Source organism: Thermostichus sp. MS-CIW-30, from assembly GCF_054058015.1.
In genome coordinates, this window is the sequence record NZ_JBSRZW010000026.1 from 1 (window position 1) to 48,119 (window position 48,119).

A 48,119-nucleotide genomic window follows, 5' to 3' on the forward strand; every position below is an offset into this window, starting at 1 on the left:
TCGGGCCTGTTTTGTTCTCTGGTAGAGCAGAGCAGGCTCAGGGCTACTGAAAGCCCGCTCCGTACCGCTTTAGCGGTCGGAGTCGGGTAGTTTACTCGGAGATGCTGCTGTTGCCCTCCAATTCTGCTGATTTGTCCGACCGGCTCTCCAACCCCGTTCACGTAAGCGGGCCGGAGGCCCCAGGCTCTGCCGCCTAGTACCCTCAGCTTCGGTTGCTGCTTTTGCTGTTCAAATCCCTATGGCAGAACCCCAACGGCTACAGAAGCTCTTGGCTCAGCAGGGATTGGCCTCGCGTCGCCAGGTGGAAGCCTGGATCCTGGCCGGGCGCGTTCGGGTCAATGGGAAGGTGGTCACTGAGCTGGGCTCCAAAGCCGACCCAGAGCGGGATTGCATCGAGGTGAATGGGCAAGTGATCCCTTTGGCCAAGGATCCGGCGCGCTATGTTTTGCTCCTGCACAAGCCAGTGGGGGTTTTGTCAACCTGTGCAGATCCTTGGGGACGCAAGACGGTGCTGGATCTGCTCCCCCCATCTTGGAAACGGCAAACCCGCCTCTACCCGGTGGGCCGGCTGGATGCGGACAGCAGTGGCGCTTTGCTGCTCACCAATGATGGCGACTTGACCTTGAAGCTGACCCATCCGCGCTATCATCTGCCCAAAACCTACCGGGTACAGGTACAAGGGCATCCGAGTCAGGCCACTCTGCAACATTGGCGAGACGGAGTAGACTTAGAGGGGTACACCACTCTGCCGGCGGAGGTGGAGTTTTGTCCTGCCCCGGATTTCCGGCAAAGGGAGCATCCCAATTGCTCCTGGCTGAGGGTGGTGTTGTTTGAGGGACGCAACCGGCAAATTCGGCGGGTGGCGGAGCGTCTTGGGCATCCGGTGCTCAGCTTACATCGGGAAGCCATTGGCCCACTGGGCTTGGGCAACCTGAAAGCAGGCCAGTTCCGCCAGTTGGATCCCCATGAGCTCCAAGCTTTGCTGGCCCCTCTCACCGGGCACAGCAGCTCATCCTCGCAAGGACTCCGTCCCGCTTACGCGATCGGGAAGCGCCCTCTAAGGCCTCCGGCCCGCTCACGCGATTAGCTCGTCAGAGCCTCTAACTGAGTGCAAACTCTCACAGTAGCCTCCTTTCTTCCGCAGGTGGCCAAATGATGCAAGAGCCAGCACACTCTTTAGAAGCCCTGGGATCCCTGTTGCGGCAAACACGGGAGGCACGGGGACTGACGTTGACAGAAGTAGCTAACGATACCTTCATTCGCTGCCAATATCTGCAGGCGCTGGAGGAAGCTGACTTGAGCCGGTTACCGGAGCCGGTGTATGTGCAAGGGTTTCTCAAGCGCTATGCCGACTATTTGGGGTTGGATGGCGAAACCCTCTCCCGGCGTGCTTCTCCGCTTTTATCGGCCAAAACGCCCCACGCGCCAGCTCCTCTTGCCGTTGTCGGCCAGCAACCTACCTTTGCCCTGCGTCCTCTCCACCTTTGGGCTGCTTATGTGGTGCTGATTGTGCTGACGGTGGGGGGATTGTCGGCTCTTTTGGAAGGCACAGGCAATCCCTTTGGGCGTTGGCTGGTGAGCCTGTCAACGGTCAGTCGGGAGGGATCCGGCCAGCAACCGCCTGCTGCCAACTCCCCGGATCCCACTCTGTCGGCAGCTCAGCCCACGGCCCGCCAACTGTTTCCCACCCTCGACCAATGGACGCGCATTCAGGGCGTCTTCCCCGAGGTCTTGGAAGCTCACTCAGGGGGGGCGGGGCGCAAGCCGGTGCGTCTGGATATTCGCGTTGTGGAGCGCCCTTCCTGGTTGCGGGTCATCGCCGATGGGCAAACGGTTTTTGAGGCCACCTTACAGCCAGGGGCCGAGTTGAATTGGGAAGCGGAGCAGTCAATCGTGTTGCGTACCGGCAATGCGGGCGGTGTGTTGGTGACCTTTAACGACCGGGAGCTTGGAGTGATGGGCCGATTTGGGGAAGTGAAAGAGCTGATGTTCGAGCCGGGGTTGGATATTCAGTCGCTGCAGTAGGAACCCAGCCAAATGATCATCCCGTTGCGCTTGGCGTTATCGGCGGCAGAGTAGGAGCAATCTCCCACCCTTGGGAGCCAAGCTGCTGCAGCAGGTGCCGGACTTTGTCGATGTCTTTATCGCCTGGCCGACGTTCCACACCACTGGAGAGGTCGATGCCGCTTGGCTGAAGGTGGCTGAGTGCCTGCAGAACATTGTCCGGGTTCAGCCCACCAGCCAGTAGCCAAGGCAAGGGCAGGGAGCGGTGGGCAAGTTCTGACCAATTCAGAGTTCGCCCCGTTCCACCCGCCTGTTGGGGGTGATAAGCATCCAAAAGCAGCATCTCCACACAGTCTCGGTAGAGATGGGCTACTTCCAGATCCGCCGGCTGGCGAATGCGCAGGGCTTTGATGCGGCGGATCCCGGGAAGCCATTTCCCCAATTGCTGACAATCCTGCGGGGATTCTTGGCCATGCAACTGGACAGCCGTGAGGCCCACCGTTTCCACCCAGGCGGCGATGGCGCGGGGATCCTGATCCAGAAAGACCCCTACTTTTTCCACGTGGTCGGGCAGGGATCCCACCCAACGAGCCATTTCCGAGAGGGGCAAATAGCGGGGTGTATTGGGCACCGCGATGAACCCAAGGGCACTCACCCCCAGCGCGGCGATGGCCTCCGCCTGATCCTGACGGGTGATGCCGCAGATTTTGACAAACAACCGGCCCATTGGGAGCACCACCAAAACAATTGGCTGCTGGTTCTTGGATGGTTCTGAGAGCGCTGATACATCTACTTTTGTTCAGGGCGCATTTGCAGAGGATCCGGCTGTTCCGGGTGAAGCTTGTTGATCCGGCGCACCATTTGCCACAGCCGTCCGAAGTTGCGCTGGTTGAAGTGCATCACCAGCCGTGGCAGATGGGCAATATCTTCCTCGGCTTCCTCCGGCAAAGCCCCAGTTTGCTCGATCCGGCCCGAATCGAGAATGTCGGCAAACTCTTCGTTTAAAATCTCTAGGGCTTCCGGTGAAAGTTTGGTGTTCAAGCGCAAAACCAGGAGCTCTCGCACGTAGCGATTGCTGTGAAAGACGCGATAAAAATCGACAATCTGCTGACAGGCATCTTCCACGTCGTCGGTTAGGGTGTAGAGGAAGAGATCTTCTGGGCTGATCAAGCCGCGACCAAGCAGGTGCTCCCGCACGTATTCGTCCCATTCTTTCCAGTAGCAGCCACCTGTTCTGTCCACCAGCACCAAGGGCATGAGCTTGGTTTTGCCGGTTTGCATCAGGGTTAGGCATTCAAAGGCTTCATCCTGAGTGCCGAAACCGCCGGGAAAAAGCACCAGCGCGTCGGTTTCTTTAACAAAAAAGAGCTTGCGCGAAAAGAAATACTTGAAGTTGATGACCCGATCGCTGGCAGCAATAACGGGATTGGCCATTTGCTCAAAGGGAAGCTGGATATTGAGCCCAAAAGAGTTTTCCAGCCCTGCCCCTCGGTTGCCGGCTTCCATAATGCCGCCGCCGCCCCCCGTCATCACCATGAATCCCCGTTGACTGATGCAGTAGGCGAACAACTGGGCCTGGCGATATTCGGGACTTTCTGGCCCCAGTCGTGCCGACCCGAAAACGGTGATCTTGCGTTGGTGGGCATAGTTTTGGAAGGCGGCAAACCCCTGCTCCAGATCCTCAAGAGTAGCCGCCAAGATCTTGGCATCTAAACGGCTCAGCTCCAGGGATCCCATGCGCTGCAGCGACTGCAAAATACGCAGCCAGGCCGTCCGGTTGGGGTGATGCTCCAACTGCTTTAGGCGGGTCTCAGCGTTGGAAAAAACCTCTCGCAGAAGGGAAGAAACAGAATCGGTCAAGCTGGGATCCTAAAGTTCTCTGGAATTACTTTAATCAGTTCTCGGCACAAAATGGCAGCCGGGTTCTAATCCAGAACCCAAAAGTTACATTCTGAAACACCCAAGGCATAGCCCTCAGGCTTCGGCAGGTGTGTCGAAGTGCTTTTCCAAAATCGTGGTTAGAGTTGCCTTGGGTACGGCGCCGACCACCACATCCACTTTCTGGCCGCCCTTGAACAACATCAGGGTGGGAATGCTGCGAATACCGTACTGGCTGGCAGTTTGAGGGTTCTCGTCGGTGTTGATTTTTACAACCTTAACTTTGCCAACATACTGCTCAGCTATCTCCTGAACCACAGGAGCCACCATCCGACAGGGGCCACACCAAGGTGCCCAAAAATCAACCAGAACTGGAATATCGCTGCGCAGCACCTCTGCCTCAAAGGTGGCATCAGCGATATCTATTGCTGCAGACATGCCTGGATAACTCCTGAAACAACACCTGTCACGGTCTCTGATCTTAGCACAGCCCCCAGGCTGCTGGTGACCTCAGCCTGTTCCATTGCTACTACACGGAGCGTTCGCCAAAGGAACTGTCCCTTGGGATCCCGGCCTGAGACCTTCGCTCAGCCAACCGCAGCGCTAGGCAGTTTGGGGACGGCACCGAAAGCATCTGAGCCGTGCTGAAGCAGGCTTCTACGGCATCCATCAAAAGATTTGTCTTGGCAAGGTTCCCGGGATAGTTGAGTGCGTCATGACCAGGCTGCTCCTATCCTATATGGTCACTTTGATTCAAACTAGGACACTGCACCCACACCTAAAACCTTGGTCGCGTCTTCGCGTCAGCGTTGCGGAGCAATAGCGTTGCGGAGCAATAATGCAAAGGGCTAGAAAGCTTTTCTCAGTAGCCTAGGCGTCTCACCCTAACCTGAAACGACTGTAGTCATTTTAACGAGGAATGAAACTGTTCCATTGGAAGAGGGGTTGAGGATAGTTGTGGAAGCGACGCGGAGTAGTTGGGAAGTGTCTCAGCCTAACTTGAAATGACCATGATCAAGGCATAAACCTTTGTCTAGGTGGTCATGTATGGAACTCCCTTTGAATAAAAGCCAATCTATACCAACCGATCTGGCCAGCTTGGCCTTGGCGAGCCGGGATCCCTCAGACGGCCTTCAGACAAACACCATCGGCTTATGACGGATTTTCTCGAAAGCAGCCGCATCAAAACGGTAGAGGGTTGCCGGTCTGCCTGTTCCTTGGGAACTTTTCTGGCCGGTATCTTGCAAGATACCCAGTTTCAGTAGGCGGGCGCGAAAATTGGAGTAGTCGGAGAACCCCTCGCCCAAAACGGTGCCGTAGAGCTGATAGACCTCCCCTAGCGTGAAGGTGGCGGGCAAAATGTCAAAGGCAATCGGGCTGTACTCCAACTTGGCGCAGAGGCGACGGCGGGCATAGCGGCAAATCTCTTCGTGGTCAAAGGCCAAGGGGGGAATTTGGTCGGCGGGATACCAGGCAATGCCCTCCACTCCGTCTGCCAGCAATTCAGCATCCTGGAACCGCACCAGGGCAAAGTAGCTGACCGACAGGTAGCGCACTCCATAGCCATCCTCGGCCTCGCGGGGATCCCGCTCCGGCCCCCCGAAGGTGTAGAGCTGCTCCAGATAGAGGTTTTTAACACGAATTTTCTCCGCCAAGATGCGGTAGGCCGCTGCTTCTAGGGATTCTGAGCGCCGCACCAGTGTTCCTGGCAGGGCCCAGCAACCGCGGAAGGGATCCTCCCGCCGCCGCACCAGCAGCACCAGGAGGCGATTCTGCTCAGTGTCGATGGAGAAAATGACCGCATCCACGCCCACCCGGAACTCCGCCAAGGCGATCCGGTTCTCCGATGGGCCTGCCACGATGCGGGATCCCTGCATAGCTTGGCACTGAATCCTGATACATTCACGCTGAACTCTCCTGAACATGGTTCAGGAAAGAAGCGATCGCATCCTGCCTATCTCTGTTCGCGTCAGCGGGACGGAGTCCAAACAGGAAGGCGGTATCCCGCAAAGCCCTGAGGAATACCCCCCGAGCGCTTTCCCCCTTCACTTCCCGGCAACCGTTGCGGTGGACTCAAGGATCAGGGGGAAACTTGGTCTACTATATCCCTCTCAATGACTTTTGCCAAACCGCCTAAAGCTCAGTAAATTCAGCAAAGTTCAGGGTTTTGGGGGTTAGAGGCATGCTCCACCAACAGCCTACCCAGTTTGTCCCTCCAGAGGGAGCTACCAGCCTGGACCACCGTCTTGCCAGTCTAAGCCCTATCTGGGGCGAAGGCTTTCGTGTCGCGGGGAAGATGGGTTGCTAAAGGTGTGCAAAAGAACCCCGACTCAGGCAACACTTTTACTTTTTGCGCGATTTGGCTCTTTTTCAGCCACGGAGGACCCCTCAGCGAGGGGGAACAGCCGACCTTGCCCAACAGCAATGTGAACCCGCGCGCCCACAGGCAGGGCTTCCCGGGCTAGGGCGTGCAATTCTTTGCCGGCTGCTGTGATCAGGGAATAGCGGTACTCTCGCCCCAAAAACTGTCGATCCCGAATGACAATGCCGCCCTGAGGATCAGGATGCAAATGCAACTCCTCCTGTCGAACCATCAACTCTGCGCAGCGCAAGCTGGGGTCGGGCTGATCCCTCAAAGCCTGGAATGGGATGTGCAGCAGCTCTTCAGCCTGCCAACCAAACTCCCGCCGCTCACAGCGCAGAAAGTTGGCCTGGGTAATAAACTCTGCCACGAAGCGAGTAGCCGGCTCCCGGTAAACCTCCTCCGGGGATCCCCATTGCTCAATACGGCCTTCCCGCATCACCGCCACCCAGTCGGAGAGGCAGAGAGCCTCCTCTTGGTCGTGGGTGACAAAAATGGCCGAGGTCTGGGTTTGCTTGAGGATTTTGCGGATTTCTTCCCGCAGGTAGTAGCGCACCTGCACATCCAAATTGCTCAGCGGCTCATCCAACAGGATCAAGCTAGGCCTGGGGGCCAAAGCCCGCGCCAAAGCCACCCGCTGCTGCTGCCCGCCCGAAAGCTCGTGGGGATAACGATGGGTGTAGTCTTCCAGGCCCACCAACCGCAACACCTCGTAAGCGCGTTCCCGCGCCTGTTGGGCAGCGCCTCGCAACTCAGCTCGCAACTCAGTTGAGGGGGAGCGATTGCCACCCCCTGCCGCCGACGCAAACGGGGTAGTGGGTCGGAGGCCAAACATCACATTGGCCAACACGTTCAAGTGGGGAAACAGGGCAAAATCCTGAAACACCAGCCCCACTCCCCGTCGCTCCGGTGGGATCCACTGCCCCTCCCCAGCCACAACCTGCCCCCCCAGCAGGATCCGCCCGCTATCCGGCTGCTCAAATCCGGCAATGGTGCGCAATAAGGTGGTTTTCCCACAACCTGATGGGCCCACAATGCTGAGGATGTCTCCTTGGGGCAGGCGAAACTCGACTTCCCGCAAAACCAACTGCCGCTGGCCGGGAAACCCCTTGCTGATGCCCTCAAGCTGAAGGATGTAGGAGGGATCCTCCCGCGCGGCAGTGGGACTTGGAGAAAACAAGAACTCAGCCATGACGGTTTTTGTTGCAAAAGATTTTCACTATTTTTACCACACTACCATGTCCCCGGATCCCGTCCAACCGGATCGAGATCCAACAGCCAGCAGCCAGATCTTGAGCAGGACAGAATAAGGTTTCTACGCCTCGCCCTGATTCCAAGCGAAGCAGCGGAAAATCAGTGTTAAACTTAGTTAGCGAAGTTTCTCAGGCCTGGGCGGCGCTTGCTTGTGTGGCGCACGCCAGAGGCTTGTTGTAAATGAGTTTTGAGACAAAGTTTCCCGAACGTGCTCTGATTACAGGGGCCAGTCGAGGGATCGGCAGAGCTGTAGCCCTAGCCCTAGCCCGACAAGGGATAGCAGTAGCTCTGGTGGCCCGTTCCCAACCTGATCTGCTGGCGGTGCAAGCCCAAATCCAAGCCCAGGGCGGCAAGGCAGCGGTTTTTCCCATGGACTTGGCCGACTTAGCAGCTCTGCCCCAGCAGTTGCAGGCTCTCCTGGATCGATTTGGCGTCTGCGATGTCTTGGTCAATAATGCGGGCATGGCCCACGTTGGCCCTTTGGCCACCTTACCTTTGTCGGATTGGCAGCGAGTGATCGACTTGAACTTGACGGCAGCTTTTCTGTGCGCCCAAGCCGTACTTCCCGGAATGCGCCGGCAGCGCTTCGGCACGATTGTCAACGTCATCTCGATTGCGGGCAAGCGAGCTTTTCCCAACTGGGGAGCTTACTGTGCCAGCAAGTTCGGCCTAATGGGCTTTTCTCAAGCTTTGGCCGAAGAGGAGCGACAGCATGGCATTCGGGTCACCAGCCTGTGCCCTGGTGCCGTGGACACGTCCCTCTGGGATACGGGCACGGTAGGGGTCAACTTCGACCGTTCCAAAATGCTCTCGCCGGAATGGGTAGCCGATTTGATTACCTACATTGTTCGGTTGCCCACAGGTGCGGTGGTGGAAGATCTCACCTTCATGCCTGCGGTGGGAGCCTTTTAGACCTGGCTGGTTTGGGGTTGCCCGTGACTTGGGAGGGTTTTGGCTATCGCAGCCTTTGACTGGATGCCACCTGAGCTGAGTTGCATGCACCGAGTTCTCTTAGCCTTTCGTTAACCAAGGAATATCCTGCTATGACCCTTGCGAAACCCGGATCTGGCTCGCAATCTCGAATGGATGACAAAGCCCATTTCAAGTCTCGGGTGATTCGAGATCGAGCCACTTTTGCGGAAGAAGAATTGGGTAGCTCGGATGTCTCAGATCCGGCTATGGTGGCGGCGGTGGAGACGCTGCTGCGGGGGATCGGGGAGGATCCCCAACGGGAGGGGCTGCGAAAAACCCCGGAACGAGTGGTTGCGGCTTTGAAGTTTTTGACCAGTGGGTATCGGCAGTCTTTGGAGGAGCTACTGAACAGTGCCATCTTTGATGAGGGCCATGACGAGATGGTGCTGTTGCGGGATGTGTCTCTGTTTAGCCTGTGCGAGCACCATCTGCTGCCCTTTATCGGCAAAGCCCATGTGGCCTACATCCCCAGGCAAAAGGTGGTGGGCCTAAGCAAAATTGCCCGTATCGTCGAGATGTACTCCCGCCGCCTGCAGGTTCAGGAACGCCTGACACGGCAAATTGCTGAGGCCTTGATGGAGGTGCTGGATCCCTACGGGGTGGGGGTGGTTATCGAGGCTACCCACATGTGCATGGTGATGCGGGGGGTACAAAAGGCCGGCTCCTGGACGGTCACCAGCTCGATGGTGGGGGTGTTTCAGGAGGATCCCCGTACCCGTGAGGAGTTTTTGAGTCTCATTCGCCATCCGTCCAATTTTTAGGGAGCTTCCCGGAGCTTTGCCGGTGAGTGGGTTAAGCCTCTGCTCAGGCTGGGAATACTAGCCTAAGATTGACTCAAACCCTGCCAGAAGCGAGGCTTGTCATGAGCGAGGTCAGCCCCGAAAACCAGTTTCCCACCGATTTGGACTCCAATTGGCAGCCCCCGGCTCCGCCGGTCATGCAGCGTCCGCCTCGTCCGGCTGCTCAAACGCCCCCGGTGGAGCCCCCAACGCAACTGGATCCGGTGCTGGGTTCAGCTTCCCAAGGGATGGGATCCCGGCCTGTCAACGCCAAAAGCCCCCCCAACCCCATTCTGGGTCGGCCCCTTCCGCCTGGTGTGGCTGTCGCTCCCCCTCAGGTGCCTGTGCCTGTGCCCGATCCTGTCGCTCCCCCTCGAATGCCCCCGCCCACTCCGGCTCCGGCTGCTGCTGCTCGGCCTCCAGTGTCGCCGCCCAGCCCCAATCCTGCCGCTCCGCCTTTTGCGCCACCAGCTCGCCCAACGGCTGCCGGTCGGATCCCGGTGGCTCCAGCTACTCCTGCGGGCCTGACCCTGCGCCAACTGGTGCAGGAAGCCTATGACAAAGGCTACTCCGATATTCATTTGGGGGTGGGGGAAGTGCCTCGCTTTCGGGATCGGGGGCAAATGCTTTTGACCAACTACCCGGTCACCACCACCGAGATGTTCTATGGCTGGCTGCGGGAAAGCCTGCCGGAGAGCCAAATTCGCCAGTTTGAGGAATGTTTGGAACTGGATACTGCCATCCAGTACGAGGGTTTGGTGCGTTGTCGGGTCAACTGCTTTGTTTCCCTTCTTGGCCCGGCTATGGTGATGCGTCTGATCCCGTTGAAAATTTTGACGCTGGAGCAGTTGCGGGCGCCGGAAGTGCTAAAGCGCATTGCCGAAGAGCACAAAGGCTTGGTTTTGGTGACCGGCCCCACCGGATCCGGTAAGTCCACGACCTTGGCGGCGATGGTGGACTACATCAATTCCAACTTTCCCAAACACATCATTTCCATTGAGGATCCCATCGAGTTCGTCCACCAGAGCAAGAAATCGATGGTGCGGCAGCGGGAGGTCGGGATCCACACCCTGGAATTTGCCAATGCCCTGAAAGCCTCTCTGCGGGAAGATCCGGACATCATCCTGATTGGGGAGATGCGGGATCGAGAGACAGTGGATATTGCCCTGAAGGCCGGCCAGACGGGCCACTTGGTCTTTGGAACCCTGCACACCAACAGCGCCGTCCGCACCATCGAGCGTCTGCTGGGGATTTACAAGCCGGAGGAACAGGAGCCGATGCGCCTGCAACTGGCAGAAACCCTGGTGGCGATCATCGCTCAAACCTTAGTGCGCACCACCGATGGCAAGCGAGCTGCGGCCCACGAGATCATGCGCAACACCGATGCCATTCGGGACTACATCAAGCGGGGGGCGGTGGATGAAATTGAGGAGCTGATCGCCGATGGCTCCTATGAGGGCATGTGTACGATGAATCAATCCCTGTTTAGGCTTTACCAAGAGGGGCGGATTACCGAAGAGGTGTGTCTGGAGGCTGCCCCACGCCGCAATGAGATGGCCCAATGGCTGCGAGGCCGGATCTAGGGCCAGTCTCGAGATGGAGTCACGCCAAAGTGCTTGAGGGAAGGTTTGCCCTATCCTAAACTGGGAGCAGCCGGCGGCGCTGGCTTGCCGAGCTACCTGCTCATCTCTTGGGCCGACCTTGGGCTGGGGGGATGGGTTGCGAATTGATGAACCGAATTGAAAGCAAGTTAGAAAACAGGAGAATCCCTACCGTGAGCGTGATCAACCAGATCATCGAGACCGCGGATGACCAGCTGCGTTACCTCTCAGTTAGCGAACTGGAAGCCATCAGGAATTACATGACCACCGGCGAGAGGCGCTTGCAAATCGCTCAGGTGTTAGCAGAAAACAAAAAGCGCATCATTGACCAGGCCCAGAAGCAGCTATTCGCCAAGCGGCCCGAGTACGTGCAACCCGGTGGCAATGCCTACGGTGACAAGCGCTACAACCAATGTTTGCGAGATTACGACTGGTATCTGCGTCTGGTGACCTATGGCATTATTGCCGGCAGCAAAGAGCCGATTGAGTCCATCGGCCTGATAGGGGTGCGGGAAATGTACAATGCCCTCAACGTACCCATCGCCGGCATGATCGATGCGATTGTCTTTTTGAAGGAAGCTGCCCTCAGCTTGTTGGAGCCGGCAGCAGCCGCTGAAGCCGCCCCTTACTTTGACTACATCATCAATGCCATGAGCTAGGGCAGTTAGCCGGGGATCTCCAGGGATCCCAAGGCAGCCCGGGCATGTACGGCCACCTGTTCTTGGGAATCCTGGGCCAGCCGGGTCAGTCCGGCGCGAGCGGCTTCTGTTCCCAACTTGGCCAGGGCAATGCAGACGCGGTAGCGCAGTTGCCAGTCGTCAGAATCGATGAGGGGATCCAGGTAGGGGATGGCCCGCGGATCCCCCAGATCGCCCAAGGCAGCGGCAGCGGCTGTGGTGATCAGCTCGCTCTTGTCCTGCAAAGCTTCCACCAGAGTGTCGAAGGCGGCAGGGTTCCCCAGCTCTCCCAGGGCAGCGATGATGCTAAACCGTACCAGCCACTCCGTTTCTCGCCGATAAGCTTCCAGGAGATCGGCCAGGGCCTGTGGCTGCTTGAGATCCCCCAGGGCAGCGGCGGCAGCAGCCCGCACATCGAACTCCGGATCCTCTCGCAAAGAGCGCTGCAAAATAGGCAACAGTAGGTTCGGATCGACGCCAGACAGGGTGCCCATCTGGCTGATGGCAGCATAACGGACGCGGGCATTCTCGTCGTGAATCGCTCGCTGCAGCAATGTCAGGGCTTCTGGCCCAGGCAGTTCTCTGGCTTTGTTGACAGCGCGCAGCCGATTTCCCAAGTCTTGTGAGTTCAACAGCTCCAGCAAAGCGGGCAGTGCCGGAGGATCCCCAGAGGTTGTTGTCATATCCCATTCTCTCCATAACCCTCCTCGGCCATAGCGAGGGAGGAAAAGCCGATGTTATTATCTTGAAGCAGTGCATCCAGTCCCTTGATCTTATGGCCTTATTGCAACAAGAGAAGCAGCAGATCATTGAGAGCTATCGACTGCACGACACCGACACCGGTTCTGCCGAGGTTCAGGTGGCTCTGCTCACCAGTCGCATCAACCAGCTCTCTCAGCACCTTCAGAGAAACCCGAAGGATTTCAACTCCCGCCGCGGCCTGCTGATGATGATCGGTCGTCGCAAGCGTTTGCTCAACTACATCGCCAAGCATTCTCCTGACCGCTTCCGGGAGCTGGCCGAACGGCTGAACATCCGGGTGAAAAAGTAGGCAGCCCATCCAAAACGCTATCGGAGATCTGTCTTCGTGGGCAAATCCAGCCGCCAGTCCAAAACCTTTCGCCGTCGCTCCCCCTCCGCCTCTGTTGAGGTGGAGAAGAAGCCGGCCAAGAAGGAGCCTGTTGCCGTGATTCCCCCTGAGGTCAGCCGGCGGATGGTGCGGCGGATTCTGGTGTTTTCTGGGATCCCTTCGGGGCTAGGTCTGAGCAGCTTTTTTGTGAATTACTATCTCTTGACCAACCACGTGGTTCCTCTGCCCCCTTACTTCACCTTGGCGGAGTCGCTGACCTTGTTTGGCCTTGGTTTTTTGGGCATTAGCTACGGTGTGTTCTCAGCTTCCTGGGATCCCGAGCCGGGATCCCTGCTGGGAATTGGAGAATTCCGGCGCAATTTGGGCAACATCATCCAACAGTGGCGGGAATCTGCTGCTCGATCTTCTGAATCTTCTGACTCTAGGGAAGCCTAACTGCTCTCCCGTCGCCTTTTCCAGGCCGGTTGCTGCCTACAATCAAGAGGGATCCAAGTCCATTCTGGCGGCAGCGGCTACCCCCAGTTCTCCAGCATGAAAATAGCCTACTTCGACTGTGCGGCGGGCATTGCCGGCGATATGTGTCTAGGAGCCCTGCTGGATTGCGGGGTGCCTTTGGAGTACCTCAACCGTCAGCTCCAGGCGTTGGGCATCGAGGGGGAATATGGCTTGCAGGTGAGCCGGGTGCAGCGGTGTGGGCAGCCTGCTCTGCAAGCTGTGGTAGAGGTACTAGGATCCCAGAGTGGGGGATCCCTTGCTCGGCATTGGGCAGAGATTCAGGCTTTGATCGCGGGATCCCAGCTTTCCCCAGCCATTAAGGCCCGCAGCTTGGCGGTGTTTGAAAAGTTGGCGCAGGCAGAAGCAAAAGTCCATCAAGTGCCCGTGGAAAAAGTGCACTTTCACGAAGTGGGGGCAGTGGATGCTTTGGTGGATATTGTCGGCACTTGCATCGGCCTGGATTGGCTGCAGGTGGAGCGGGTGTTGTCATCCCCCCATCCTATTGGGGGCGGCTGGGTGAGCACAGAGCATGGCAAATTGGCCGTGCCGGTGCCGGCGGTGATCGAGTTGTGGGAAATGGGCCGCGTGCCGGTGTTCAGCAACGGGGTGGAAGCCGAGCTGGTGACCCCCACAGGAGCAGCCTTGGCTGTGGCGTTGGCGGAAGAGTTTGGCCCCTGTCCGCCGATGCGGGTGGAAAAAGTGGGGCGTGGGGCCGGTGCCCAAGAGCTGCCCATTCCCAACGTGTTTCGTCTCTGGATCGGGGAAGCCGATGGGGGAGAGCTAACGGAAACGGTATCGGTGTTGCAAACCCAAATCGACGATCTCAACCCCCAAGTGATTGCCTACACCTGCGAGCAGTTGTTGGCCCTGGGGGCCTGGGACGTGTTTACCCAGCCGATCACCATGAAACAGGGGCGGCCGGGGATCCTGCTCACCGTTATCTGTCCGCCGGATCGGGTGCCGGAGTGTCAAGATCTCATCTTCCGGGAGACCACCACCCTGGGCATTCGCCACTTCCAACAGCAGCGCACCCTGCTGGAGCGGGTTATCGAGCGGGTGGAAACCCCTTACGGCCTGGTAGACATCAAAGTGGCCCGCCACCATGGCCGCATCGTCAACGCTCAGCCGGAGTTTCGCGACTGTGTGGCCCGCGCCCAGGAGTTTCACGTGCCGGTTCAGACGGTGTGGCTGGCGGCCCAATCGGCTTGGCAAAACCGGTTGCAAGGTTGAAGAGACACTGGCTTTAAGCAAGGGGTGTGTGGGTGAGCAAGACCCAGAACCAAGACGGTTTGGATGGGACAAGGGGGATCCGCGTTTCACCCCCAATGAATCCGCTCCTGTTGAACACAGATTGGCACCCATGGCCTGCTAGCCTGGGAGATGTCGATCTTGCTCTCTCCGCCGACCACGACAATGGAATCCCAAGCCTCTCAATTTAACTTTGACCGCAAACTGTGGGATCGGTTTATCACCGTGGCCCAGCCCTACTTTTACCCCAGAGTGCGCTATGGGGGCTGGATCTTTTTGGGCTTGCTGGCAGCGGCCATGGTGTTTGTGGTTGCCCTGATGTTCTTTGTGGAGATTGGGGTAACTTTGGTCGGTCAGGCCCTGTTCCCAGAGTTTTTTACCAATGTGGCAGCCGGATTGGTGGCCCAAACGGAGAGAAACTTGTCCTCGCCGGTGCTGTGGGTAGCCGCGATCAGCTTGGCTTTGAGCAGCCTTTGTTTTGGGGCAGTGTGGCGGCAGCTTCGCCAGCGCTGGTTGCAGTGGGCGCTGCTCACCTTTTTGCTGTTTCTGTCGCTGACGGTAAACCGGCTGAACGTGATGATTAGCTTTATCTTTCGATTTATCGACACAGCTCTGCAGCAAAAAGAAGAGCCCACTTTCTGGCAGTTTTTGATTATTTATGGAGTGCTGATTATCTCAGCTATTCCCATTTTGGTGATCTACCGCTACACTCGCCTCAAGCTAGGGCTGTTTTGGCGAGAATGGCTGACCGATCATTTTCTGGATCGCTACTTCAATCAGCGGGCTTACTACGAGCTGGATTCCAACGCCGCCAACACCGAAATCGACAACCCCGACCAGCGTATATCAGAGGATGTCCGCTCCTTTACCGGCACCACCCTTTCCTTCCTGTTGGACATTCTCGACTCGATTCTCACCCTCTATGCCTTCACCGGCATTCTCTATGGCATTTCTCGTCCGTTGGCGTTGGGGCTGGTGGTCTATGCCACTATCGGTACTGCCATCGCCATTTTGGCCGGTCGCAAGCTGATCAAAATTAACTTCGATCAACTGCGCTACGAAGCCGATTTCCGCTACAGCTTGGTGCATGTGCGCGACAACGCCGAGTCCATCGCCTTTTACCAGGGAGAGGATCAAGAACTCAGGCAAATTTTGCATCGCTTTGGTGCGGCCTTGCGCAATTTTAATTTGCTGATCATCTGGCAGGCCATCATCGATATTTTCCAATACGCCTACAACTATTTCACCCGCATTGTGCCCTATGTCATCGTCGCCCCCCTTTACTTCAGCGGCGTGCGAGATTTCGGCACCATTACCCAAGCCACCATTGCCTTCAGCCAGGTGTTGAGCGCCCTCTCCATTGTGGCCAACCAGATTCAAAGCATTTCCAGTTTTGCCGCCGGGATCAACCGCTTAGGCTCCTTTCACGAGTCTCTGGAAGATCCGGCGCTGCGCCACACCGGCGCTCGGGAAAGCAACATTCAAACTCGCATTGCCCAGCAATTGGCGCTAAACCACGTCACTTTGCTCACCCCCAATTCAGAACGAACCCTGGTGCGGGATCTCTCCTTCGCCTTGGAAGCCGGCCAGCGGCTTTTGATTGTCGGTGTTAGCGGCAGCGGCAAAAGTTCCCTGTTGCGGGCCATTGCCGGCCTATGGACCAACGGCCAGGGATCCATCGCCCGCCCAGATACTCAGGAGATGCTCTTTTTGCCCCAGAAACCCTATATGCTGCTGGGATCCCTGCGGGATCAACTGCTCTATCCCAAACGCCGCCGAGACCTCACCGATGAAGATCTCATCCGAGTCTTGGCCCAGGTGAACCTGGGAGACTTGCCGGAGCGGGTGGGCGGCTTTGATGTGGAGAAAGACTGGGCCAGCACTCTCTCCCTAGGGGAACAGCAGCGCCTTGCCTTTGCCCGCATTTTGATCACCCAGCCCCGCTACGCCATTTTGGACGAGGCCACCAGCGCCCTGGATGTGGCCAACGAAAAACTGCTCTACCTGCAGCTGCAACACCTGAACACCACCTACATCAGCGTTGGGCATCGTCCCACCCTCCTGGCCTACCACGACCTGGTTTTGGAGCTGCAGGGGAATTGTGCCTGGCAACTGTGGTCGGTGCAGGAGTACGGTGCCCGCCTAGCCCTGGCCAGCTAGCAGCGCCGACATCTCCAGCTGACTCAAATAACAAGTTTTGCGGGTTTGGAACAAAACCCGGATAAGAGGCTGACTTTTCCAACTGGACGCTCTTCAAAGGAGGTGATAGCCTGTTATTCACAAGTATTCCGACCGGTTTACTGGAGATTATCAATGCCCCCCATGATCCCATCCGAGGCCAAGCGTTCCAAGGTGGAGCAGATCAAGGCAGACAGCCACTTTCTACGGGATCCCCTTCAGCAGGAGCTGGCCCAAGACACCACCCACTTCAGCGAAGCAGCGGTGCAGGTGCTGAAGTTTCACGGGGCTTACCAGCAGGACGACCGGGATCGGCGGCAGCAGCGAAAGCAGGAGGGGCTGGAGCGGGCCTATTCGATGATGTTGCGCACCCGCATCCCCGGGGGACACGTGCCCCCCCAGCTTTACTTGACCCTGGATCGGCTGGCCGATGAGTACGGCAATGGCACCCTGCGAGCCACAACGCGGCAGACGTTTCAGCTACACGGGATCCTCAAGAAAAACCTCAAGGCCACCATAGCCAGCATTCTCAAGCAGATGGGATCCACCCTGGCCGCCTGCGGCGATGTCAACCGCAACGTAATGGCACCGGTGGCCCCCTACAAAAATCGCCCTGCCTATCGCTATGCCCAAGAGTATGCCCGCAAGCTGGCGGATCTGTTGGCTCCAAAAACCTCTGCCTACTACGAGATCTGGGTGGATGGGGAGCCGGTTCCCATCCCACCGGTGGATGAGGAAGTGGTGGAAGCAGAGCAGTTTGTCGGCAACGGGGTGCGCCTGGAGGGGCCAGAACCTCTGTATGGCCCCGTCTATTTGCCCCGCAAGTTCAAGACAGCCATCACCGTAGCTGGGGAAAACACGGTAGATGTGTACTCCCAGGACCTGGGCTTGATTGTGCTCACCGACCGCAAGGGCAACCTCAAGGGCTTCAACATCGTGGTGGGTGGGGGCATGGGGCGTACCCACGGCAAGGAAGAAACCCAGCCCCTTTTGGCCCAAAAGCTCTGCTTTGCCCCTCCGGAGGCGGTGTATCGGGTTTGCCAAGCGGTTTTGGCCGTGCAGCGAGACTACGGCAACCGGCACGACCGCAAGCAGGCGCGGTTGAAATACTTGGTGAGAGACTGGGGAATCCGCAAGTTTCGCCGCGTTGTCGAGGAGTATGTGGGGGAAAAATTGCCCCGGTTTCGCCCCCTACCCAAGTTTGTTCCCAACAGCGACGACTACCTGGGCTGGCACGAGCAGGGGGATGGCCGTTGGTTTTTGGGCATCTCCATTGAAAATGGGCGCATCCAGGACACCCCAGAGCGACAGCTCAAAACGGCGCTGCGCCGGATTGTGGAAGCCTTTTCTCTGCACGTGCGGCTGACCCCCACTCAGGATTTACTTTTCATCGACATTGCGGAGCAGCAGCGGGAGGCCATCAACCAGATCCTCAAGTCCCACGGGGTGCTTTCCAAGGAAGAGATCCCTCAACTGGTGCGGCTGTCGATGGCCTGTCCGGCGCTGCCCACTTGCGGCTTGGCTATTACTGAGTCGGAGCGAGCTTTGCCAGGGCTGGTGCGCCAGTTGGATCAACTGTTGCAGGAGCTGGATCTGCAGGATTCGCCCTTTTTGGTGCGCATGACCGGCTGCCCCAACGGCTGTGCCCGACCCTACTTGGCGGAACTGGGATTGGTGGGATCCGCCCCCGATGGCTACTACCAGATTTGGCTGGGAGCCAGCCCGCAGGGGGATCGCCTGGCGCAAGTGTTTCAGGAGCGGGTACACATTAGCCAGATCGTGCCGCTGATGAGAGTTCTCCTGCAGGCCTACAAGCAGGAGCGCCGTCCTGGCGAGAGCTTCGGCGACTACTGCCACCGGATGGGGATCCCCTATTTGCAGGCCCAAGTTCAGCAAAGGGATGGCGTTTTTGCCTGAAGGGATCCCTCAAAAACGAGACCAAGCCTGTAGCCATTCCCGGAGCGCTTCCAGCCATCCAAGCGGTTCAGGCTTGGTTGCTTCTGGAGCTTGCTCCTCGCCAGTCGGCAAGCTGACGGGGTTGGGATGCACCCTGTAGACTCGGATGGGTTTGGCGTTGGGAACGGGTTTCACCGAAAGAGGCTCCACCTGCAGGAGTTGCCCTTCCACGGCTCGATACACAGCTGCCGAGATGAGCAACCGGGAGCTCTGTTCCTCAGACTGTTCCCCCCCTTGCGAAACATCCTCAACCGACTCCAGCCAGGTGGCAACATTGACCGACTTGCCAAAGGCAGACAGCCGCTGCGGATCTTGGGGATCGAGGGGCAGCAAAAGGACTGGGCCGTAGTGGATCCCGATGGCAAGCTTGACCTGCGGGTAGGAGAGTTGCCGCAAACACCTGTTCAACTCCACCACCGACTGCCCAAGCGCCAACCCCGCCTGCAGCGCCTGCTGTATGGCCAGCTCGGGTTGTTTTAAGCCAAACAAAGCCAGACTTCTCAGCCCGCTCTGGTTGGCCAGTACTCCCCCATATTGCTGCACCAAGGCCCCCATTTGGGCGAAGTAGCGACCCAAGGTGTAGACAACATCGTAGGGAAAGTTCTCCTCGTCGAAGTTGGCCGTCCCCCGCAGGGAAGCGCTGAGAATGGCGGCGGTAAACTACCCGACACCCGCGCTATGCGCAGAGTGCGGGCTTTATCCCAATCCCTAGCGGCCCCAGAGGACAGCTAAGTTTCGGAATTTCAGGCGAGTTTACAGTCGCCCCAAGGAGAGAGATTACTTGAGCAGCGTTATGGTCAGCATCCCCTTCCCACCCGCAGTGTCCACACTTGAACGACTTACCATTGCGGTAGGACTTACCCCGCTCAGGGTGGATGTGCAGGCATTTGTGGCAGGTCTGACTGGTGTAGGCAGGCGGCACCAGCACCACAGGCACTCCAGCAATGGCAGCCTTGTAGGCTACAAACATCCTGAGCTGGTAGAACGCCCAGTTGTTAGTCCTGCGCCGCTCAGCCTTACTTCGAGACTTCTGATTCAGGCAATCTCTGATGCCTGTCAAGTCTTCAAAAGCCAGTGCCGCACCAATAGCCTGGGCATCCCTGACCAAGGTTTTGCTGATGTTATGGTTCAGCCATGTCTGGTAGCGCCGTTCTCTCCCAGAGAGCCTTCTCAGCAGCCTCCTAGAGCTGCGAGTGCGTTTGGATTGAACCTTGGCGCGTACACGGCTGAACCGGTCACGGACGGCCTGGATGTGCTCTCCACTCCAAGAGCGTCCGTTGCTAGCGGTGGCGATATCCCGCCTGCCCAAGTCAACTCCGATTACCTTTGGAGTTTTGCCAGTCGGGGGAGTATCCAGCTCAACAGCGATGTTGATGTAGTAGTCCCCTTGCTTGGTTTTGGACAGGGTTGCGCTTGTCGGCTTCTGGCCTCGCAGGAGCGCTATCTGGTAGCCGCCAATCTTGAGCTTGAGCCAAACCCGTCCGCTCATCAGGGTCACGCCCACGGCCTGGTCAGACTCTCGGTACTTAAAAGTACGCGCGTCCAAAGTCAGACTGGTGGGGCGGAACTTGTGGACTTGCTTCACCGCCTTGGCATTGCTAATCACCCGACGGAGCGCCTGACAGACGTGGTTGGCTTTCAGCCCCGTTGCTGCCCTTACCGGCCGATAGACCAAGTGGTGCAGCTTGGCGGTGTTCCAGCAGTTCTTTTGTTTGGCGGTGTCGAGAATCTGGTTGCAAGCATTCGCAAAGCCCTGCAAAGTGCGGTCAATTTCTTGACGCAACTCTTGTGGGACTATCAGCTTGCAACGTACAGAGATAGTCTGGCTCATGGGCTTATTGTAGTTCATCCAGGCTTTTGACCAGCAAACCTATATGGAGGAGGGCTTTCCTCCCGACACCAAGCCTGCGGCTATGGTGCGGGCCTCCAGCCCGAAAATTTGGTGATCCGCATGGTTAAGAGGGAGTGAGGGGTGGCAAAAAGATTCAGCACTACCTAAATTCAGTACGGCATTGCCCTCCCCTTGGATGCTGTTTTCAAAAGTTTTGGGTATTGGGTAACCTCACCCCACAGCCTGCCCCGGCGCCGATGATAGAGTACAGAGGAGTCTTCTGCGCGAGCCCTTTATGCCTCAGTCCAAACCCCAAGAATCCCCAGCCCGCAAGCTCCTCAACATTTTGCTGCTGGTGGTGGGCACGGTAACTTTCTTGGGCTTCTCCTTTGGCCCGCTATTCCAGGCCCTCGGGCCTTCCGAATCTCCAGAGGCCAGCCGGGTAACCGAGCAACTGCGGGCCCAGGCAGACGGCTATCGCGTCGTGCTGGAGCGGGAGCCGGATAACCCCATTGCCCTGCGGGGGTTGATCGACACCCAACTGCAATTGAACGAGCCGCAAGGGGCAATCGAGCCGCTGAAGAAGCTGGTGGAACTGGAGCCCGAAAATCGGCAACTGAGAGCCTTTTTGGCCGAAATCCAGCAGGATACGGGGGATTTTGAAGGGGCATTAGAACAGCTCCAGATCCTTTACGAGGGGGATCCCAAAGATGGCCAGGTGCTGCAGCAGTTGGTGGATGTGCAGCTAACCCTGGGCCGCACCTCTGAGGCCATTGCCCTGCTGGAGAAGCATCTTGAAGAAGTGCCGGAAGATAATGATGTACGTTTGCGCTTGGCCTTTGTCTACGCCCGCAACAACCAGACTGAGAAAGCTGTAGTCCTCTACGACAAGTTGATTGCGGCGGATCCCAGTGATTTCACCCCCGTGTTGGGCAAAGCCATAGCCCTCAGCTCCGCCACCGATGAAAACCTACGGGCAAAAGCGCCTGAGCTGTTTGAGCAAGCAGCCCGGTTGGCCCCACCCCAAGTCCGGGAGCAAATCCAGCAGCAAGCAGAGATTTATGCTCAGGTGAACCGGCCCCAGACGGTCGAGAACCAAAACAGCAACCCCTCCCCCTGAGCAGGTTTTCAACCGTTAGGCTAATCCAGGTGTTGAGAAGCTGATCCCTGACGGTTCTCAGTTGACCCGATAGGGAGAGCTACGGAAAAGACTCAAGCGCCTTTTCTACAGAGGGGTAGATTTCGTAAATGGTATCCAAGCCGGTGATGGAGAAGAGCAGCTTGACTTGCTCCTGCAGGCCGCAGAACTTGAGTTGATAGCCTAAAGTGCGGCAATGGCGATGCGCCCAAACCAGAACCGACAACCCCACGCTGTCGATCAGGCTAACCTGACTAAGATCCAACAAGAAATGCCCCGGTTTCTCGGTGAGAATTTGGCTTAGCTCTTTCCGTACCTCGCGGGCAATCGCGGCGTTGAGCCTTTCACTGTGCAATTTCACAACCGTAACAGGGGATCCCTTGTGGCTGAGCCGGATGAAGACATCCATGAAAAGCCCGTCAGGTTTGAGGGGGGATGGGCACAGGCACGATGCAACCAGACTGATTTTGAATTGCTAAATCACCATGAGTATGAGTTTGTCCTCCCTGGGCTTCTCTTGCAAGCATTCTTGGACACTTTTCCCTTACAGGTTAGAACTGGCATGAACGGGATCCCTGCCTGGGCTGGAGATGCTGCCGCCCTGAGCCTATTGGTTATGCAAGTGCCGATGCTGGCGGTGCTGCTGGCGCGGCTGCTGCCCTCTTTGCGGCGCCCTTCCCCTCTGCCTCCCGGTCAGCCTGGGATCCCTTTGCAGCCGGGCTTGGTCAGCGTGTTGCTGCCTACTCTCAACGAAGCGGAACGCATCGATCCCTGCCTGGAAGGATTGCACCAACAGAGCTCCGTCCTGCGGGAGGTGCTGGTGGTGGACAGCCGCTCTCAAGATGGCACCCCCGAAAAAGTGCTGCAGATGGCCAAGCGGGATCCCCGCTTTCGCCTGCTGACCGACGATCCCCTCCCCGGCGGATGGGTGGGCCGCCCCTGGGCTTTGCACTACGGATTTCTCCAGTCGGATCCGGCCTCTGAGTGGATCCTGGGCATCGACGCCGATACCCGCCCCCAGCCAGGCTTGGTGGAGCGCCTGCTGGAAACTGCCCAGGCCCAAGGTCTGGATCTGATCACCCTGGCACCGCAGTTTATCCTGCAGCACTGGGGGGAAAGCTGGCTGCAGCCGGCTCTTTTGGTGACCCTGATCTACCGCTACGGGGCAGCCGGAGACAGGGCTACCCTGCCAGAACGGACGATGGCCAATGGGCAATGTATGCTAGTGCGCCGGTCGGTGCTGGAAGCGATGAATGGCTACACAGTGGCGCGGGCCTCCTTCTGTGACGATGTCACCTTGGTGCGGCAGATTGCGGCAGCCGGCTTTAAAGTAGCTTTTTACGACGGTCGGCACCTGCTCAAGGTGCGCATGTACACTTCTTTTGGCGAAACTTGGCGAGAGTGGGGCCGATCCCTCGATTTGAAAGATGCCACCCCTGTGGCCCAGTTGTGGGGGGATATAGCTCTCCTCGTCCTCACCCAAGGGATCCCTGGGCCGGTGGTTGTAGGGCTGTTGGGCAAAGCCGGGATGGGGTTTCCCTTTTCCCTGACGGAGCAGGTGCTGCTGGGGCTTAACCTAGGCTTACTGATTCTGCGCTTAGGTGTACTGCTGGGCATTCGCGGCTCCTATCAGGATCCCCCTTGGACGTTCTGGATGTCGCCTCTGGCGGATCCCTTGGCCGTTCTGCGGATAATCCTATCTGCCCTCAGCCGGCCCCGCTCTTGGCGCGGGCGCACCTACTAGGAGAGCCCTCAATCGGCTATTGCCTCGGGATCCACGCCCAACTCCCGCAATTTCGCGGCTAGGCGCTGCTGTTCCAGACGGGCCTGTTCGAGGGCTGCTTCTGCCGCCTCAGCCCGCTGCCGCTCCTGTTCGGCCCGCTGCCGCTCCTGCTCTACCTGTTCGATTCCCCATAGGAGCAAATTCCCATCGGCAGTCCACCACCGCAACCAGTTGGCTTTGGTCTCGGCTTTTTGTCCCCGCCACACCCCCAAAAACAAGCCAATCTCCGGGATCCAGTAGCGACGGTTTTCATCCGCCGATACAGGGGTATAGCGGCCATTCTCCAGGCGGTAGACATCCAGCTCACCGGTTTTGGGATGAAAGATTACATAGACAGGCACCTGCAAAATGCGCTCGTAGAAATACCATTTTCCATAGGGATAGTGGGGATTGATGGAGTACTCGCCGCCCTCGGTTTCGGAGATGAATTCCATCACAATCGCCGGGGGATTCCCTTCTAGGTGTGGGGTATAGCTGCGGCGGATCTCTCCTTCGGGAATCGGCTGTACTGCGGGCACATAAACCCAGTCGGGGGCTTTCACCACCACCTTGTCCCCGACAGTGCTGCAAAGGCCAAAGTTGGAGGCGATCAAAGCCTGGGCAGGGATCATCTGAGCGAGTTCCAATGCCTCACGCAGAGCAGCAGCCAAAAGGGGCTGTAAGGTGCTTTCCACAGGCTCATCCGGCAAGGGAAAGTCTTCCGGCAGTTTTTCCCATCGAATGGGAGGTAGGGGCGGGGTGAGCCGAACAGGAGAGAGGGTCATGGCTTAGGATACTCATGGTGATAAGGTACATGAATGCCTTTTGAATAACTCAAAGCACTTGCTGATATCAACCCCAGGCAATTCCACAAGGCTGTTGCAGGCTAGGACGGATTCAGTCATCTCGACTGCCAATCCATACGGTTGAGATATGCTTGGGGGCAATGAGCAAGTTTTTCGGCGTCTTCCTTGGATTCAGCAAGAGAGCGTATGCCAGAGCCTGAACCCACTTCTGCCCACATCCTGGTGATCGAAGATGAAGCTAAGCTGGCTCGTTTTGTGGAAACGGAGCTGACCTGTGAGGGATATCGAGTCAGCGTAGCCAGCGATGGCATGGCCGGGTTGAGGGCAGCCTGCGACCAAAACCCCGACTTGGTGCTGTTGGACTGGATGTTGCCCGGCATCTCAGGTTTGGAAATTTGTCGGCGACTGCGCTCAACGGGCAACCGCGTGCCGGTGGTGTTGATGACCGCCAGAGATGAGGTGGCGGATCGGGCAGCAAGCTTGGACGCTGGGGCGGATGATTACGTGGTCAAGCCTTTCAGCATTCAGGAGCTGCTGTCTCGGATACGGATCTATTTGCGGCAGCCAAGGCGATCCCGCGACGGCCAGTTGGTGTTCATGGATCTGACCCTGGATCCCGTAACGCGGGAGGTAACCCGGGGAGAGCGACAGGTGGAGCTGACGGCCAAAGAATACGACCTGTTGCGCTACTTGATGGAACACCCCCGTCAGGTGCTCACCCGCCAACAGATCCTAGAGCATGTGTGGGGCTGCGACTTCACGGGCGACTCCAATATCATCGAGGTCTATATTCGCTACTTGCGCCTCAAGATCGAAGGCCCAGGGGAGAAGCGCCTTATCCAGACGGTGCGCGGGGTAGGCTACGTGTTGCGCGATTGACATGCCCCCCGCCCCAAAGAGCAAGGATTCTGGTTCCTGGTTCTGCGACAGCACTTAGCTGTATCAGGTTTCCCCTCCACGACGGCGGTGCCTATCTCCCCAGTCGTTCCCCCAAGCGCTCCGCGCCGCTAGCGTGAAAGACTTGGCCAAGTGGTGATTTCTCACCAAGTTCTGCACCTGCAAGTCCTCATAAACCACAATGTCGTGAGACATTCCCACACACTGGGCTAGCTCAATAACCCGGTCTCTACGCTGGCGCCAGACTTTGATTTGGTTGAAGTGTACCTCGCCAAGCCGCTTCCTCTACTTGTGGTAGTTGCTGTATTGAGGTTTTACCCCCTTCCTATTCACGCCAGCGGGCCGTGGGCCTAACTTTCTGCTCAGTCTTCTTTGCTGTTGCTTCAATCTCCTTTCGGCACGACGCAAAAACTGGAGACACGGCACAGCTTGCCCACTGCTGTCGCCCACATCCAGCCCCACCACCTGGCCGGTGTACTCTGTCATCCAAGGCTTGGTACTGCGCTGGAGTGGCGTTGAGGAGTTTGGCTTCTCTGACCAGCGTGGGTGTATCTTATCGCAGGTCTAACAGGGCAAAAGCCGTCCTGGAAGGGCGGGGCTTCAGGCCTAGCTTCTTGGTAAAGTTTGGAACTGCCCGCATTCGGGATTGCCTTAAACTTCTCTTAAATCCTGTTTCACAGGTAACTGCTAGCATGAGGCCAACTTCACTCCCACCCCCGGAAAGGAAGGCCTTTATGAACTGGCTGATGCTGCTTGGTCTGCTTTGTCTTCCTGCCTCTCTGTTTTCGTTTGTTGAGTATTTGCGCTCCCAAAGGTTGGTTCAACAGCTCTCTGCAACTCGGTTGCTCAAGATAGCCGAGCTTCGCCATCTCGGTCAGACCAACCCCCAGGCAAAAGGAGCAAACTTGGCTCAAGTTTACGGCAGGGTTGTGTGCGATCGGCCTTTGGTATCGGAACTTTCGCGACAGCCTTGCGTCTACTACAAGTCTGAGATCTCTTGGGAGTATGACGAGATCGAATGCTATCGAAGGTATTTGAATAGCCAAGGCGATGTAGCGTATAGCGAACGGATCAGCGAAGGCGAATATCAGAACGCTCTACGCTTGGGATCCCGAGCAAAATCCTATCCGGGGGAGATGGTCGGGAAAAAGCCCGGCTTGGGCTACTCTGACTCCGGTTCTTTTCAGAAAAGGGTTGATCCCGACTACTCTAATTCTTTTCCACAAAAGCCCAACCCTGGCTACCCCGGTTCCGGTTCTTTCCAGAAAAAGCCTGGTTACCCCGACTACCCCCAGCAGCTTGGCTCTCCAGGCTATCCTCAAAAATCGCCGTTTTCCGAAGTAAGCTCTCCCCAAAAACACTACGCCAACGTGTATTACGATCCGAGCACAGGTCGGGAATATCTCCTTGAAAGAGAGACGAGAACGAGAGACGAAACCCTTCACTCGGTGGTTCGCCAGATCCCTTTTTTCATCGAAGACGAAACTGGAAGGGTGAGGGTGGATCCCACAGGTGCGGAGATAGAGGCTATGTCGGTTGTGGATGAGCATATTTTTCCAGGAAAAGGGCCCAGCCGGTTCAACTTCAATCTCAAGCGCTACCTTTCCGGAGTGAGAACAGAAAATCGCTCCACCCGAGCTTTTATCTATAAGGAATGGGTGATTCCGGTGGATGCGATGGCGTTTACCATGGGGCAGGTGCGTTTTGAGGCAGGGGATCCCGTGATCCGAAAACCCCTTTCTGGGGAAAGGTTTATGATTGCCCCCAAATCCCCTGAAGCCCTCTTGGAAGAGCAGCGCTCCAATGCCAGCAGCTACCTGGTGGGATCCGTCGTCCTGCTGGGTATCGGCATTTTCACCGTGCTCCACCTGCTGCAATCCCTGCAGCCTTATCGCTAGTTCCTGCCCAGGCAGAGGGAAGCCTACTGCCACTCACAACGACAAACCCAGCTTGAGCCCAAGCAGGGCATGGGCAAACAGTACACATAGAATGAGGCTGCCCACATAGGCATGGGTGGTGCGCAAAGCAGCGCGGTTGCCCCCAAAGCCGCTGAGGGACAAAGCTCCATTCACCGCCAACAACAGCAACACCAGGGATCCCGTCCAAAAATGGGGGCTGCTCAACAGGGGCTTCCCTTGCATCACCAGAGAAAGAAGGCCGCCAGTGTAGCCCAAGGCAATGAAGGTGGCCATCCAGGGGGCCAATTTGCGGTGGTCAAGCAGAGGCTTCTGGGCCGCTTCCGGCAGGGATCCCTCTGGCGCTGTGGAGGCGGCTGCCAGACGCAAGGCCCGTCCTCGCCACCCAGTCAGGCCGACAAAGCTGCCCATCACCACCACCACGATCCCCATCATCAAGGGGTGACCCCATTGCACAATGGGTTGGGGCAAGTTAAGGCCGGCAAAAAACTGGGCTACGGGCTGCAAGGTAGCGGCTAACCCATCCGAAGCTGCCGACAGATCCGGCAAGGCCAAGCTCAACAGGTTCATGGCGCTCCCTCTACCTCCGCAATAAATCTACAGCTGCTTAACAAATCTACAACACCCCAATTCTAGAATGGGAGGACATCAGTGATCTCCCTCAATTCGTTGAAGGGAGGACGTCAGGTAAACTACCCGACCCTGACTGCTTCGCAGTACAGGGCGGGCTTTCGGTAGCCCTGCAGTTGGCAAGCCAACCACGAACCTCTAGGCTGGTTTACGGCAGCCCCCAAGAGCGCAATTACGTTTGCACCATTCAAGTCCGCATCCCCTTCCCATCCACAGTGCCCGCACTTAAACTTCTTTCCACTGCGATAGGATTGCGCAGGGTCGGGATGGATGTGCAAACACCGGTGGCAGGTCTGCGACGTGTAGGCAGGCGGAACAAGAATCAAAGCAACCCCTGCACGCAGAGCCTTGTACTCCAAAAATTGACGGAGTTGATAAAACGCCCAACTATTTGCCCGCCTACGCTCTGTCTTGCTGCGTGGCTGTTGATTGACCCTTTCCCGGATCCCTGTCAGGTCTTCCAGAGCAATAGCGCTGTTTGTGGTCTTTGCCCTAGAGACAATAGCTTTGGAGATGCGATGATTGACCCACACTTGAAAGCGTCTCTCCTTGCCAGACAGCCGTTGCAACAGTTCTCTGCATCTGCGCCGCGAACTGCGGGTGCCCTTACTGGCTTTGCGTTGGAGTACCGCCCTCAACCGGGAGTAGCGGTCTCGGACTCGGTTCAACTGTTGTCCATTCCAGTTGTCTCCTTCCGATGTATGGGCAATATCTGTCCTTCCCAAGTCCACCCCGATCACCTTGTCGGTATCTTGTTGCTTGGGTGGCTTTTTCTCTACGCAAATCTGGATGTAGTAGGAGCCATCTTTGCGCTTGACCAGGGTGGCAGATTTGGGGTTGGAACCAGCCAGCATCCCACGCTGGTAGTTGCCAATGACCAGTTCAAAGCGTTCTCTCCCTTCAACCGTGGTCAGCGACACCGTCCAGTCTTTTTGACGGAACGAAAAGATGCGAGCGTCGTAGGTAACAAAGCCGCTCTTAAACTCCTTGACGGGACGCTTTTTCTGCTTAGCCACTTTGCGGGAACCCGCTACCCGTCTGCACACCTGTTGAGCCAAGTTACTGGACAAGCCAAACCGGGCTCGAATCTCGTAGTAGCAAAGGGATTGGAGTTTGACCGCGTTGACTACTTTTTCTGGTGTGTTTTGGTTGACCCAGTTCAACGCCTGCACAAAGGCATCCATTGTCGCATCCAACTTTGCGGCTTGCGACTGGGACACCTTGAGCTTGCAGGAGACGGTCAGGACTTGGGTCATGGTTCTATCATAACTTCCGCATTCCTCCCGACACTGACCCTACGGGTACAGTGCGGGGCTCCTGCGATTTCTAGCTGACCCATGCCAGCGGGAAGCTTCTGGTGGGCACCTGGCAGCGGTAGAATGTCTGACGGTAAAGCTGTGGCTGTGAGCGGCTCTCTCGCCACTGAGTGCTGAGCAAAACGGAGTTGTTGAGATGGCCAAGTTGTTGTTGGGGGATCAAGCCTTTGAGGTTGAGCTGCTGACGGATGTGCCCACCAATTGGCCGGGAATTAAAGTTATGTCTAAGGGGGCCAAGCTGGACATTCCAGCGGGAACTGTGGTGAAGGTGGAGGCCGAGGATGACCACATAGCCGGCTCCTATAAGGTGGTCTATCGTTTGGCGCCTGCCTATCCCCGCAGCTGGCGGCTACTCCTGGAGCGGGAGAGCGTCGCCACGGCGCCTCAGGTGGCATCGGCCCCAGAACCAGAGGTCGCTCAGGCCAGCAGCTCAGAAGGAGGGCTGCCCAATAGCGATAAAATCTTCGCCATCAAGGTATCCGGCCTCGTGGGAGGAGGTGTGCGCAGAAGTGTTGTCGAGTACAAAGTGCCCTTCAGCCGCCTTTCCCAAGAAGTGAAACGGATCACCCAAATGGGAGGCAAGATCGTCAGCATTGCCGAGTCCAATCTGCTAAGCACCCTTGAGTAGCGGGCGGCTTCCTGGGAGGTTCTGGGTTCTTTCAGGCCACCCGTCCAGGCCGTTCTGGTTCAAACAATTTCAACGAGGGATCCCTGTAGAAAGCATGCGGCGATTTCTCCCCTATCCCCAACCTGAGGATGGGGTGGTAGGCTGGCGTTGGTTTTGCCGTTGCCTGGAAGGCTGCCTTTTCCTGCTGTCCTGGGGGTGGGCTTTGGGTAGGAAAAGGCGTTCCGGCAAGGGCTGAGCTTTTGCAATTGGGAGTGGGGAGTGAGGCCATGACATCTCGACGACAGCCGACGCGCTTGGGAGGGTCGATGCCCCAAGGCCATGCAGGCTTTGGGTCAGCAAGGGGATCCCAGCCGTACCCCTCGCCCACTCCACGACAAAGCTTTTCCTCTTCCTCTCGACGTCCGCTGGCCAAGTCTCGACCGAGGTTACTCCCCTTCTTAAGCTTGCTGGTGATCCTGCTGGGATTTGGGGCTGGGGCCCTGGTGGCCTGGGCAACTGCTCATCCCGACTGGGTCAGCCGCCTGCCGGGGCTCTCGCCACCTCTAGCGGAGATCCCTGCCCCCCGCGCCCACGCTAAAGCGGCTCAACAGCGCTTGCCCATCTCCTTAGAGACCCAACTGGAGCGGGATCCCTTTGCTTTGGATCCCTTGGCCAGCCTTTCTTATGTGCCCGCCATCATGTATCACGATGTGGTGGCTGGCCGCAAGCAGGTCTGGTTCGACACTACGGCGGCGGAGCTGCGGCAACACTTTGAGGCCATCAAGCAGGCGGGGTTGACCCCCATCCACATCGACCAACTGTACAAACACCTGCGGGACGGGGATCCCTTGCCGGAGAAAGCCATTTTGCTCACTTTTGACGACGCTTACCTGGGCCTGTACGAAAACGCCTACCCCCTTCTCAAGGAGTACAACTACCCTGCCGCCTATTTTGTGCAAACCGGGTTTGTCGGCGTGCCCACCAGCAAGGATCACTTCACCTGGGATCAAATGCGGGAGATGGATGCCAGCGGGCTGATCGACTTTGCCGCCCACACCGTCACCCATCCCCCTGACCTGCGGGTGCTAGACGATGCCCGTCTGCGGCGGGAAGTGTTCGACTGCAAGGCCAAGTTGGAGCAGGAGCTGGGCCACCCCATCCACTACTTTGCCTATCCCGAAGGCAACCGGGACGAGCGGGTGAAGCAATACCTGGCTGATGCCGGTTACCGGATGTCTTTTACGATGGATCCTGGCTTTACAGGACAATCGCCCAACTTGCTGGAGGTGCGACGCTTTAACCAGTTTCGCCTCACCGAGGCCATTCTTGGCGCCCGCACCTTTAGCCTCAGCCGCAGCCTCGACTACTGGCTGGATGTGACGCAGCCTCTGGCTCTGACCGACGAGATCATTGACGGGGTGCGGGTGCTCACCATCCGCGGCGGACGGGCAGCCACAGTGCACGCAGAACGGCGCTACGAAGTCAGGACGTTGGTCCAGCGCTACCAGGCCGATGCTGGCATTAACGGCAGCTTCTTCTCCATCCCCTGGATCAACTCCGCCAGCAATGTCATGGTGGGGCCGGTGATGGCTGCCAACCACAAGACCTTCATCCCCGGTCGCCCCGAAGATGACAAGGTGGTGCGCGGTCGCCCCTTGGTGCTGCTGGGCAGGGATCGCATCCGCTTTGTGCCCTTCGACCCCGATACGATGACCCGCTTGGAGAACATTCGCCAGTTGATGCCGGATGTCACGGATCTGTTTGTGGCCGGTCTATGGCTGGTTAAGGATGGCCATGCCCTCTCTCCGGCGGAGATCAACTCGTTCCGCCTTGCCAGCGCTGCTGAGTTTCGCCCCAGAGCTTTCTTTGGGGTAGATGACCAGGAGCGGGTGGTGATCGGAGTTACCAAAACCCACGTCAACGCCGCCATCCTGGCCAGTCTGCTGCCCAAAACCGGGATCCGGGAAGCCGTGCTGCTGGACTCTGGCTTTAGCACCTCCCTGGTCTACCAAGGGGAGATCCTCGCCACCGGCCATGCCGGTCCCAACCAGCCCAGCCGTCCTGTGCCCCATGCCATCTTGCTCTACGACCTGACTCGCCTTTGGCGGGAGGATCCCCTTCCCGAGGCCAAGGCTGGCTCTGAGGGAGATCGGCTGGAGGGGCTGGTGCAACTTTTGCCCGGCAGCGAGCAAGAGGCGGCCAAAGCCCAACTCAAGAGCATTCTGGCCGGCCAACGCACGTTGAGGCAGGGGGATCGGGGGGCAGCGGTGGTAGCTGTGCAACTGGGGTTGAGCCGTTTGGCCGCTCAGCAGGGACGGCTGGATCTACTCCCTTCAGGCCCTGATGGGGTGTATGGTCAAGAGCTGGCCCAGGCAATCGCGGAATTGGTGCTGGCTGCACCTGAGCGCAGTGAGATGGGATCCCCCCTTCCAGCCACCCCTACCCCCCTGGTGGCCGGAACGGCGACAGCCCGCCAAGGGGTGGACATCATCGATGCTCAACTGCTGCGGCGTCTGCTGGAGCGCGTTAACTTGGCCTCTCCCTCGGTACTGGTGGATACGCGCTTAGAACGGCCTGCCCTGTCCCTGGAGCGCAAGCCAACCCGGAAACTGCTGCCCAGGGTTGCCTTCGGGCAGGACTAAGTCTTGTCTTCGCCTTCCAACCTAGGCCTTGGAGGGAAGCCTAGAAGACCCCCCTCCAACAGAGGCTATCTCTGAGAAAGACGGGCCTGCCGGCAACGAATACACCCATAACCTGGAAGGGTTTCTCCCGCAGCACCACTAGATCGGCTCTTAGGCCTGGGCGAAGGGCTCCCCGATCCTGCAGACCAACCGCCTGGGCAGGGTTGTGAGTGACCAAAGCTATGGCTTGGGGCAGATCCAGCAGCTGCTTCTCCGCCAAGGCAAAGGCAGCCCTCAAGGCTGAAGCGGGGGAGTAGTCAGTGGCCAAGGCGCCTAGGGCTCCTACTTGTAGAGCCTCCGAAGCGGAGAGATTGCCGACATGGGAGGATCCCCTCAGGGCATTGGGAGCCCCCATGACCACCAGCAGGCCCAGTTTCCGCGCTTCCAAAGCTGCTGCTAGGGTAACCGGAAACTCGCTAATTTTCAGGCCCATCTTGGCCATTAACTGAACCTTGGCGGGGCAGTCGTCGTCGTGGGAAGCCAAAGGTACCCCCAAAGCTTGCGCTTGCTGAGCCAATTGGGCAAAGCTCTGCAAGGTCTCCTCCCCCGCCTTGGCCGCCAAACTAGCGGCAACCTCCTCGGAAGGCCGGGCCAGCTGGCGAGCCATGTAGCGGATGTAGTCCTCCGGCGTCCGGAATTGGCCTTGGCCGGGGGTGTGGTCCATGAAGGAAAGGAGATCCACCCAGCCTTGGCTGAGAGCTTGGCGAACAGCTGCTGCTCCCAAGGGGCGCGAGAGTTCATAGCGAGCGTGGATCCTCAAGTCCAGAGCCAGCTGGGAACGCAGCGCCACCAACTGCTCTGCCATAGCCAAGGCCGTTTCTGGGCTGCGCCAGCCAGGCAGGCCTTCCCAAAAGGACAGAGTTACAAAGGCAGTGGTAATCCCCGCCGCCAAAGCTCGGTTTTCCCAAATCCCCAAGGCCATGTCCACCGCCAGCTGTACCCCTGGGCGCGGCTCCAGCTCGGGCTCCAGGCTATCGGTATGGAGGTCGACTACGCCGGGCACCAGGGTAAGTCCTCGCAAAGGGATCCCTTCCCCCACTTGCCCCTGCCGAATCTCGGCAATCCGCTCCCCCTCCAGCCGCAGGGATCCCACCGGGAGGACACCATCGGGGAGAACTAGCTTAGGCCCTGCTAGCCACATTTGCCCTCACCTCTAGGGAATAGGTTTTGTCAACCAAACCCGACACATCGTCTAAGGAGTGAAAAACGCCAATGATAGCTGTTCCCTGCTGCTTCAAGGCTCGTAGGCGTTCTCGCAAGGCCAACTTGGCTGCAGTATCCAAGCTGGCGGTGGGCTCGTCCAGAAGCAGCAGCGGATAGGGGTGGATGAGAGAGCGAGCCAAGTTGACTTTCTGTTTCTCGCCCCCCGAGAAGCTGGTTGGAAAAGTCTCCAGCAACTCTGGCTTCAGACCCAGCTCCAGGAGCAGCTCTGCTGCTCGATGTCGCGCTTGGTTTTCCGCTACTCCCTGCCACAGCAAGGGCTCCGCAACCAGCTCCAAGGCCGTGGTGCGGGGCCTGGGATCCAGAAACTGGCTGACGTAGCCGATGCGCTCGCGGCGGATTGCTAACACCTCGCGATCCCCTAAGCGGGCCAGATCCACCGTTCCCAGAGGGGTCTGCAGGAGGGCTTGTCCTGCCGTAGGCCAATAGCTGCGGTAGAGGGTTCGCAGTAGAGAAGACTTGCCAGAGCCGTTGGGGCCCTCCAGCAGCAAAAACTCTCCGGCTTGCAGGGAAAAGCTCACCTGCTGGAAGGCCAGAACCTCTCGCCCCAGTCGGTGAAGAAAGAACCGCTTTTCTAAGTTAACGACCTGCAACACCTTGCCCTTCCTAAAGTCTTGCGGCAACCAGATCCTGGGTAAAGGGGTGGCGAGGATCCTCCAGCACTTGGTCGGCCAATCCCTCCTCCACTACCTCCCCCTGGTACAACACCACAATTCGATCCGCCACAGCCCTCACGACCGAGAGATCGTGGCTTACTAGGATGAGGCTCATCCCCAACTGCCGCTTGAGGCGGCGCAGAGTATCCAGAAAGGTGGCCTGCACCAGCAAATCCAAACCGGTGGTGGGCTCGTCCAAAAGAACAGCCAGAGGCTTTTGGACTAAAGCTTTGGCAATCTGTACCCGCTGGCGCTCTCCTCCCGAAAGAGAAGCTGGGGGATCCCCGGCTCGCTCTAAAGGAAAATCGGCTCGCTCCAAAGCCTCCTGCGCCTCCGCTTCCAGCACTCCAAACCGCCGTTCTCCTCTAAGGACAAGGGGCTCCGCAACATTAGTCAGGGCCGCAAAGCCCATGCGCAGGGCCTGGGCGGCATCCTGATAGACCATGGCCAGGTAGTGCCGCGCCGCAGGCTGCTCGTAGCGAGAGAGCAACAGCAGGTTACGTCCCTCCCAACCCGGCACGTTTAGCCGATACTCCCCCTGGGCTGTCTCCTGAAGGTAAAGGATCTTCAGAAGAGTAGTCTTGCCACTGCCGGAAGCTCCCACCACCCCCAGCACCTCTTGGGGATAGAGCTTGAGGCTGACGTTCTTAAGCGCCCAGCGATCCCCGTAGGCTTTGCAAACCTTGACCAGCTCCAGAAGGGGGGTCTCCTCAGCCATGCTCTTTCTCCACAAATAGAGGACCGCTCGTTTTCCCGGCCAGCAGCTTTTCCATATAGCCCTGGTCGGAGATTTCATAGGCCAAGCTGCCATCTTCTTGGGGAATGGCGTTGAGGAAGACGTGGCGGCAACCGCTGCGACGGCAGGATCCCAAAATGGGCTCCGGCTGGAAGGGCCGATCCACAAAGGCCAAGGGCTCCACCCGGGTGTAGGGAGGGACGGCATAGAGCCGCTTCTCCCGCCCGGCCCCAAAGAGGGTGATATGGGCTGCCAGATGCAGCTTGGGCAGATCCCAGCGGGGCAGAGGGCTGGGATCCATCCCATAGCGCCCATGGACCAGAACTGGGTAGGCCGCTCCCTTGCGGCTCTGGCCGTGGCGTAGGTGCTCCTCAAAAAGATCCACCCACAGCAGGCTATAGTCGCCCAGAGCATGTAGCTCCCGCGCCCTGGCGTCAGAGGGCTCCACATAGCGCAGAGGCTCAGGGATGGGAACTTGCAGGATTAGGATTTGACCTTCTTGGAGCCGCTCCTCGGGGATGCGGTGGCGGCTTTGGATGAGGGTGGCCTCCAGCGTGTCGGTGGTTGTTCGAGCGCCGCTGACCTGGGCAATGAAGCGGCGCAAGTTGGCGGCATTGACAGAGTCATCGGCCCCCTGGTCAATGACCTTCACCACGTCCTGCGGCCCCACCAGGCTGAGCGTAAGCTGCAATCCCCCTGTGCCCCAGCCGCGAGCCAGCGGCATTTCCCGGCTAGCAAAGGGAACTTGATGGCCCGGTATGGCCAGGGCCTTGAGAACCTTGCGCCGAATTTCTCGCTTGGCCTCCGGATCCAGGTAGGCATAGCTATGCTTGGGTTTCAAGGGAGGCCTCCTTTTGGAAGTGGCTCATCCAGTTGCTGAGAAAGGTTACGTAGTGGGGTAGCTTGTAGTGGAGGGCAAAGCCGGAGGCCTCCACGGGATCCGTATGCACCAGGACAAACTCCTCGCTGCGAGCCGGATGGCTGGGGCGATCCATTTCCAAATCCAGCATGGCGCCAGCGATGGCCCGCCCCTCGTTCCAACCCAGGCTAGCGGCAAAGCCCAAGCGGTATCCTTTTTCTCCGTGTCCCACCACCTCAGTAAAGACCAGGCGGATCCGCCCCAGGCGAAAGCTTCCCCCCCGCACAGGATGAAAGGCGCGTACCTCGAGATAGCCCACGCCCAACTCGGCAACCGTTGGGTGGGTGTGGACGTTGTAGGCGCGCATGGCGCTGTAGGCCAGAGCCAGAAGTCCCCCCGTATCTCCCCTGGCCAAAGCTTGCAGGCGGTGGGCCCGCGGCGCTGGAAACAGCAGTGGCTGCCGCGTCAAGTCGGGAATCTCTTCCCCTGGAGCAGGGCTACTGGCTTGCTGCTCTGCCGTGGGATCTTCTTCCAGCAGACCTTGCTCCCTCAGCCAGCTGCGCACAGAAGGATAGTGCTGGGCAGCAGCCACGGCCGCCGGCTCTAGCGGGGGGCTTTCAGAAAAGCCCAAAAGACGCAGGCTGTAGTCTAGGGTGGGCCCCAAGACCTGGCCGCCGGGAATGCTCTTGAAAGCCGAGGAAAGCCGACGCACCAGCAGGAGATCTTCCTTTTTCTGCAGCTGGGCTTTCCCTAGGCGGGGGAGAGTAGTCCGGTGTGCTCTCAGAAGCAGCAGGGCCTCGTAGAGGTCCCCCCCTGTCTGCACAAGGGCAGTGGCCGCCAGCTCCGGAGCCCACAGCCCCGCCTCTGCCATCACATGATCCAGGAGATAGGGCAGCCCAGCCAGCTGCTTTGTCCGGCCTCGCCTGCTTTTGGCTTCTGCCGCTGACAACAGCTCGCGAAAAAGGGCCTCGGCATTGAGAATGGCCTCTTGGCTGCCCCGCGCTACGACATAGCCCATCCACCCACCTCCACGCTTCGGGGTAAGCCTACCACTTGGGGGCCGTCAGTTAACAGGATGTCCACTCCCAGCGGGTAGGCCAGGATCTGGGAGCGCAGCTGCCAAAACAGAGAGGGCAAGCCTACAGCCAACTGGATCTCCCCAGCTATGCCGGGCCCTCTGAGCAACACAGGGGATCCCCGGCCCAAGGGGGCCCCCAGGATAAGGGTCGCTCCCGCTTCAGGCTCAAGGTGGGTGCCTCTTTTGAGAGCCAAAAGGCTGTCTGGGCCAGCGGGCAAACTCTCCAGCTGCTCGGCAAAGACAAAGTCAGCAGCCTCCAAAGCCACAGGCCGGGGATCCTGCCCACGCAAATCCGACAGCAGCCAGCTTGGCGCCCAAACCCCTACATTGCCATCCACCAGCGTCAGCCCAATGAGGCGAAAGGCTTGGCGAAGGGAGCGAGCGGGAAAGCTCTCCAGACGGCCAGGGTAGCTCAACGCCCTAACCAACGCCCGGAAGACCTGCTGGCTTTGCTTTTCTGCCAGTCCCGGTGTGGGGCCGTAGGCTTTGGACATCCCCAGGCTCACAGAGTCTCCACCTCCAGGCGAGTTGCAGCTACCTTGCGCCAGAGGCGCTCGTCTTCTTCTTGAAGATCCTTCTGGGCCGCTAGCGCCAAAGCCTGGATCTTCTCCACAGCAATTCCCGCCTGCAGAGCGGCGTCTAGGTAGGCCAGGGCGCGCGCCAGACGCGGCTTTTCCCCCAGCACCATCCCGTATCCTTCTACTCCCTTTTTTGGAAAGCGCAGCCAGACCTCGTAGACCAGCACTTCTCCCACGTAGAAGGGCGTCCCCGTGCGGGAGTCCTCAAAGGGGAGCGCCAGCAGCCCTGCCCCTTCCCTGAGCTTTTGGCTGGATCCCAGAGCAGGCCTGACCTCCCGCGCCAAAGCCAGCACCTCCTTCTCGGGGGCCTCCTGCAACAGCTCTAGCATCTCAAGGGGCTGCATCCCAGCCTCCTAAATCAAGGTCTGGCGGATCCGCGCCGAAACTTTGTCAATTGTAAATACAGCCAGCAGAATCAGCAGAACAACCGTGGCCGCATCTTGAAAGCGAAAGGCTCGTATGGTCTGCATCAAATCAAACCCAATGCCCCCTGCCCCCACCAAGCCCAAGACCGTTGCCGAGCGCACGTTAGCCTCAAAAAGGTAGAGAGTACTGGAGTAAAAGGCAGGAGCCACTTGTGGCCAGAAGCCATAGGCGATAACCAGGAGAGGGTGGGAACCTGTAGCCTCTACCGCCTCCACCTGCTTCATATCTACTGTCTCGATGGCCTCTGAGAGGAGCTTGCCTGCCACACCCGCCGTGTGCAGGGTCAAAGCTAGGATCCCTGGCAAGGGTCCTAGGCCAATCGCGGCCACAAAAACCAATGCCAAGACCAGTTCGTTAAGCCCCCTGAGGACATCCATGAGCCCGCGCACAAGCAGGTAAACCGCAGGGGAACGCATGACATTTCTGGATCCCAGGAAGGCCAAGGGAACCGTGAGAAAAGTGGCCAGGAAGGTGCCCCAGAGGGCCATCATCAGGGTTTGCAACAGGGAGTAAAGGAAGTTGGGCAAGAAGTAAAAGCTGGGAGGAAAGAAGCGAGCCAAGAAGGCCGCACTCCTCCCCAAGCCAGCTAACAACTTTCCTGGCGAGATCTCGGCAGGCTCCGCCGTCAGCAAGAGAGCGAGAAAAACCCCCCCATACAGCACAACCGTGCTCAGCTCCCTGCGCTTAAGCTCTGCTGGCAGGGGGGGAAGTCTCCTAGAGTTGGCACTCAGGTTTCTTAAGAGCATCGTTGACCTTGCGGAAGGGATCGTAATCTGCGTCGCTAGCCGGCTCAAAGCCCTTCAGCCCACGAGCCTCCAGCCATTTCTGACCCTCCGGCGTGTTTTCGTACTCCAGATAGACTGTGCGCAAGGCCTCCTTGAGATCCTCTGGCAGATCTTTACGGTAGGCCCAGGGAGAGGAAGGAATGGGATCCGATCTCCAGATGACCTCAAAGTCCTCTATGCCTTTGATCTGCCCCTTCTTGGTGGCGAGGCTGATCCCGGTATCCCAGGTTACACCAACGGGAATGGTTCCCTGAGCTATCCCCAAGATGACCGACTCGTGGTTGCCAGCAAAAACCACCCGCTTGAAATACTCCTTGGGCTTGATTTTGGCCTCAAGACAGAAGTGGGCCATGGGCACCTTGAAGCCAGAGGTGCTCTCTGGGTCGACGAAAGCAAAATCTTTGCCCTTGGCGTCTTCTAGAGTTTTGATGCCACTGCCTTTCTTGGAAAGTATCAAGGAGTGATAAACGGTACCCGAGCGCAGCGAGTCCTCTTTCACGAACGCTTCAATGGGAGCGTTGGCCTTTTCAATGGCATCTACGTAGGAGCCAGGGCCGTAGAAAGCTACGTGAGTTTGGCCTTGTGCCTGGGAGACCATCACCGCCGTGTAGTCACTGCCCACAAACAGGCGGACGGGGATCCCCAGTTTTTGTTTGAGATAATCCAAAAAGGGAGCATAGCGAGCTTCGTAATCGGCAGCACTCTCCACCGGTACTTCAGCAATCACCAGCTCCTTGGGCCAGTTTTGCTTCTGAGCCAGCCCTGGAACCCAGCTGGAAATTCCCATGAGGAAGGCAGCAAGGAACAGAATTTTTCTTCTCCGCATAAGGTTTTCTCCTTTGCAGTTAACTTGCGGTTGAAGGTGGATCTTGTTAGACCATCAAGGTTGAGGAAAACCCTTCGCTTGCCTCGTGGGTTTCCTTCTCCCCAAAGTAGAGCTCCTTTTCCTTTTCAGAGGTAAAATCGGAAAGCGGCCCATTGAAGAAAACCTGGCCCTCCTTGAAAGCAACGACTCGATCGGCGTAATGGCGCACCATTTCTAGGTGGTGCAGGGTAACCAGCAACGGAATCCCCTGGCGGCGCACCGCTCCCAGCAGCAGCTCCATAATTACCTTTGCATTTTTAGGATCCAAAGCCGAAATGGGCTCGTCGGCCAGAATCAGGGCTGGCTCCTGGATCAAGGCGCGAGCAATACCCACTCGCTGCTGCTGCCCCCCTGAGAGAGCGTCGGCCCTTTGCCAGGCATGCTCTAGCAACCCTACCTCTTCCAGCAGCTTTTCCGCCTTGGCCAAATCCTGAACAGAAAAGTGCTTGAAAAGACCCCGAATGGGACTCATGTGAGGCAGACGCCCAACAAGAACGTTTTCCAGAACCGTCAGGCGCCCGATGAGTTGAAAGGTCTGGTAGACCATGGCCGTGCGCCTGCGCAGCTGTTGCAGCGCATCCCTTTGGCCTTCATGGAGAGGAAGAGAATCAACCCAAACTTTTCCGCCGCTGAGCTTGACCATCCCTTTCAAAAGCCTAAGAAAGGTCGACTTTCCTGCTCCCGAAGGTCCGATCAAGGCCACAACCTGCGCTCCATCGCCAAATAGGTCAAGGTAAACCTCCCTTAGGGCAACCTTGTTTTTGAAGGCAACCCAAAGGTTCTCGACTTGGATGCGCATAAGCTACCTCACGGCGGGAAAACCGGTAACAAACTTAGCAGATTGGCCTGATACTGAAGTTAAAACCAAGTTAAGCTTTGCTGGCCTGGGCAGCAGGACTTCTCAATGGCTTCTCGAAACTGGCTTTGGCCTGGAGGGCGCTCTTGGAGGTACCCCTGGGAGAGCTTGCTCTGCTATCCTGCTAATAATCTCGATTGATTTTCTGCCAAACCCTTATGGCTGCTGCTGTGATCTCGGGCCTCTCTTGGCAGTCCCCCAGAGCCCTTTCACCGGAGGAGATGGCTTGGTTAGGCAGCCTCACCTACAATGAGCAGGGCCTGATCCCGGCCATCGTGCAGGACTACCTGGACGGAACAGTGCTGATGATGGCCTGGATGAACCGGGAATCGCTGCAAAAAACCCTGGAAACAGGCCGCACCTGGTTTTGGAGCCGCTCGCGGCAGGCGTTGTGGCCCAAGGGGGAAACTTCTGGCCATGTGCAGTGGGTCAAACAAATCCGCTACGACTGCGACGGCGACGCCCTGGTCATCCTGGTGGAGCAGGTGGGGGATGCAGCGTGCCACACAGGAGCGCGGAGCTGTTTCTTTCGCCCTTTGCAAGGGGATCCCCTTCCAGCAGCCGATACCTTGTCGCAGGTGTTTGCCGTGGTCAAGGCCCGCCAGGCGGATCCCCGTCCCGATTCCTACACCAGCAGCTTGCTAGCCAAGGGGGAAAATGCCATTTTGAAGAAACTTGGCGAGGAGACGGCTGAGGTGGTGATGGCGGCTAAGGATCAAGACCGCGTGGCTTTGGCCCGTGAGATGGCCGACCTCTGGTACCACTGCCTCGTGGCCCTTGCTCACTATCAGGTAGATGTTAGGGATGTCTATCGCCAGCTCCAAGCCCGCCGTTCCGCCAAGTGAAAGGGCCGTGTCCTCCGAAGGCGGCGCTCCCGCAGATCCCTCTCCGTCCTCTTGGGATCCCTCCCTGGACAAAGCCCACCTGGATTTACAAGCCGCGCGCTGTGGCCAAGTGGATCTGGAAACCGATCGGGAGACCTTGGCCCGTTACCTGAGAGGCCATGCCCAGTGGATCCAGCGGTGCTTCAGGCCATTGCAGGTGGAAGCTTTGTCTGCCGAGACTTACAGGTTGCAGTTTTTCCGCATGGGCGGGCTGGGGTTTGAGCTGGAGCCCAGTTTTGGGGTCAAGATCTGGCCAGATAAAGATTACCGGTTTTGTCTGACCTCGATTGAGTTGCCCGGCGATGAAGGAATGCCTTACCGGGTCAGCTGCCAAGCCGATTTCCAGCTGGAGGAGCTACAGGGATCCCTGAAAGACCTGCCCACAACTCGTGTTCACTGGTCTCTTCATCTGGAGATTGGGCTGGCTTTGCCTAAGTTTTTGCAGGTTCTGCCCCGCAAGTTGGTTTATCGGGTGGCCCGTCAAGTGGTGCAGCAGGTAACCCGCGGCCTCAGCGATCGCTTTACCGACAATGTCTGCCGGGATTTCTACCGCTCCATTGGCCGTCCAGATTGCCCCTATCGCCTAGTTGTTGTGGAAGAGAAAGCATGATACCCTGCAAGCGGGATCAGTTGCCGGTCGGCTTTTGAGCCTTGCTCCGGCAACCGGTGATGGAGTTCACCGCAACCGCCTCGCACCGATTCAGAATTCTTCTGGGATTGTTCTGACATCCAAGGCTGAGGCTGATGACTCCTACACTTCTGGGGGTATCCAGGGGGTAGGAGTTTTTGGCTTTGCGTCCGCACTCCCCAGAGGCTCTCCCCCCTGAGTTGCCCTTCAACACGGCAAGGAGAGAGGATCTGTTGATGCTGGGCAGTTGGCTGTGGATCCTGGTCATGGGCTTTTTTGTCGGCCAGATCGTGGGTCGGTTGGGGATGCCCCCCCTGCTGGGGATGATCCTCGTAGGGATCCTGCTGGGAGAGGTCTTGTCTCCCGAGGTGCTGGCAGCGGCAGGGGATCTGCGGCTGGTGGCGGTGATGATCATTTTGATGAAGGCGGGCCTGGGGCTGGATCGGGAGAAGCTGGTCCAGCAAGGGTCTGTAGCCCTGCGGCTGGGTTTTTTGCCGGCCGCCTGTGAGGCGGTGGCAGTGGCCCTGTTGAGCACCTGGATCCTGGGGTTGGACTGGCCTACCGGTTTGCTGTTGGGCTGCGTGATTGGGGCGGAGTCGCCAGCCGTGATCGTGCCGGGGATGTTGCGCCTCAAAAGCCTGGGCTGGGGGGTGACCAAGGGGATCCCGGATGCTATTTTGACCGGCAGCGCCCTTTCCGACGTACTGCTGTTGTTGGGGTTTAGCCTGTTGCTCAGCTTTTTGGGCCAAGGATCCGCCGCGAGCGTTCGCTTAGGAAGCCTGGAGCTGTCGCCGCTGCAGTGGCTGCCGTTCCAGGTGGTGATGGAGATCCTGCTGGGCGTGGCTGTAGGCTACCTGGGGGCGCGGGTTCTGGTGTCGCTGCTAACCCAACAAAACTGGACTCGCAACAGCGTGCAGGAAGTGCTGCTGGCTGCCTGTATGGCCCTGGGCTTGGTGCTGGCGCCGCAGGTGTGGCCCTATTTTTCCGGCTATTTGGCGGTGATGGCCATGGGGTTTTTTCTGATTGAGCTGGATGCCCCTTTGGCGCGGCGGCTGCGGGGTGGGTTCGATGCCCTCTGGACGGTGGCGGAGATCGTGTTGTTTGTGCTGTTGGGAGCGTCGCTGGATCTGGGGGTGCTGGGATCCGTGTTTTGGCCGGGCTTGCTGCTCTTGACCTTGAGTCTGCTGCTGGGGCGGGGCCTGGGTTGGTGGCTTTCCACTCTGGGAAGCAATTGGAACGGGCGGGAGCGGCTGTTTTTGCTACCGGGCAACATGGCCAAGGCGACGGTGCAGGCGGCTATTGGTGGGATCCCTTTGGCCCAAGGGATCCCCGGTGGGGAGATCATTTTGGCTTTGGCGGCTCTGTCGATTTTGGTCACGGCCCCCCTGGGTGCTTGGCTGACCCAGGTGTGTGCTCCCCGGCTTTTGGAAAAAGGAGAGGTGGATCCCACCAAGGTAGGCAGCCAGGGCAAGGTGAGCTTTTTGGCAGCGGTGGACACCTCCCCTTTGGCCGAAGCCGTGCTGCGCAAGGTGGCCGATTTGGCGCGGCGGGTGGATGGGGAAGTGATTGTGTTGCATGTTACCGATGAGCCGCAGGGGAAAGGGGTAGAACTGTTGCGGCAACTCACCCAGCGTCTTTTGGCGGACATTCGCCACCAGTTTTGCTTGGCCTCGGGGCCCTTGGCAGAGACCATCGTAACCCTAGCTCAGGAGCGGCAGGTAACCGACATCGTCATGGGCAAGCGGGGCCACCGCGGCTGGGAGCAGGTTTTGGTGGGATCCACTTCCCAAGCGGTGTTGGAAACCAGCCCGATTCCGGTAATTTTGGTAGAGGAAGAGGACTTCAAGAGAAGCAGGATCCCTATCTCTGAGGGCAGAAAAAGCTAAGGATCCCACCTTTTCCGTAGGAAGTTCTGGGAACACAGTTCAAGGAGAATAGATGCGCTTGCAATCGGTGTGGGCTTACCTAAACCATGGCTTGGTCTCTCCCAGTTTGAGAGTTCCCTTTGCGGTTGCGTTGGGGGCTATTGGCGGATCCCTGAGTCGCTACTATCTATCCCTCTGGTTTGCGGAGCGATTTGGCCCTAGCTTTCCCTACGGAACCCTGATCATCAACTTATCGGGTTGTGTGGTCATGGGTTGGTTCATGACCGTGGCTATGGAACGCCCTGAGATCTCACCGGAAATTCGCCTGCTGTTCGGGGTGGGATTCCTGGGTTCCTACACCACCTTTTCTACCTATGAACTGGATACCTTTAGCCTCTGGCAGCAACATCGCTTTGCTGCTGGGCTTGTCTATTGGCTCGGTTCTTGCCTATTTGGAGCCTTGGCTATGGAGATTGGGATCCTGTTGGCACGATTGTGGCGATAACGTTTAACGTAACCCCTATCAATCAGCAATCTATCCATCCAAAAGCCAGGTGCAGCAACTGGTCATTTTGGGCAATAACTTTTTTCTTAAAAGCACCGGGATCCCCACTAGTCAACCCCCTGGAATTTCTTATCTTAAGGAGCACTCTTCACCAAAGCAATATACAGTTTTTCCAGCGTTACTCACTACAGCCAATGCCAGCCAATCTCTTGCCTGACAAGGATCCCACTTCACTGTAGACCTTATGTGAAGCGGAAAAATCTGTAACCATGACAATCGCAACAGCCCAAAGACAAAAGGGATACAAGTATGCTAGATGATGAACCAGAAGTTTATAAATTGGATATTTACATCGGCGAGTCAGACCGTTGGCAAGGGAAGCCTCTCTACCTGGCTCTGCTGGAGCTAGGTCGTCAGCGTGGGCTAGCTGGTGGTACTGTGGTGCGAGCTATTGCTGGCTTTGGTCGAAACAGTCATATTCGCAGCAGTAACCTTCTAGAGCTTTCCACAGATCTGCCCATTTTGGTAACTTTCATCGACACGCCGGAAAAAATCAAAGCCTTTCTACCGGAAGTAAAAACTCTGATGCATGACGGTCTAGTTACTTGCCATAGGGTACAAGTATTCCATCATGTTCCTCATCAACAACAATAGTCCAGATCTGAAAATAGATTCCCCATTGCCAAGGAGCTGGTTATGCCCGATTCCCCTTCTGCCCTGCGCTTTATTGTTTTGCTGGGGATCGTCAGCCTCTGCGCCGATGCCACCTACGAAGGGGCACGCAGCATTTCTGGAGCTTTTTTGGGATCCCTAGGGGCCAGCGGCACGGTGGTGGGCCTGGTGGCCGGCGGGGGGGAGCTATTGGCCTATGGCTTGCGGTTGGGGGTGGGCTATTGGAGCGACCAGCTGGGCAGGGATCCCGCGCACCGCAGTCGGGGTCACTGGCGGCTCACCACCTTGGGCTATGTCATCAACACAGCGGTGATCCCGGCTTTGGCCTGGGCGGGCAGTTGGCCTTGGGCCGCCGTGCTGCTCTTGGCCGAGCGGACGGGCAAAGGGATCCGCACCCCGCCGCGGGACGTGTTGCTTTCTCATGCAGCCCTGCAGGTGGGACGGGGCTTGGGGTTTGGCCTGCATGAGACCCTAGATCAAATTGGGGCGGTGGGGGGGCCGCTGTTGGTGGCGGCAGTTCTGAAAGTCGGCTATGGCTTCCGGGGTGGGTTTTTGGCCTTGGGGATCCCGGCGGCAATAGGACTGGGGGTTTTGGGGCTGGCGCAATGGCTCTATCCCAGCCCACGAGACTTCGAGCCGGAGCCGGAGATGACCTCGGCAAAAGGCTTGCCCAGAGTTTTCTGGCTGTATCTTTTGGCAGCAGCCTGTGTGGCTATGGGGTTTGCGGATTTTCCCCTCATTGCCCTGCATCTGCAACAACAGTCAGGGAGCGATGGGGCAGGGATCCCTTTGCTCTATGCCCTGGCCATGGGGGTGGATGCCCTAGCAGCCCTGGGCTGTGGCTGGCTGTTTGACCGCGTGGGGCTGTGGAGCCTGCTGGGAGCGGTGGCGGTATCGGCTGGATTTGCGCCGCTGGCCTTTTCCGGTACCTATGCTCTGACGGTGCTGGGCATGGTGCTCTGGGGGATTGGTTTGGGGGCCCAAGAATCCATCATGAAGGCGGCGGTGGCCGGTATGGTAGCTCCCGAGACGAGGGGCTTTGCCTTTGGCCTGTTTACCAGTGTCTATGGATTGGCTTGGTTTGTGGGCAGCGCCCTGATGGGGGTGCTTTACGATTTCTCCCTGACTGGCTTAGTGCTCTTTTCGGTAGTCACTCAAGGGCTGGGGGCGGCTATCCTGCTGGCTCTAGTGTCCAGGAGGCAGGCCGAGGTGGGCTGATGAAAAGCCCCTGCACCAGATTACGGTGCAGCTCTTCGGGGGTTTCGTTTGTGCTAGTGGTGAGGAGCACCATCCCCTCAGGTTTTGGGCCACCTCCAGGAGCTTTTGTCAGAACCCGATTTTCAGAACTGATCCTTCATACCGCGCAGCCGGGCAAAAACCCGCACCGGATCCTGAGCTCCGGTGGCTGCCTGCAAAGCCGGCTGATCCCAACGCAAGAAGGGATTGGTGCGGCGTTCCTCGCCCATAGTGCTGGGTACTGTTGGGGATCCCGATTGGCGCAGGGCAGCCACCTGCTGATAACGCGCCTGCAGGTCGGGGTTGTCTCCATCCACTGTCAGGGCAAACCTGAGATTGTTCAAGGTGTATTCGTGGGCACACCACACCCGTGTGGCTTCCGGCAACTGCCGCAGTTGATCCAGGGATCCCACCATCTGCTCCGGCGTGCCTTCAAACAGCCGCCCGCATCCCCCGGCAAACAGGGTATCGCCACAGAAGAGATCCCCACTCTCGGAAAAGTAGTAGGCAATATGGCCGCGGGTATGGCCGGGCACAAACAGCACCTTTGCTAGCCGACCCGCAAACTCCACTGTTTCCCCTGCCTTGAGCTCCACCGTCTGGCCGGGGATCCGCCCCCGATCCACCTGGCTGCCATAGACTCTGGCACGGGGATAGCGCTCCAAAAGCTGTCGGTTGCCCCCCACGTGGTCGTGGTGGTGGTGGGTGTTGAAAATGGCCACCAACTCCGCCCCCAGCTCGGCCAGCTTTTCCAACACGGGCTCAGCCACTGCCGGATCCACCACGGCTGCTGTTGCAGTGTCGGGATTGTGGAGCAGGTAGATGTAGTTATCGCGCAGGGCAGGCAACTGGAGAACGCGCATGGCTCGGCTAACTCTCAAAAATGGCCTGTTCTACGTCTTGCCGGCTGAGGGAATAGGGAAAAGATAAAGTTTTCGTGTTGCCGTCTGGGTAGGTGTATCGCACCCAAATGCTGGTTTCTTCCAGGCGCAAAATGGCTTTCCAGCCAGGCCGTTCGCAAAACCACTGCTCCACATCCTGCGGATCGCGGGTGCAGCCCTGATCCTCCAGCCAGCGTTCGATGGTGTGGAGCGGGTGATTGTACAGGGGCGTGGTTGCAGGAGGCAAAGGCATGGCGAGATTCAAGAAAAGCAATCAAACCCTAGAGTCAACGGGCTATGTTCATTCAAGCACTCCTGATCCAGAATCCGAAAACTCGATCCCAATGTCCTACCGAAGAGGGCAGGAAATGCTCGCAGAATCAGCTTGCCCCACTCTCTCGCAGCCAAGCGAGGACACCTGCCAGTAGCAAACACACGACTAGGGTGGATCCCATCAGCAGCAGGGCACAAAGCTCACCAGGTGAAAGTGGGCGGGTTTCCATGCGCAGCTCTAGAGAATCGGCACCAAGGGATCCCGGCATGCCCAGAGATCCCGTGTTGGCGGTCACCGCCCGTAAGCTGGCATCGTAGATGGCCCGTTTCGCCGGGTTGCTAAGGACAAGGTAGGCCTCCTGCAACTCTTGGAAGCAGCGAATGGCCACTTCCGGAGCCAGGGGAGAAGTATCGGGATGGTAGCGCTTGCTCAATTGCCGGTAGGCCCGCCGGATGGCCTCAGGAGATGCCCCTGGAGACAGACCCAGCCGTTGGTAGTAGGTGAGGGAAGTCAAGGAGCGCATGCAACCTATGGAGGAGCAAGACTACAGGGGCAGCAAAACCGCTTTCAGGGGAGCACAGCTCTAGTCCAGTGTAATCACTCGCGCAGACACCGGGATCCCTGCAGCAAGCCTCTATTCTTCCTCATCCTCTTCAGACTTAGCTTTGGGATAGTAGAAACCGGTGTTGCGACCGCTGAGAATGGCGCGCCCAATGGTCATGGCTCGCTGGGCCTGGAGCTTAGCTTTGCCCAGCCAGACGGCGTAGCGCCTGCGACTGCGGGCTTTAGAAGTTTTCTTCTTAGGAACAGGCATGGCTTCGCACAAAAACACAGCCTTACTAGGCTAGCATTGAGGCTGCGCTGCCGATCCCAGCTTTATTCAGGCAAGTAGCCTATCAGTGGTTGACCAAAAGGCGCGGCAAGCCCCGTCCTTCAGGGCAGGGAAGGATAGCGCCGACCGTAGCCGACGCCCTTTAAAAACGCAGTGTCGGCCATGTGAATATCGTTGTCATCACGCATAGGCCAAGAATACGAT

At 58.1% G+C, this 48,119-nt stretch carries 49 protein-coding genes, 2 pseudogenes and 1 riboswitch; of the genes and pseudogenes, 24 read left to right on the forward strand and 27 right to left on the reverse strand.

Annotated elements, in window-relative coordinates; all coding sequences use genetic code 11:
- The first annotated feature begins 238 nt into the window (after nucleotides 1-238).
- The 3 genes and pseudogenes from ACVWXW_RS11075 (at nucleotide 239) to ACVWXW_RS11085 (ending at nucleotide 2,025) form a co-directional block, all read left to right on the forward strand.
- Nucleotides 239-1,087 (forward strand): pseudouridine synthase, encoded by an 849-nt coding sequence (locus ACVWXW_RS11075; RefSeq protein WP_414399675.1) that lies wholly within the window; start codon nucleotides 239-241, stop codon nucleotides 1,085-1,087.
- Between the two features lie 68 nt (nucleotides 1,088-1,155).
- Nucleotides 1,156-1,365, forward strand: a pseudogene (locus ACVWXW_RS11080) (helix-turn-helix domain-containing protein); the annotation flags it as partial.
- Nucleotides 1,363-2,025 (forward strand): DUF4115 domain-containing protein, encoded by a 663-nt coding sequence (locus ACVWXW_RS11085; RefSeq protein WP_457403879.1) that lies wholly within the window; start codon nucleotides 1,363-1,365, stop codon nucleotides 2,023-2,025. The pseudogene ACVWXW_RS11080 and the gene ACVWXW_RS11085, both read left to right, overlap by 3 nt.
- A gap of 16 nt (nucleotides 2,026-2,041) precedes the next feature.
- Here ACVWXW_RS11085 and ACVWXW_RS11090 read toward each other — a convergent pair whose 3' ends face one another.
- From ACVWXW_RS11090 to ACVWXW_RS11110, 5 genes are all read right to left on the reverse strand, one after another.
- Nucleotides 2,042-2,731 carry a phosphoribosylanthranilate isomerase gene (locus ACVWXW_RS11090; RefSeq protein WP_457403855.1) on the reverse strand — a complete coding sequence of 230 codons (690 nt, stop codon included), beginning with the start codon at nucleotides 2,729-2,731 and terminating at the stop codon, nucleotides 2,042-2,044.
- Between the two features lie 62 nt (nucleotides 2,732-2,793).
- A complete protein-coding gene (locus ACVWXW_RS11095; protein WP_457403856.1) occupies nucleotides 2,794-3,864 on the reverse strand; it encodes an LOG family protein in 1,071 nt (356 codons plus the stop codon).
- 114 nt (nucleotides 3,865-3,978) lie between these two features.
- A complete protein-coding gene (trxA, locus tag ACVWXW_RS11100; protein ID WP_011431863.1) occupies nucleotides 3,979-4,320 on the reverse strand; it encodes a thioredoxin in 342 nt (113 codons plus the stop codon).
- Nucleotides 4,321-5,015: 695 nt separating this feature from the next.
- Nucleotides 5,016-5,759, reverse strand: coding sequence for an NUDIX hydrolase (locus tag ACVWXW_RS11105; protein WP_414406347.1), 744 nt, complete (start codon nucleotides 5,757-5,759; stop codon nucleotides 5,016-5,018).
- A 453-nt stretch (nucleotides 5,760-6,212) separates the two neighbouring features.
- Nucleotides 6,213-7,436, reverse strand: coding sequence for an ABC transporter ATP-binding protein (locus ACVWXW_RS11110; protein WP_457384699.1), 1,224 nt, complete (start codon nucleotides 7,434-7,436; stop codon nucleotides 6,213-6,215).
- 242 nt (nucleotides 7,437-7,678) lie between these two features.
- Between ACVWXW_RS11110 and ACVWXW_RS11115 the strand changes: the two genes are divergently transcribed.
- From ACVWXW_RS11115 to apcD, 4 genes and pseudogenes are all read left to right on the forward strand, one after another.
- Entirely contained in the window at nucleotides 7,679-8,410 is a 732-nt protein-coding gene (locus tag ACVWXW_RS11115) for an SDR family oxidoreductase (RefSeq protein ID WP_457394784.1), read from the forward strand.
- 251 nt (nucleotides 8,411-8,661) lie between these two features.
- A pseudogene (folE, locus tag ACVWXW_RS11120) lies at nucleotides 8,662-9,231 on the forward strand (GTP cyclohydrolase I FolE); the annotation flags it as partial.
- A gap of 266 nt (nucleotides 9,232-9,497) precedes the next feature.
- The gene (locus ACVWXW_RS11125) at nucleotides 9,498-10,832 is read left to right on the forward strand and encodes a type IV pilus twitching motility protein PilT (RefSeq protein WP_457403881.1); all 1,335 of its coding nucleotides are present in this window, start codon (nucleotides 9,498-9,500) and stop codon (nucleotides 10,830-10,832) included.
- Nucleotides 10,833-11,023: 191 nt separating this feature from the next.
- Nucleotides 11,024-11,509, forward strand: coding sequence for an allophycocyanin subunit alpha-B (apcD, locus tag ACVWXW_RS11130; RefSeq protein ID WP_011431857.1), 486 nt, complete (start codon nucleotides 11,024-11,026; stop codon nucleotides 11,507-11,509).
- A 5-nt stretch (nucleotides 11,510-11,514) separates the two neighbouring features.
- Here apcD and ACVWXW_RS11135 read toward each other — a convergent pair whose 3' ends face one another.
- Nucleotides 11,515-12,210 (reverse strand): HEAT repeat domain-containing protein, encoded by a 696-nt coding sequence (locus tag ACVWXW_RS11135; protein WP_457393256.1) that lies wholly within the window; start codon nucleotides 12,208-12,210, stop codon nucleotides 11,515-11,517.
- Between the two features lie 92 nt (nucleotides 12,211-12,302).
- On the opposite strand from ACVWXW_RS11135, the gene rpsO reads away from it, so the two are divergent.
- The 5 genes from rpsO (at nucleotide 12,303) to ACVWXW_RS11160 (ending at nucleotide 18,455) form a co-directional block, all read left to right on the forward strand.
- Nucleotides 12,303-12,578, forward strand: coding sequence for a 30S ribosomal protein S15 (rpsO, locus tag ACVWXW_RS11140; protein WP_011431855.1), 276 nt, complete (start codon nucleotides 12,303-12,305; stop codon nucleotides 12,576-12,578).
- A 36-nt stretch (nucleotides 12,579-12,614) separates the two neighbouring features.
- The gene (locus ACVWXW_RS11145; protein WP_414408022.1) at nucleotides 12,615-13,052 is read left to right on the forward strand and encodes a photosystem II biosynthesis protein; all 438 of its coding nucleotides are present in this window, start codon (nucleotides 12,615-12,617) and stop codon (nucleotides 13,050-13,052) included.
- Nucleotides 13,053-13,148: 96 nt separating this feature from the next.
- Nucleotides 13,149-14,342, forward strand: a complete 1,194-nt coding sequence (gene larC / locus ACVWXW_RS11150; RefSeq protein WP_457403857.1) for a nickel pincer cofactor biosynthesis protein LarC — start codon at nucleotides 13,149-13,151, stop codon at nucleotides 14,340-14,342.
- Between the two features lie 150 nt (nucleotides 14,343-14,492).
- The gene (locus tag ACVWXW_RS11155; RefSeq protein ID WP_457403859.1) at nucleotides 14,493-16,520 is read left to right on the forward strand and encodes an ABC transporter ATP-binding protein/permease; all 2,028 of its coding nucleotides are present in this window, start codon (nucleotides 14,493-14,495) and stop codon (nucleotides 16,518-16,520) included.
- Between the two features lie 153 nt (nucleotides 16,521-16,673).
- On the forward strand, nucleotides 16,674-18,455 hold the full coding sequence (locus ACVWXW_RS11160; RefSeq protein WP_457403860.1) for an NADPH-dependent assimilatory sulfite reductase hemoprotein subunit: 1,782 nt from the start codon (nucleotides 16,674-16,676) through the stop codon (nucleotides 18,453-18,455).
- 9 nt (nucleotides 18,456-18,464) lie between these two features.
- Here the strand turns inward: ACVWXW_RS11160 and ACVWXW_RS11165 are convergent, their stop codons facing one another.
- Both ACVWXW_RS11165 and ACVWXW_RS11170 read right to left on the reverse strand, forming a co-directional pair.
- Nucleotides 18,465-19,142 (reverse strand): adenylate/guanylate cyclase domain-containing protein, encoded by a 678-nt coding sequence (locus ACVWXW_RS11165; RefSeq protein ID WP_457403883.1) that lies wholly within the window; start codon nucleotides 19,140-19,142, stop codon nucleotides 18,465-18,467.
- Nucleotides 19,143-19,170: 28 nt separating this feature from the next.
- Nucleotides 19,171-20,325, reverse strand: coding sequence for an RNA-guided endonuclease InsQ/TnpB family protein (locus ACVWXW_RS11170; RefSeq protein ID WP_457403862.1), 1,155 nt, complete (start codon nucleotides 20,323-20,325; stop codon nucleotides 19,171-19,173).
- Nucleotides 20,326-20,620: 295 nt separating this feature from the next.
- On the opposite strand from ACVWXW_RS11170, the gene ACVWXW_RS11175 reads away from it, so the two are divergent.
- Entirely contained in the window at nucleotides 20,621-21,445 is an 825-nt protein-coding gene (locus ACVWXW_RS11175) for a tetratricopeptide repeat protein (protein ID WP_457403864.1), read from the forward strand.
- A 79-nt stretch (nucleotides 21,446-21,524) separates the two neighbouring features.
- On the opposite strand, the gene ACVWXW_RS11180 is transcribed toward ACVWXW_RS11175, so the two are convergent.
- Entirely contained in the window at nucleotides 21,525-21,872 is a 348-nt protein-coding gene (locus tag ACVWXW_RS11180) for an STAS domain-containing protein (RefSeq protein WP_457403865.1), read from the reverse strand.
- Nucleotides 21,873-22,025: 153 nt separating this feature from the next.
- Between ACVWXW_RS11180 and ACVWXW_RS11185 the strand changes: the two genes are divergently transcribed.
- Entirely contained in the window at nucleotides 22,026-23,207 is a 1,182-nt protein-coding gene (locus ACVWXW_RS11185; RefSeq protein WP_457403866.1) for a glycosyltransferase family 2 protein, read from the forward strand.
- 8 nt (nucleotides 23,208-23,215) lie between these two features.
- Here the strand turns inward: ACVWXW_RS11185 and ACVWXW_RS11190 are convergent, their stop codons facing one another.
- Complete coding sequence (locus ACVWXW_RS11190) at nucleotides 23,216-24,010, reverse strand: Uma2 family endonuclease (RefSeq protein ID WP_457388095.1); 795 nt, start codon at nucleotides 24,008-24,010, stop codon at nucleotides 23,216-23,218.
- Between the two features lie 207 nt (nucleotides 24,011-24,217).
- Here ACVWXW_RS11190 and ACVWXW_RS11195 point away from each other — a divergent pair, with 207 nt between their 5' ends.
- The gene (locus tag ACVWXW_RS11195) at nucleotides 24,218-24,910 is read left to right on the forward strand and encodes a response regulator transcription factor (protein WP_457403868.1); all 693 of its coding nucleotides are present in this window, start codon (nucleotides 24,218-24,220) and stop codon (nucleotides 24,908-24,910) included.
- A gap of 63 nt (nucleotides 24,911-24,973) precedes the next feature.
- On the opposite strand, the gene ACVWXW_RS11200 is transcribed toward ACVWXW_RS11195, so the two are convergent.
- Nucleotides 24,974-25,123, reverse strand: a complete 150-nt coding sequence (locus ACVWXW_RS11200) for a hypothetical protein (protein WP_187147255.1) — start codon at nucleotides 25,121-25,123, stop codon at nucleotides 24,974-24,976.
- Between the two features lie 941 nt (nucleotides 25,124-26,064).
- On the opposite strand from ACVWXW_RS11200, the gene ACVWXW_RS11205 reads away from it, so the two are divergent.
- Nucleotides 26,065-26,826, forward strand: a complete 762-nt coding sequence (locus tag ACVWXW_RS11205; RefSeq protein WP_414342134.1) for an E3 ubiquitin ligase family protein — start codon at nucleotides 26,065-26,067, stop codon at nucleotides 26,824-26,826.
- 33 nt (nucleotides 26,827-26,859) lie between these two features.
- Here ACVWXW_RS11205 and ACVWXW_RS11210 read toward each other — a convergent pair whose 3' ends face one another.
- Nucleotides 26,860-27,414, reverse strand: a complete 555-nt coding sequence (locus ACVWXW_RS11210; RefSeq protein WP_011431843.1) for a DUF4079 domain-containing protein — start codon at nucleotides 27,412-27,414, stop codon at nucleotides 26,860-26,862.
- 122 nt (nucleotides 27,415-27,536) lie between these two features.
- Nucleotides 27,537-28,730: an RNA-guided endonuclease InsQ/TnpB family protein gene (locus tag ACVWXW_RS11215; protein WP_457403869.1), complete on the reverse strand. Its 1,194-nt coding sequence runs from the start codon at nucleotides 28,728-28,730 to the stop codon at nucleotides 27,537-27,539.
- A gap of 196 nt (nucleotides 28,731-28,926) precedes the next feature.
- On the opposite strand from ACVWXW_RS11215, the gene ACVWXW_RS11220 reads away from it, so the two are divergent.
- Together ACVWXW_RS11220 and ACVWXW_RS11225 are read left to right on the forward strand one after the other, a co-directional pair.
- Nucleotides 28,927-29,418: a phycobilisome linker polypeptide gene (locus ACVWXW_RS11220; protein ID WP_071818135.1), complete on the forward strand. Its 492-nt coding sequence runs from the start codon at nucleotides 28,927-28,929 to the stop codon at nucleotides 29,416-29,418.
- 266 nt (nucleotides 29,419-29,684) lie between these two features.
- Nucleotides 29,685-32,039, forward strand: a complete 2,355-nt coding sequence (locus ACVWXW_RS11225; RefSeq protein ID WP_457403870.1) for a polysaccharide deacetylase family protein — start codon at nucleotides 29,685-29,687, stop codon at nucleotides 32,037-32,039.
- A 40-nt stretch (nucleotides 32,040-32,079) separates the two neighbouring features.
- Here the strand turns inward: ACVWXW_RS11225 and ACVWXW_RS11230 are convergent, their stop codons facing one another.
- From ACVWXW_RS11230 to ACVWXW_RS11275, 10 genes are read right to left on the reverse strand one after another with little or no spacing between them, the layout of a single operon-like run.
- Nucleotides 32,080-33,219, reverse strand: coding sequence for an alpha-D-ribose 1-methylphosphonate 5-triphosphate diphosphatase (locus ACVWXW_RS11230; RefSeq protein ID WP_414342139.1), 1,140 nt, complete (start codon nucleotides 33,217-33,219; stop codon nucleotides 32,080-32,082).
- Nucleotides 33,200-33,895 (reverse strand): ATP-binding cassette domain-containing protein, encoded by a 696-nt coding sequence (locus ACVWXW_RS11235; protein WP_011431839.1) that lies wholly within the window; start codon nucleotides 33,893-33,895, stop codon nucleotides 33,200-33,202. The genes ACVWXW_RS11230 and ACVWXW_RS11235 overlap by 20 nt, the downstream gene beginning before the upstream one ends.
- A gap of 10 nt (nucleotides 33,896-33,905) precedes the next feature.
- Nucleotides 33,906-34,673, reverse strand: coding sequence for an ATP-binding cassette domain-containing protein (locus ACVWXW_RS11240; RefSeq protein ID WP_011431838.1), 768 nt, complete (start codon nucleotides 34,671-34,673; stop codon nucleotides 33,906-33,908).
- Nucleotides 34,666-35,532, reverse strand: a complete 867-nt coding sequence (locus tag ACVWXW_RS11245; RefSeq protein WP_414401843.1) for an alpha-D-ribose 1-methylphosphonate 5-phosphate C-P-lyase PhnJ — start codon at nucleotides 35,530-35,532, stop codon at nucleotides 34,666-34,668. The genes ACVWXW_RS11240 and ACVWXW_RS11245 overlap by 8 nt, the downstream gene beginning before the upstream one ends.
- Nucleotides 35,516-36,568, reverse strand: coding sequence for a carbon-phosphorus lyase complex subunit PhnI (locus tag ACVWXW_RS11250; RefSeq protein ID WP_011431836.1), 1,053 nt, complete (start codon nucleotides 36,566-36,568; stop codon nucleotides 35,516-35,518). The genes ACVWXW_RS11245 and ACVWXW_RS11250 overlap by 17 nt, the downstream gene beginning before the upstream one ends.
- Nucleotides 36,553-37,122, reverse strand: coding sequence for a phosphonate C-P lyase system protein PhnH (gene phnH, locus ACVWXW_RS11255; protein WP_011431835.1), 570 nt, complete (start codon nucleotides 37,120-37,122; stop codon nucleotides 36,553-36,555). The genes ACVWXW_RS11250 and phnH overlap by 16 nt, the downstream gene beginning before the upstream one ends.
- A gap of 8 nt (nucleotides 37,123-37,130) precedes the next feature.
- Nucleotides 37,131-37,550: a phosphonate C-P lyase system protein PhnG gene (phnG, locus tag ACVWXW_RS11260; protein WP_011431834.1), complete on the reverse strand. Its 420-nt coding sequence runs from the start codon at nucleotides 37,548-37,550 to the stop codon at nucleotides 37,131-37,133.
- 9 nt (nucleotides 37,551-37,559) lie between these two features.
- The gene (gene phnE, locus ACVWXW_RS11265) at nucleotides 37,560-38,378 is read right to left on the reverse strand and encodes a phosphonate ABC transporter, permease protein PhnE (protein WP_457403872.1); all 819 of its coding nucleotides are present in this window, start codon (nucleotides 38,376-38,378) and stop codon (nucleotides 37,560-37,562) included.
- Nucleotides 38,347-39,243 carry a phosphonate ABC transporter substrate-binding protein gene (gene phnD / locus ACVWXW_RS11270; RefSeq protein ID WP_457403874.1) on the reverse strand — a complete coding sequence of 299 codons (897 nt, stop codon included), beginning with the start codon at nucleotides 39,241-39,243 and terminating at the stop codon, nucleotides 38,347-38,349. Before phnD ends, phnE begins: the two co-directional genes overlap by 32 nt.
- 46 nt (nucleotides 39,244-39,289) lie before the next feature.
- Nucleotides 39,290-40,081 carry a phosphonate ABC transporter ATP-binding protein gene (locus ACVWXW_RS11275; RefSeq protein WP_457403876.1) on the reverse strand — a complete coding sequence of 264 codons (792 nt, stop codon included), beginning with the start codon at nucleotides 40,079-40,081 and terminating at the stop codon, nucleotides 39,290-39,292.
- A 278-nt stretch (nucleotides 40,082-40,359) separates the two neighbouring features.
- Between ACVWXW_RS11275 and hisIE the strand changes: the two genes are divergently transcribed.
- The 6 genes from hisIE to ACVWXW_RS11305 all read left to right on the forward strand — a co-directional run bounded on the left by hisIE (nucleotide 40,360) and on the right by ACVWXW_RS11305 (nucleotide 45,910).
- Nucleotides 40,360-40,983, forward strand: a complete 624-nt coding sequence (gene hisIE, locus ACVWXW_RS11280) for a bifunctional phosphoribosyl-AMP cyclohydrolase/phosphoribosyl-ATP diphosphatase HisIE (protein ID WP_414342151.1) — start codon at nucleotides 40,360-40,362, stop codon at nucleotides 40,981-40,983.
- Between the two features lie 7 nt (nucleotides 40,984-40,990).
- Nucleotides 40,991-41,632 carry a DUF1997 domain-containing protein gene (locus ACVWXW_RS11285; protein ID WP_457403877.1) on the forward strand — a complete coding sequence of 214 codons (642 nt, stop codon included), beginning with the start codon at nucleotides 40,991-40,993 and terminating at the stop codon, nucleotides 41,630-41,632.
- A gap of 46 nt (nucleotides 41,633-41,678) precedes the next feature.
- Nucleotides 41,679-41,783, forward strand: a riboswitch (Fluoride riboswitch).
- Nucleotides 41,784-41,886: 103 nt separating this feature from the next.
- The gene (locus ACVWXW_RS11290) at nucleotides 41,887-43,536 is read left to right on the forward strand and encodes a cation:proton antiporter domain-containing protein (RefSeq protein WP_457403885.1); all 1,650 of its coding nucleotides are present in this window, start codon (nucleotides 41,887-41,889) and stop codon (nucleotides 43,534-43,536) included.
- Between the two features lie 52 nt (nucleotides 43,537-43,588).
- Nucleotides 43,589-44,020, forward strand: coding sequence for a fluoride efflux transporter CrcB (crcB, locus tag ACVWXW_RS11295; RefSeq protein ID WP_457384683.1), 432 nt, complete (start codon nucleotides 43,589-43,591; stop codon nucleotides 44,018-44,020).
- Nucleotides 44,021-44,329: 309 nt separating this feature from the next.
- Nucleotides 44,330-44,674: a DUF190 domain-containing protein gene (locus ACVWXW_RS11300; RefSeq protein WP_011431825.1), complete on the forward strand. Its 345-nt coding sequence runs from the start codon at nucleotides 44,330-44,332 to the stop codon at nucleotides 44,672-44,674.
- Nucleotides 44,675-44,716: 42 nt separating this feature from the next.
- A complete protein-coding gene (locus tag ACVWXW_RS11305; protein ID WP_457403878.1) occupies nucleotides 44,717-45,910 on the forward strand; it encodes an MFS transporter in 1,194 nt (397 codons plus the stop codon).
- Nucleotides 45,911-46,032: 122 nt separating this feature from the next.
- Here ACVWXW_RS11305 and gloB read toward each other — a convergent pair whose 3' ends face one another.
- From gloB to ACVWXW_RS11325, 4 genes are all read right to left on the reverse strand, one after another.
- The gene (gloB, locus tag ACVWXW_RS11310; protein ID WP_414522627.1) at nucleotides 46,033-46,791 is read right to left on the reverse strand and encodes a hydroxyacylglutathione hydrolase; all 759 of its coding nucleotides are present in this window, start codon (nucleotides 46,789-46,791) and stop codon (nucleotides 46,033-46,035) included.
- Between the two features lie 7 nt (nucleotides 46,792-46,798).
- Nucleotides 46,799-47,062: a DUF3143 domain-containing protein gene (locus ACVWXW_RS11315; protein WP_011431822.1), complete on the reverse strand. Its 264-nt coding sequence runs from the start codon at nucleotides 47,060-47,062 to the stop codon at nucleotides 46,799-46,801.
- Nucleotides 47,063-47,189: 127 nt separating this feature from the next.
- Complete coding sequence (locus ACVWXW_RS11320; protein ID WP_414330358.1) at nucleotides 47,190-47,606, reverse strand: J domain-containing protein; 417 nt, start codon at nucleotides 47,604-47,606, stop codon at nucleotides 47,190-47,192.
- A 111-nt stretch (nucleotides 47,607-47,717) separates the two neighbouring features.
- The gene (locus ACVWXW_RS11325; RefSeq protein WP_011431820.1) at nucleotides 47,718-47,897 is read right to left on the reverse strand and encodes a 50S ribosomal protein L32; all 180 of its coding nucleotides are present in this window, start codon (nucleotides 47,895-47,897) and stop codon (nucleotides 47,718-47,720) included.
- Between the last annotated feature and the right edge of the window lie 222 nt (nucleotides 47,898-48,119).

Excerpts from the sequence above, each read along its gene's own strand:
- ACVWXW_RS11225 (WP_457403870.1), top strand. The coding sequence starts at position 29,685 with ATGACATCTCGACGACAGCCGACGCGCTTGGGAGGGTCGATGCCCCAA.
- phnD (WP_457403874.1), bottom strand. The coding sequence starts at position 39,243 with ATGCGGAGAAGAAAAATTCTGTTCCTTGCTGCCTTCCTCATGGGAATT.
- ACVWXW_RS11180 (WP_457403865.1), bottom strand. The coding sequence starts at position 21,872 with ATGGATGTCTTCATCCGGCTCAGCCACAAGGGATCCCCTGTTACGGTT.
- ACVWXW_RS11105 (WP_414406347.1), bottom strand. The coding sequence starts at position 5,759 with ATGCAGGGATCCCGCATCGTGGCAGGCCCATCGGAGAACCGGATCGCC.
- ACVWXW_RS11195 (WP_457403868.1), top strand. The coding sequence starts at position 24,218 with ATGCCAGAGCCTGAACCCACTTCTGCCCACATCCTGGTGATCGAAGAT.
- larC (WP_457403857.1), top strand. The coding sequence starts at position 13,149 with ATGAAAATAGCCTACTTCGACTGTGCGGCGGGCATTGCCGGCGATATG.
- phnE (WP_457403872.1), bottom strand. The coding sequence starts at position 38,378 with ATGCTCTTAAGAAACCTGAGTGCCAACTCTAGGAGACTTCCCCCCCTG.
- ACVWXW_RS11240 (WP_011431838.1), bottom strand. The coding sequence starts at position 34,673 with ATGGCTGAGGAGACCCCCCTTCTGGAGCTGGTCAAGGTTTGCAAAGCC.
- ACVWXW_RS11215 (WP_457403869.1), bottom strand. The coding sequence starts at position 28,730 with ATGACCCAAGTCCTGACCGTCTCCTGCAAGCTCAAGGTGTCCCAGTCG.
- trxA (WP_011431863.1), bottom strand. The coding sequence starts at position 4,320 with ATGTCTGCAGCAATAGATATCGCTGATGCCACCTTTGAGGCAGAGGTG.
- ACVWXW_RS11290 (WP_457403885.1), top strand. The coding sequence starts at position 41,887 with ATGCTGGGCAGTTGGCTGTGGATCCTGGTCATGGGCTTTTTTGTCGGC.
- ACVWXW_RS11155 (WP_457403859.1), top strand. The coding sequence starts at position 14,493 with ATGTCGATCTTGCTCTCTCCGCCGACCACGACAATGGAATCCCAAGCC.
- ACVWXW_RS11305 (WP_457403878.1), top strand. The coding sequence starts at position 44,717 with ATGCCCGATTCCCCTTCTGCCCTGCGCTTTATTGTTTTGCTGGGGATC.
- ACVWXW_RS11185 (WP_457403866.1), top strand. The coding sequence starts at position 22,026 with ATGAACGGGATCCCTGCCTGGGCTGGAGATGCTGCCGCCCTGAGCCTA.
- ACVWXW_RS11190 (WP_457388095.1), bottom strand. The coding sequence starts at position 24,010 with ATGACCCTCTCTCCTGTTCGGCTCACCCCGCCCCTACCTCCCATTCGA.
- ACVWXW_RS11170 (WP_457403862.1), bottom strand. The coding sequence starts at position 20,325 with ATGAGCCAGACTATCTCTGTACGTTGCAAGCTGATAGTCCCACAAGAG.
- hisIE (WP_414342151.1), top strand. The coding sequence starts at position 40,360 with ATGGCTTGGTTAGGCAGCCTCACCTACAATGAGCAGGGCCTGATCCCG.
- ACVWXW_RS11325 (WP_011431820.1), bottom strand. The coding sequence starts at position 47,897 with ATGCCTGTTCCTAAGAAGAAAACTTCTAAAGCCCGCAGTCGCAGGCGC.
- ACVWXW_RS11205 (WP_414342134.1), top strand. The coding sequence starts at position 26,065 with ATGGTCGGGAAAAAGCCCGGCTTGGGCTACTCTGACTCCGGTTCTTTT.
- phnH (WP_011431835.1), bottom strand. The coding sequence starts at position 37,122 with ATGTCCAAAGCCTACGGCCCCACACCGGGACTGGCAGAAAAGCAAAGC.
- ACVWXW_RS11135 (WP_457393256.1), bottom strand. The coding sequence starts at position 12,210 with ATGACAACAACCTCTGGGGATCCTCCGGCACTGCCCGCTTTGCTGGAG.
- ACVWXW_RS11090 (WP_457403855.1), bottom strand. The coding sequence starts at position 2,731 with ATGGGCCGGTTGTTTGTCAAAATCTGCGGCATCACCCGTCAGGATCAG.
- ACVWXW_RS11125 (WP_457403881.1), top strand. The coding sequence starts at position 9,498 with ATGGGATCCCGGCCTGTCAACGCCAAAAGCCCCCCCAACCCCATTCTG.
- crcB (WP_457384683.1), top strand. The coding sequence starts at position 43,589 with ATGCGCTTGCAATCGGTGTGGGCTTACCTAAACCATGGCTTGGTCTCT.
- ACVWXW_RS11110 (WP_457384699.1), bottom strand. The coding sequence starts at position 7,436 with ATGGCTGAGTTCTTGTTTTCTCCAAGTCCCACTGCCGCGCGGGAGGAT.
- ACVWXW_RS11175 (WP_457403864.1), top strand. The coding sequence starts at position 20,621 with ATGCCTCAGTCCAAACCCCAAGAATCCCCAGCCCGCAAGCTCCTCAAC.
- ACVWXW_RS11250 (WP_011431836.1), bottom strand. The coding sequence starts at position 36,568 with ATGGGCTATGTCGTAGCGCGGGGCAGCCAAGAGGCCATTCTCAATGCC.
- ACVWXW_RS11275 (WP_457403876.1), bottom strand. The coding sequence starts at position 40,081 with ATGCGCATCCAAGTCGAGAACCTTTGGGTTGCCTTCAAAAACAAGGTT.
- ACVWXW_RS11315 (WP_011431822.1), bottom strand. The coding sequence starts at position 47,062 with ATGCCTTTGCCTCCTGCAACCACGCCCCTGTACAATCACCCGCTCCAC.
- ACVWXW_RS11210 (WP_011431843.1), bottom strand. The coding sequence starts at position 27,414 with ATGAACCTGTTGAGCTTGGCCTTGCCGGATCTGTCGGCAGCTTCGGAT.
- phnG (WP_011431834.1), bottom strand. The coding sequence starts at position 37,550 with ATGCAGCCCCTTGAGATGCTAGAGCTGTTGCAGGAGGCCCCCGAGAAG.
- ACVWXW_RS11300 (WP_011431825.1), top strand. The coding sequence starts at position 44,330 with ATGCTAGATGATGAACCAGAAGTTTATAAATTGGATATTTACATCGGC.
- ACVWXW_RS11115 (WP_457394784.1), top strand. The coding sequence starts at position 7,679 with ATGAGTTTTGAGACAAAGTTTCCCGAACGTGCTCTGATTACAGGGGCC.
- ACVWXW_RS11220 (WP_071818135.1), top strand. The coding sequence starts at position 28,927 with ATGGCCAAGTTGTTGTTGGGGGATCAAGCCTTTGAGGTTGAGCTGCTG.
- ACVWXW_RS11200 (WP_187147255.1), bottom strand. The coding sequence starts at position 25,123 with ATGTCTCACGACATTGTGGTTTATGAGGACTTGCAGGTGCAGAACTTG.
- ACVWXW_RS11160 (WP_457403860.1), top strand. The coding sequence starts at position 16,674 with ATGCCCCCCATGATCCCATCCGAGGCCAAGCGTTCCAAGGTGGAGCAG.
- ACVWXW_RS11320 (WP_414330358.1), bottom strand. The coding sequence starts at position 47,606 with ATGCGCTCCTTGACTTCCCTCACCTACTACCAACGGCTGGGTCTGTCT.
- rpsO (WP_011431855.1), top strand. The coding sequence starts at position 12,303 with ATGGCCTTATTGCAACAAGAGAAGCAGCAGATCATTGAGAGCTATCGA.
- ACVWXW_RS11230 (WP_414342139.1), bottom strand. The coding sequence starts at position 33,219 with ATGTGGCTAGCAGGGCCTAAGCTAGTTCTCCCCGATGGTGTCCTCCCG.
- gloB (WP_414522627.1), bottom strand. The coding sequence starts at position 46,791 with ATGCGCGTTCTCCAGTTGCCTGCCCTGCGCGATAACTACATCTACCTG.
- ACVWXW_RS11075 (WP_414399675.1), top strand. The coding sequence starts at position 239 with ATGGCAGAACCCCAACGGCTACAGAAGCTCTTGGCTCAGCAGGGATTG.